A 52,894-nucleotide genomic window follows, 5' to 3' on the forward strand; every position below is an offset into this window, starting at 1 on the left:
CTTCCAGCACCTGGGCATATGGTCGGTTGTGATCGACCAGGTAATTCGTAATGTTACCGCCTACTACTTTGGCTACCCGGATACCGTCTGAGTCATACCCGTATGCGGTTGCCCCGGCTGCGGTGCTAACACCGACCAATCTGTTTTCAAAATCATAAGAGTAAAGCGTAGTATCTACGCCTTCGGTTTTGCTAAGGGTGTTGCCGTTATCATCATAAGTGTAGGTGGCAATAGATGTTGGTCCGGCTTCCGAGAGCATACGATCGTTGGCATCATAAGTGTAGGAGATAGTACCACTTGCATCGGTTTTGGTCAACCGGTTACCGAAATCATCATAGGTATAGCCGATTGTCTCATTGCCCAGGGCAGGATCTGTAATGGCTTCCTGAGTCAGGCGGTAGAGGGCGTCATAGATGTAATTGACTGTTCTTCCGCTTTGTTCGACAACGGATAAACGGTTGCCCGCAGGTCCCAGGGCATAATAGTAACTCGATATCAGCTCACCGCCGGACTTGTGGTCATTATTTTTATAATATTGATTATTGCCTCAAGATATACTATAAATATTAATATGAAAAAGGAAAAAGAAAAAGTATTAGCTAAATTCAAACCGTTTTTATGGTCTTACGATTTAGGGAAGATCGATTTGGAAAAAGATAAAAAACGGATAATAACCAATGTTTTAAATCTTGGCACAAAAGAAGCCACTGATTTATTATTTAAGATATATGACAAAGCTGAAATCAAAAAGCAGGTAGAAGAACCTCTACCTGGCGAATGGAGCGACAAATCATTAAATTACTGGTCGATTTATTTTGATATTAAACCGCAGCAGGCTAAAAATGTTTTACGGCATCTTGGATAAAAAAAGGCAAAACTTTTTGCCACAGCTCGTATCTCTTAAAAATGAATTTTATTTAGCAGGAGGCACAGCCCTTGCTCTGCAAATTGGTCATCGGGACAGCATTGATTTTGATTTTTTCAAAACCGGTGATTTTGACACTAAACTGCAGTTCCAAAAAATAAAAAAAGATCTAAACACTTACAAACTGACCAAAATCCAGGAAGAAAAAAATACGCTTACCATTCTGGTTGATAATGAGATAGTGCTCAGTTTTTTCGGTTATAACTATCCGCTGATAAAAGAAGTAATAAATGAAAAATATCTTTGCCTGGCTGCGATAGAAGATATTGCAGCAATGAAAATGTCAGCTATCTTAAGCAGGGCCAGCAACAAAGACTATATTGATTTGTATTTCATTCTGCAGATTCATAAACTAAAAGATTTATTGGAGCTGGCAGAAAAAAAATTCCCGGATATCGATATAAATCTGATTTTAAAAAGCCTTGTATATTTTGCGGACATTGCCATGGAACCTATAAAATTTAAATATGACAAAACTGTTTACTTTGAAGATGTTAAAGCTTTTTTAATCAAAACCGTTAAGAATTTGAGTGCTTAATCAAAAATAGCTCTCGGTTGTCCTATCAGATCCATATATAGTTGAATTAAACAATCGACGCCATATGAATTTTTCCATTCAATCTTAAAATGAGGCCAGCCCATAGAATAATAAATGTCTTCTAAGTTTCGTTCCTTCGCAAATAGGTCTACTTTAGCTTTTACTGCTTTGCAAACAATCGTTACCGATAGATTGAAGCTCACCGCTTATAGCATCGGGGAATGCATTTAAATCAAATGATAAAATTAATCCGGATGCTTTCATTTTTAATCTATGAAAACAAATGGATATAATTCATATAGATATTTTACTATCTTTTTTACGGATAATTGCGTATTCTTGCTATGTTCAATTGAGCAAATGGATAATATTTAATAGTTTTTTAGAAAAGAGAAAAAATGACAGAAAAAAAGACATTTAAGGATTTTGGGCTTTCGGCAAAAGTGCTGGAGGCAATAAATAAAAAAGGGTTTGAAGAGCCAACCCCGATTCAGGTTATGGCTATTCCAATGATGCTAAGAGATGATACGAATATCATCGTTCAGGCCCAGACAGGTACAGGCAAAACTGCTGCATTCGGACTGCCTCTTGTAGAAATGGTCAACACTGACTCCGCAGCAGTTCAGGCGCTTATTCTGGCTCCTACGCGTGAGCTGGCCATTCAGGTAGCGGAAGAAATCAATTCGCTTAAAGGAAACAGGGATATCATAATAACGCCGATATATGGTGGCCAATCTATTGATATGCAGTTACAAAGACTGAAAAAAGGTGTGCATATTGTAGTCGGAACTCCGGGCAGGGTGATTGATCATCTTAACAGAAAGACTCTAAAGCTTGAAAAAATTGAGCATCTTATACTTGATGAAGCGGATGAAATGCTTAATATGGGATTTGTCGAAGATATTGAAGAAATAATGAAGCATACAAATCCGGACAAAAGAACGCTGTTATTTTCTGCTACAATGCCGGAAAGAATAAAGGCTCTTGCGCACAAATATATGAAGGGTTATGAATTTATTAAAGTTAAAAAAGAGCAACTTACAACTAATCTAACCGAGCAGATATATTTTGAGGTAAAAGCCACCGACAAATTTGAGGCGCTATGCAGGATAATTGATATTAAAGATGCTTTTTATGGTTTGGTTTTTTGCCGGACCAAGATTGATGTTGATTCTGTTGCAACTCATTTAATGGATAGAGGTTATGATGCGGAAGCAATTCATGGAGATATATCACAGACTCAAAGAGAAAGAACTCTGGAAAAATTTAAGAAAAAAAGAGTCACTATTCTTGTAGCAACAGATGTGGCGGCTCGTGGAATTGATGTTAACAACCTCACCCATGTTATAAACTATTCACTGCCTGAAGATACAGAGTCATATGTTCATAGAATAGGGCGTACCGGAAGAGCCGGAAATCTTGGTACCGCTATCACATTTATTACTCCCAGTGAATATAAAAGATTGATGTTTATACAACGTGTAGCAAAGACTGATATTAAGAAATCGAAAGTACCTAAGGTTAAAGATATTATCAAAGCCAAAAAGAAAAAGATTTACGAAGATTTGACTACTATTCTTAAAGAGAAAATAGATGCTGATTATCTAAGCTGGGCTGATAGAATGCTTAAGGACAATAATCCCGAAGAGATATTAGCCGCCGTACTTAATTATTGTTTTGAAGAAGAACTCAATCCTGATGTCTATGGTGAAATAGAAGAGATCGGTTCAAAACCAAAACCGCTTGATAAACATGGTAAGGCAAGGCTTTTTGTTGCACTTGGGAAAAAAGATAAGATTAATGCCGAAAAACTTGTTGAGCTTATCGGAAGCAAAGCCTCGGTTAAGTCTAAAGATATCAGTGAAATTCAGATAATGGACAAATTCTCTTTCATTACCGTTCCTTTTGAAAAAGCCGAAAAAATTGTTGTTAGCTTTAGAGAAAAAGGGCGAAAACCACTGATTTCACATGCTAATAAAAATGGACAAAGCGCATTTAAAGTCAGGGGTTCTAATAAAACTAAGTCGCATTCAAAAAGATAGCAAGGCGGCAAGGAGGTTTTTCCGCAGGCGTATATGTAATACGCCGGGGACAGAACCTTTGATGCCAACGCAGATAGAATTTGAATAGCGACTTGGTATCAGTTAATTTTGGTGTGCTGAAGGCGAAGGCTGTTTGCGACAACCGATATACTGCTTAAGGCCATTGCACCAGCTGCAAGCATAGGATGAAGCTGTCTTAAGAAATCTGGGAAAAATGAAAAAGGATGCAAGATACCTGCTGCAACAGGGATAAGTATTATATTGTAAAAAAATGCCCAGAATAGATTCTGTTTTATGGTAGTCATTGTTGCCTTGCCAAGCATGATTGCCTTTGGCACCCCAAGCAGATTGCCGCCTGAAAGAATAATATCGGCTGTTTCAATAGCAACATCTGTTCCGCTTCCTATTGCAATTCCGACATCCGCCTGTGCAAGAGCAGGAGCGTCGTTTATTCCGTCACCTACCATCCCTACTTTTGCATTACTTTTTTGAAGTTCTTTGACTTTAAGTGATTTTTCTTCCGGTTTAACTTCCGCAAAGATCTTCTTTATACCTGCATCGGATGCAATAGCTTTTGCTGTCATTTTGTTATCTCCTGTAAGCATAACAACTTCGATACCAAGGTCGAAAAGCTTTTTAACTGCTTTGGCCGATTCGGGTTTTACCTTGTCTGCCACAGAGATTAGTCCTAAAATCTCATTTTCAGTGGCAACCACTATCACAGTTTTTCCTTCAGATTGAAGAAGGCTGATTTGATTTTCAGCCATTTTTGTATTTAGTACTGATGATTTGAACCAATCCGGTTTTCCTATCATTATAAACTTGCCATTCACAGATGCTTCAACCCCGATACCTCCGGTTGATTTAAATCTTTGAGGCTCTGAAAGTATTATTTCCCTTTGTTTTGCTTCATTTACAATTGCTTTTCCAATGGGGTGTTCGGAACCTTTTTCTACAGAAGCTGCAATTTGTAAAAGCTCGTCTATACTTTTACATGCCGGATCAAAATGAAGTATATCTATTACGGAAGGCTTGCCGGTTGTTATGGTTCCTGTCTTGTCTAAAATGATTATATCAAGTTTTGATGCCGTTTCTAGTGCTTCACTGTTTTTATAAAGGACTCCATTTTCAGCTCCCTTTCCGGTTCCGGCCATGATAGCTGTAGGAGTTGCAAGACCCAAAGCGCAGGGGCAGGCAATAACAAGTACTGCAACAAATCTGATCATGGCATTCACAAAACTGCCATCAATTGACCACCATAATAAAAAAGCTGCCAGTGCGGCAACAAGAACAAAAGGTACAAATACGGATGCAACACGGTCTGCAAGCGCCTGAACAGGTGCTTTACTCCCCTGCGCCTGTTGAACAAGTCTGATAATCTGGGCAAGTACGGTCTCTTTTCCTACACGAATTGCCCTGATTTTCAACAAACCTTCTGTGTTGATTGTGCCTCCTGTGACATTATCATTTATTTGTTTGTCTACAGGTATTGATTCACCACTTATCATAGATTCATCAACAGCCGATTCGCCATCTGTAACAATACCGTCAACGGGAATTTTTTCTCCCGGCCTGACAATAAGAATATCTTCTACTTTTACATGAGCCAGAGCAATTGTCTTTTCTATGCCGTTTTCCAATATTGTTGCTGTTTTTGGCGATAGCTCCATAAGCCTTCGGATAGCTGCACCTGTTTTTCCCTTTGTGCGGGATTCAAGCATTTTGCCAAGTTTTATAAGAGTGATAATTACAGCTGATGTCGCAAAATAAACATGAGTGCCCGGAATAATAGAAAGCAGTACTGCAATAGAATAAAAATATGCAACAGACGAGCCCATAGCAACAAGAACATCCATGTTTGCGCTCTTATTTCTAAGGCTTTTGTATCCTCCTATATAATAGTCCCATCCTGTATAAAACTGAACCGGAGTGGAAAGTACAAAAAAAAGCCAGCTTACCCATGATGCATAACTCCATGCACCTGTCAGCTGAAAATCTCTTCCCATACTTAAGAGAAAAAGTGGTATGGTAAAAACAAGCCCTGTTATAAATTTTTTAGTTTGATTTTTTATTTCTGCATCGCGCGCTTTTTGCTCATAATCATTTTCATCCGGTTTGTCGGACAGCAAATCCGGTGCTATTGCATCGTAACCGGCTTTTCTTATGGCAGATATAATATCTTTAATGGAAGTGATTCCCGGCAGGTATTCTACATGAATACGTTCGGCAGCAAAATTAACATAAATATTAACTATGCCTGGTACTTTTTTATTAAGGGTTTTTTCTATATTGATGGCACAATTGACACATGACATGCCGGTTACCGGAAGTTCAGCTTTACTTGTAACAGCTTTGTAGCCTAAACCGCTTATCTTTTCGGTGATGTCTTTTAGTGAAATTCTGCCCGTATCATATGTAACATAAGCCTGTTCGGAGGCAAAATTAACAGAGACATCTATTACACCATCTGATTTTTTTAAACCTCTTTCGATATTTGCAGCGCAGTTTGCGCAGGTCATTCCGGAAACAGGTATAGCAAGCTTACGTTCTACCATGAAAGATCGTCCTTTTAGCGGCAAGATAAAAACTAATCAATGAAGGAATTGCAAATTATACTCTAAAGATAACAAACAACATTTAATATGCAGGCTGACTTTTTATTTACCCGGCATTCACAATTAAGTGTCTTTTGATGAGCATTCAGGACAAATACCTATAAACTCAAGCCTGTGGGATATAATATTATAATCGGTAAACGAACGCATCTTTTTTTCAAGCCCGTTTTCAAGCTCAAAAGGAGCATCATCAATTCGTCCGCATATCATACATCTTAAATGATAATGATTTTCAGGATTACCATCAAAGCGTTTGAGATTTCCGGCAATTTCGATTTGTTGAATTTCTTTTAATTCAGACAAAACTTCGAGGTTTCTGTATACAGTACCAAGGCTTATACGGGGAAGAAGTTTTTTTACCATCCTGTAGACATCTTCCGCCGCCGGATGGTTTTTAACTTTTTTCAGCTCTTCTAAAATTACTTTCCGCTGTTGTGTAGTTCTATGATTTTGTTTTTGATGCAAGCTTGCTCACACTCCTTCTTAACTTCTTTGCCGATCTTGACATAATTTGAATTTATCTGGTAAAAAGACAGGCTTTTTTATATACTATATGTTACATAATAAAAGGATTCAAGAAAGAATAATCACGAGATTCAAAAATTATATTTTATCTTTAAATTAATCAAAGTGTTAGATTAAAATAATTATTGATCTTAATAATTTCAGACAAACCACAATTGTAAGCTTTGGGCATGGATAATGAATAATATCAGAAATTTCAGCATAATTGCACATATAGATCACGGCAAATCAACACTTTCTGACCGCCTGATCCAGAAAACCGGTATGATTACCGACAGGGATTTCCATGACCAGATTTTAGATAATATGGATATTGAACGCGAAAGGGGCATTACTATAAAAAGTCAGACAGTGTGCCTTCCATATACTGCAAAAGACGGCAAAAAATATTCCTTGAATCTTATTGATACTCCAGGCCATGTTGATTTTTCATATGAAGTTTCAAGAGCACTTGCATCCTGCGAAGGAGCACTGCTTATAATAGATGCCAGCCAGGGAGTTGAAGCACAAACCATAGCAAATCTCTATCTTGCTATGGAAAACAATCTTGTTATTATCCCGGTTATAAACAAGATAGATCTTCCTTCCGCAGATATCGAGAGGGTAAAAGTACAAATAGAAGAAGACTTAGGCCTTGATCCGGAAATGGCAATACTTGTATCTGCCAAGGAAGGCACAGGTATAGATAATGTGCTTGAAAGCATTGTTAATAATCTGCCCCCTCCTTTGGGTGACCCTGAAGCCCCTCTTAAGGCTTTGATATTCGATTCGTTTTATGACGCTTTCAGGGGAACTATTGTATATTTCAGGATTTTTGAAGGCAAGTTAAGAGTTGGAGATGTTATATCTTTCATGTCCAACAAGGCTTCATACAGGGCAGAAGAAATTGGAATATTTCAGTTAAAGCGGATACCTAAAAAAGAACTTTCGGCGGGCGAAGTCGGGTATATTATAGCAGGTATAAAGTCGGTAGTAGATACAAAATGTGGTGATACAATCACATTAAAAACCAGGCCTGCCGATAAGCCCATGCCTGGTTACAAGGATGCAAAACCTGTGGTTTTTTCGTCTATATATCCGGTTGCATCGGATGAATACGACGAACTTGCAATTGCTATAGACAAACTCAAACTTAACGATGCTTCCCTTGTGTATGAAAAAGATACATCAGTTGCTTTGGGATTTGGTTTCAGGTGCGGTTTTTTAGGTCTTCTTCATCTTGAGGTTGTTCAGGAGCGACTTGAACGTGAATTTAATCTTTCTCTTATACTTACCGCTCCTTCGGTTCAATACTCCCTTATAATGAGTAACGGAACTGAAATGATAATTGATAACCCAGCACTTTATCCTGATCCGACACAAATCGATAGCACACTGGAGCCTTATATCCGCGCATCTGTTATCGTACCCAACCGTTACATGGGAGCCGTTATGAAGCTTTGTCTCGACAGGCGAGGAATTAACAAAAATTACCAGTATCTTACAAGCGATCGGCTTGAGATGATATTTGAACTTCCGCTTGCTGAAGTAATTTTTGATTTTCATGATAAGCTTAAATCCATAACCCAGGGATATGGTTCTTTTGATTATGAAATAATCGAATTCAGGGAAACAGATCTTGTTAAGATGGATATACTTATAAATGGTGAACGTGTTGATGCTCTCTCTCAACTTGTTCATAGAGATAGGGCCGTGGAACGGGGAAGGCTTACATGTGAAAAGCTGAAAGAAGAAATACCGAAGCAAATGTTTAAAATTGCCATACAGGGTGCAATCGGCGCCAAAATAATAGCAAGATCCACAGTTTCGGCTTTCAGAAAAGACGTAACTGCAAAATGTTACGGAGGTGACATTACACGGAAAAGAAAGCTTCTGGAAAAACAGAAAAAAGGTAAAAAACGGATGAAGATGGTTGGAAAAGTTATGATTCCCCAATCCGCATTTCTATCCGTATTGAAAACCGATACTGATTGATATTGGAGGGATGCGCAAACCAGTCATTAATTGATTTTATTACGGAATTGTGATTTTATGTTATTTTATATACCCAAAAGGGTTCCAGGGGTCAAGGATTCGAGGGTTCAAATAAGGTGTATACTGTTTCCCACTCGAACCCTTGACCCCTCGAATCCTTGAATCCTTTTTTTTATTATTTGGAGAACATATGGGAAAAACTATAGCTCAAAAAATATTTGATTCGCATATTATAGATAATCCTTGTGAAGGTATTTATGCAATACGGCTTGACGCTGTTTTCTGTCACGAGATTACAACGCCTATTGCTATTAATGACCTTGTGAGCCGTGGCAAAGACCGTGTCTTTGATACATCCAAAATAAAGGCGGTTATCGATCATGTTACTCCCGCCAAGGATTCAAAGACTGCTTTACAGGGAAAAATCTTAAGAGAATGGACAAGGCGCCACGAAATTAAGGATTTTTTTGATATTGGCCGAAACGGTGTATGTCATGCAATCTTTCCCGAAAAGGGCTTTGTAAGACCCGGCTATACCATAATTATGGGAGATTCCCATACTTGTACATACGGTGCTTTCGGGGCTTTCGGGGCAGGTGTAGGAACAACCGATCTTGAAGTAGGAATATTAAAAGGAGTTTGCGCATTTGGTTACCCTGAAACAATAAAGATAAATATCTGCGGGGAAATACCGGATGGTGTTTTTGCAAAAGATATCATTCTTTCCTTAATCGGTCTTATAGGTGTTAATGGAGCAACAAATAAAGTAATAGAATTTACAGGTCCTGTTGTCGAGAAAATGGGTATGGATGCCAGAATGACCCTATGCAATATGGCTATCGAAGCCGGTGCAACATGCGGAATTTGTGCGCCTGATATGACTACGGTAGAATATTTATGGAATTTTATAAAAGATGAATATAAATCGAAAAAAGCAGCATACAATGATTTTGAAAAGTATTGTTCCGATCCTGATGCTTCATATGAAAAGGTCATTGACCATTATGTGTCAGTCCTTGAACCCATGGTCACATTCGACTACAAACCGGACAATGTTAAGCCCGTAAGGGAGATGGAAGGCACAAAAATAGACCAGGTTTACATAGGCTCATGCACAAACGGAAGAATTGAAGACTTAAGAGTTGCGGCAAAGATTTTAAAAGGAAATAAAATCAGCGATTCACTGCGGGGCATAGTTTCTCCGGCAACCACAGACATATACAAACAGGCTTTGGATGAAGGAATCATTGCTACTTTTCTTGAATCCGGATTTTGCGTTACAAATCCTACCTGCGGAGCCTGTCTTGGCATGAGCAACGGAATAATAGCAGAAGGAGAAACCTGCGCTTCCACTACAAACAGAAATTTTAGCGGGCGTATGGGAAAAGGCGGCATGGTTCATCTTATGAGCCCGGCTACTGCTGCTGCAACAGCTATTGCAGGACATATTACAAATTCAAAATTATATAAGGTAAAGTAAAACCATCGGCTAAAGCAGATGGTTTTAGGATTCAAGGATTCAAGGATTCCAGGGGTCAAGGGTTCAAGTGAAAAACAACTTACATCCCACTTGAACCCTCGAATCCTCGACCCCTTGAACCCTTTTAAATCATAAATAAGACTTTCCCCAAGGCTGAATATTTATCTTATAAACCTATAAAAATAAAGAGCATATAATAGCTATGAAAAATTTTTCAGGAAAAGTACTTTTTCTTAACAGAGCAGATATCAACACAGATGAAATTATTCCGGCAAGATATCTTACCGAAAACACCAAAGAAGCTTTAAAGCCATATCTTCTTGAAGATATGAATCTGGAAGGTTTTGACAATAAGAAAGATATTGAAGGCAAAGCAGTAATAATCACAAGAGATAATTTCGGCTGCGGATCATCCAGAGAGCATGCCCCCTGGGCATTTGAAGTAAATGATATCAATCTTGTTATAGCCCCAAGTTTTGCAAGAATCTTTAAAAGAAATATGTTTAATTGCGGTATGATGGCTGTTGAGCTTCCGGCTGAAACCATAGAAAAAATATTTTCAGTTTTCTCAAATCAAAATACTGATCTTGAAACAGTATTTAACGACGGTTCCTTTATCTTAAAAGCCGGTGATACCAAAGAATCATTTGAATTCAAGATTTCCGAATTCGACAAAGCGCTTGTTGAAGCTGGCGGATGGGTGGATTACGCCGATTGCAAATATTGATGTATTCGGAAAAAGTAAATTTATGCCATAGGCAAAAGTTAATCCTTGAAGTTATTTGCGATTATTATGCTTTTTTTAAAAAGATCTTTGTAAGCTCTTAAAATAAGTTGTGTGTTTTTAAGCTATAAATTTATGCTTCCACTGGAGATGAATGCGTGAATGAAAGACTGGCGACATTAGTCTATGATAATCGGGAACAGCAGGTGTGTTGGCAGGGATATGAGCTGCTGGATAATGATGCATTTGACTCCTTCATGACGAAAAATGTAGCCGCTCGCCTAAATGATGATGAAGGTTCCATCGAATTTCAATCACACTTGCGAAGCCTTTCCTTAACCGGATTTGGAAAATCAAGCCTTGAAGCCGTATTAGATGCCGATACCCCGGAAGAACGTGATTGGGCTGTGGGTGAAGCTTTTGCAGAAGCCTGGTTGAGTGACAAACATAAGATCATTTGGCCATGGAATATGGAGAGAGACAAACGAAATGCAAACGCCAGTCTGCCTGGGGCAGATCTTGTTGGTTTCGTTGTAAATGGCTCTGATACAAGGCTTGTACTGGGTGAAGTGAAGTCATCCGGTCAAGATCAATATCCGCCGAATGTTTTGTATGGGCGTAGTGGTATGATTAACCAGATTGACAGATTGGCAGATGATCTCAAAACTATCCGAACATTGCTGAGATGGCTTTTCTACCGCTGTAAGAACACAGTTTTTGAAACTTATTACAAAGCATCCGCTATTCTCTATTTTAATTCTGGTAACAAATCAGTGTCGCTTTTTGGCGTGCTGATTCGCGATACCGAAGCCAATGAGCTTGATTTAAAAAACCGTGGAAAAAATTTAGGCTATTCCCTGAATGCCCCAACCTCCTGTCATCTACTTGCGTTCTATCTGCCTTGCAAAATTGCGGAACTTCCTGAAAGAGTGAAAGGAGGTGTCGCATCATGAATCACTGGCTGTTAGACAATATCGGCGCCTCCCGTCTTGAGGCACTGAAACAGGCGGAACGAGTTCTAATTTATCGTGAGTTGCTGCATCATAAAATTGATGTTGACTTTGGACTGATTCAACGTACGGCAGAAGCTCTAGAACTGGCCACCCTTGATCTGATCCTTGAACGATTTGAAGAAGATGAAGAAAAAAGCAACGCTCTCAAACAGTGTGCTGCGGATGCATTCCGACTTTATCGTATTCTCCCAGGAAGTGACAGTCCGATAGCCGATGGCATTCTGTTGTTACGGATGTGTGCGCTTGCCGTTCTTGGTGATATGGGCGCAGATGCCGCTCGCCTATTGCGTGAAATTGACTGGCCGCAATTATCTGTTGAATCTTCCGATTGGCATGACCGCACTTGGGCGGTAATTCTTGAAACATGGTTGAGGCTAATCCGGAAACAAGGCTGGACTGACCGTGATGCGGTATTGGAAAGCATTGCAGCTTTACGGAACGCCCAGCAGGAATTTGAAGAACAGTATCTGGAAGAGAGAGGAGGCATAGCTGCCAAGTCCATTGCACTCGAGCTAATTGGGCTGTATCATTTGGCTAAAGCAGCTGAGATTTTTGCACATTTTATCACCGATGGTGTGGTTGACGGCAATTACCAAATCCATCAACTGCTGGAAACACATTTCGACCGAGTGTTTGCTGTATGCAAAACAACACAGTTGTTGGAACTGGAGCCGTTAACCCGTTTGCTGTCAGCCTGCGCTTCACAGATGGTGGAAAATTCCATTTGGACAGTTACTCGTGCCGTAAACTCACGTGTAACGCAGTTTGTACGAAGTCTTGTGGATCAAGGTCGAGGCGACCGTGCCATATTTGATGTATTGCCTCCTCAGCGACGTACGCTGGCAGAAAAAGGTTTATTAGGCTCCAGCCGTCGTGCTGTGGTTGTCAGCCTGCCGACTTCAAGCGGTAAAACTCTGATTGCGCAGTTCAGAATTTTGCAGGCATTAAATCAGTTTGACTACGAACAGGGTTGGGTGGCTTATCTTGCCCCGACACGTACTCTGGTCAATCAGATTGCCCGCCAACTGCGTCGTGATTTTGCTCCATTGGATATTCAAGTGGAACAGGTCAGTCCTGCACTTGAGGTTGACAGCATCGAAATGGGCCTATTGCAAGAGCATGCTAGGGATCAGGCCTTCCGCGTTTTGGTGACCACTCCCGAGAAGTTGGATTTAATGTTGCGTCAGGACTGGGAAGAAAAAATTGGCAGACCGTTAACACTAGTAGTTGTTGACGAGGCACATAACATTCAAAATATTCGAAGAGGGCTAAAGCTTGAACTCCTGCTTTCAACCATAAACAAAGAGTGTCAACGTGCGCAGTTTTTATTGCTTACTCCTTTTATTGATAATGCCCGTGAAGTTGCCCGTTGGTTGGGTGGTCCAAATTCGGATGATGTAAGCCTTGCTCTTGACTGGCAGCCAAATGACCGTGTCGTTGGTGTTATCCAGGCTGAAAAAGGTAAGGTTCTGAAAGGACAAAGCTTTGATTACGATTTGAATCTTGAAACTGTTCATACGACCCGAAAAACATTGTCAGTGGATGGTTTGCTTTCATTTCCTAAATCAGAGGAAATCGCAAAAACATATAGAGAAGTAACCAATCAGAGCACAATGGCCGCAGTCACGGCCCAACATCTTCAAGAACGCGGTCCGGTAATTGTAATGCATACCCGCCCGGACTGGGTATGGTCGTTAGCAGAAAAATTAAAAATAGAGAAAAATATATGTAAAGATATCTCAGAAAATATCAGCCTCGTTCAGGATTTTCTGACATTGGAATTTGGCAAAGATTTCCCATTAGTTGAGCTTCTCAATTACGGAATCGGAGTTCACCATGCGGGACTTTCTGATGACGTTCGTTTCCTTATGGAATGGCTGTTTGAAGAAAATGAACTAAAGTTTCTTGTGGCTACCACCACTATTGCGCAAGGTGTTAATTTTCCGGTTACCGGTGTGGTCATGGCTTCGCATCAGTATCCGTATGGTGAGGATATGCCTCCTGAGGATTTCTGGAATATTGCCGGTCGAGCAGGTCGTGTCGGTCAAGGAAGTCTCGGGGTTATTGCGCTTGTGGCTGACACCAATGTAAAAGCTGAAACACTTAAAAAATTCATTAATAAGCAATCTGGTGATCTAAATTCTGCGTTATTGAAATTAGCAACAGAAGCGGGTGATTTTCTGACTGATCTCGGTGGTATTGTTTATAAAATCCCAGAATGGTCGAGTTTTTTACAGTATCTGGCACACACCTATCGCCAGATGGGCCAACCAGAGACCTTTATTGAGCAGGTTGAACAGGTTTTACGAGGTACACTAGGCTTTGAAAAGCTTCGGGCTCACGATTCAACATTAGCGAATAAACTATTAAGTGGCATTCAGACCTACACAGATTATCTGAAGCTCCCGAACCAGCCTCTTAAACTAGTGGATAGCACTGGGTTTTCGTTGCAGAGCATTAAAACGGTGTTGAAACATAAGGGGAGTATCGATAGCTCTTCCTGGGATTCAGAGAATCTGTTTGAAACCGGAGGCAACACCCTTGAAGATATGATGGGAGTTCTACTTCGTGTTCCTGAACTTAGGGAGAATCTTGAAGCAGCAACAGGTGGCAAATCTCCTGATGGTAACAAACTTGCGCTCATCATAAAAGATTGGGTGAACGGAAAGTCAATAGCGGATATCGCCAGCCTCCATTTTGACGGGAATATGACCAAATGCGGGCAGAATTTATTTGGGAAGTTAACACAAACTGCCTCTTGGGGCCTGGGCGCATTATTGTCCATTACCACAGGCGATTTACCGGAGGAACAATATAAACAGCTGAGCAATCTACCTTCCCGAGCGTTTTACGGGGTCAACGATGACTCAGCCATCGTGTTAAGGCTTTTAGGTATTCCAAGAACAGCTGCGATGCTGTTAGCAAACTCAATGAGTGGTATTCTTAACCAACCTTTGCCGCAAGTTAGAAATGTTCTCAGAAACCTTCCAGATCAACGATGGACTGAGGCGCTTGGAGAAAACGCGATAGTTTACAAAAAGATCTGGCATATACTGGAGGGTATTGAAGTATGACCTTTAAGATCCAAAACAAAATCCAGCAAGCAAAAAAGAGCCCCAAAAAGGGGGTCCGCTTTTAGCTCTTGTGAGATTAAAAAGACAACAGTATCTTACCTATTAAAAAATTCGATACGAAACGGCGGTTGGAGATTTTTTCTTTAACCGCTTTTATTTTTTGGCGGGAATAGGGCTATTTAAGGGATGCATTAAACTATTAAATATATTAAACCGATATACTGATTGATAATAACCGCATGCAGTTGTGCTATTACAAAACAATTCATTTACAAAACTGAAGGAATTAACTAAAAATTCAGCAAATAATATATTCTTAACAAGGGTTCTATGAAAAAATCTCTGATTTTTGTTTTTATATCTGCTGTGTTTTTTTCGTGTGCCGGTCTCACTTTGACCGGATGTATTTCTTCATTGGCGACAGCGGCATACAACGGTAAAACCGAGGCGGTGCGGGAAATGCTGAATGGCAAAAATGTAGATATAAACGAAATATACGCATGCAGCATGACAAGCCCTACAATGGGTTATACACCTCTGATGTGTGCGGTTGAAAAAGGAAACATAGAAATTGTAAAACTTTTTATAGAAAACGGTGCTGATGTTAATATAAAAAGCGGCAGAGGCACAGCCCTGCACATCGCGGTAGAGTACGGGTATCCTGACATTGTCCGGCTTTTACTGGATAAAGGCGCAGAGGTCAGCATAGTTGGAAGTCCGGGGTCGGCAGCGGATTCTCCACAAGGCACCCCATTACAGATAGCAAAAGCTAAAGGGCAGACAGTACTTGTCCGTATGCTTACCAAAGCCGAAGAAATGCAGTCAACCAAATATGACAAAGATGCATATCCGGTTAAAAGTGAAACGCCGGTATCGGAAACTGTCAAATCCGATGTTGATGAAATTCCATCCTTAAAAACCGCTACAAATAAAAAGGCTTTTGCAATTGTCATCGGCATTGAAAATTATCGCCAGAATCTTCCCAAAGCAGACTATGCGTCTCAGGATGCCCGTCTTGTTGCCGACTATCTTATAAAAGCTATGGGCTACCCTGAAGAAAATGTAATTATGCTTTTAAATGACCGGGCAACCAATGTTGATCTGGCAAAATACTTTGAGAAATGGTTGCCGAACAATGTTGAAAAAGGCAGTACAGTTTTTGTGTATTATTCCGGACATGGAGCGCCAAATCCCAGGACCGGTGATGCCTTTCTTGTGCCCTATGACGGCGATCCGTCTTTTATAAACCAAACAGGATATTCTTTGAAAAGGATGTATGAAGCTTTGGGCAAACTCCCGGCTAAAGACATTGTCGTTGCCCTGGATTCCTGCTTTTCCGGTGCGGGCGGAAGATCAGTTCTGGCTGAGGGTACGCGGCCACTGGTAATGAACCTGCAAAGTTCTTTTGCGGTATCCGGAAATATTAAAATAATGGCCGCTTCTTCCGGCAATCAGATCAGTTCGACCTATAAGGAAAAAGGACACGGCCTATTCACCTACTTTCTGCTTAAAGGGATTAAAAATGAAGATGTAATCAAGCCGGATGGTTCAATTGTTGTAGGTGACTTGTATGATTACATCAAACCCCAAGTGGAACGCATTGCCCGAAAGCAGTATAATAACGAACAGACGCCCCAACTTATCCCATCAGGGGAATAGGAACTTTTTGAATGTATGATTCAGGAAAAGAATATAGAGAGTTACAGGTTTTACATAAAATGATGTGTATTATGAAAAAATGGGGCGGACTTGGTATGTTTTTATTGCTGTTTTTAACTGTGGGATGTGGCCATTACGACGTCCCTCTGGTAGATGTTACAGCTGCCCCGCCTGAAATTATCCAAAAATTGCCATTGAATGCGGCGATTCTTATAAGCAACGAGATGGAACGTTATACATTCACGGGACAAACTCCACCTGCGCAAACATTTACCTTCCCCCTGGGGCAGCTTGTTAAAAATAATATTCTTAATATGCTGTCTCCTGCGTTTAATAAGGCGATGATAGTAAAAGGCGGGCCTTATCCACAGGATATCGATGTAATCGTCATCCCAAAGGTTGATAAATTCCAGTACTGGTTTGACAATCCCAGTGTTACAACAGGAAAGATTCTTGCTAAAATATCTATCCAAATTTCTGTTTATGATATGAAAGGAATGCTCGTATGGAAAGGAAGCATAAGTTCGCCTGTAGTCCCGGAGAAAACATATCCCGCCTATAGTGGTGAGGAATTTTTTAAAGCAACCGGGAGTGTGGCGGCAGAATCAGTCATAGGTGTTTTGGGGGAAGCCGCTAAAGCAATGACATCTTCACGTGAGATTCATGCCTTTGTTTCTTCAAAAGAAGTACCAGAAACAATTGCTTCAATAACTGCTCCAAAGGAATTTTCCATCATCAAATCCGATGTTGATGAGCCGCCGGCCATTTTAATAAAACCGGATAAAAATGCCTATGCTATCGTGATTGGTATTGAACAGTATCGTCAGCAACTTCCCAAAGCCGACTTTGCGGCTCATGATGCAAAGATAATATCAGCGTATTTAACAAAGATGATGGGCTATCCGGAAGAAAATGTAATTACACTGATAAACGACAGAGCACTGAAAAGCGATATGGAGAAGTATTTCGGTCGCTGGCTGAGTAATAATGTGGAAAAAAACGGCAGAGTGTTTATATACTATTCCGGCCACGGCACACCTGATCCCAAAACCGGGGGTGCTTACCTTGTTCCATATGATGGTGATCCCTCTTTTATTGCCGAAACCGGCTATTCTTTAAAACGAATGTATGACGCTCTGGGTAAGCTTCCGGCGAAAGAGATCATCGTTGCTCTGGATTCATGCTTTTCCGGCGCAGGCGGCAGGTCAGTGCTTGCCAAGGGAGCTCGTCCACTGGTGATGAATCTTCAGAGCGATACGGTTTTGTCAAGAAACATGACGGTTCTATCCGCTTCGGCGGGTGACCAGATCAGCTCCACCTATGATGACAAAGGCCACGGTCTTTTTACCTACTTCCTATTGAAAGGCGTTAAAGGCGAGGCAGATCTCAATGAAGACGGCAAAATAGAGGTGGAGGAATTATATAGCTACCTGAAGCCCCAAGTACAGAAAATCGCCCGGAAACTATACAACAACGAGCAATCGCCACAGCTAATTGCGCCGAATAAAAATAAAGAAATCATTATCCGATAGGAAACCGCCATGAAAAAAATGATATTTACAGGTATCTTCCTTATACTGATGTCGATGATGCAGGGATGCGGGGCAGGGATCATACATCGGACTACGGAAAAAGACCTGCAGGCAGTTACGTTTGATGAAACAAAAAATAAAGTGACAAAGATGTTTTTTGAGGGATTTCCTTCAATAGGAGTCTATTATACGAAGGCCTCTATAAAAATAAACGAGGAAGGATTCCAAGTCACCTCTGAAGACAATACCAGTCGAGCCCTTTGCAGTTTTGAAACAGGCGGGGACCCTGTTGTGACCGATTATGGGCCTTTGGCTGCCCTACAGTTCGCAGTGTCGATCAATGGATGCAATGCAGCGGTATGGTTTGACCAAAAAGAATCCGCCGTCATGTTCGCGCAATTGTTATACACGCTAAAGCATAAAGCGGCTGAAGTAAAAATTGCACAGAAGCTCCCCGTTACCACTGCCACTTCAGTTGGAGATAATAAAAAGATGATCAAATCGGATGTCGATATACTTCCTGAAAAAAAATCAACGCCCAACAAGCATGCTTATGCCATCGTCATCGGGATTGAGCGATATCGCCAGCAACTTCCCAAAGCTGCGTTTGCTGAAAATGATGCCCGGATTGTATCGGCGTATCTTACCCAAGTAATGGGCTATCCGGAAGAGAATGTCGTGACGCTTTTAAATGACAGGGCGTTAAAAAGTGACATGGAAAAATATTTTGAAAAGTGGCTGAGTAATAACGTTGAAAAAGACGGCACGGTTTTTGTCTATTTCTCCGGCCACGGCGCGCCAAATCCGCGTACGGGTGATGCTTATCTGGTTCCCTATGACGGCGATCCTTCGTTTATTGATCAGACAGGTTATTCTTTGAAAAATATGTATGAAGCTTTAGGCAAGCTCCCTGCAAGAAAAATTATCGTTGCTCTGGATTCCTGCTTTTCCGGAGCCGGTGGCCGGTCTGTTCTGGCGGAAGGCGCTCGCCCACTGGTAATGAATTTACAGAAATCTTTTAATGTGCACAAAAATATGATGATACTGGCTGCCGCTTCCGGTGATCAGATCAGTTCAACCTATAAGGCCAAAGGCCACGGCCTTTTTACCTATTTCATGCTCAAGGGAATTAAATATGAAGATGTCATCAATCCGGATGGATCAATTGAGATCACTGACTTGTACAATTACATCAAACCTCAGGTTGAGCGCATCGCGCGGAAACAATTTAACAATGAACAGACACCACAGTTGATCAGGGGAAAATAAGGATGAAAAAGTGACTTTATGAAGATCCGAACAATAAATATAATGTTTATCATAATTGTAGCAGCATTGATTAATGCCTGCGCTTCCGTCCCGCTGGCTCCGCCGGAAGCGGATACCCAAATAAAGAATATGCCACCGCCGCCGGATGAGGCGCTGCTATATGTTTACAGGGACTATCAGTTTGCCGGCTGTGCCGTTATGTTTAATATTTATATTGATGAAAATCGTGTTGACGGGTCGTTGGGCGTAAATAATTATTTAGTTGTAGCATTAGATCCGGGAGAGCATCGTTTTTCCTATGTCGCTACTCATCTCGCGCCTTCTGAGCTTCCTTCTTATCTGTCCGAGGGCTTCCTGCCTGTCCATGTCAATCCCGGTAATAAATACTACATCGGGATATCCTCCCAACATGGCCCGACCCGCACAAAGATGGTAACCGCGCCCCCTAAAGGTTTTGCTAATTGCAAACTGATTTATAAAAGCCGGCAACCGTCAACAGTGGTGGCTACAAAAAAGAGGGAGGTCCTTTCTTCGACTGCTGAGCATCAGCAAACGATACGATCGGATGTGGACACCCTTCCAGCAGCAACGCTACGAATAAATAAAAATGCTTATGCAATCGTAATCGGCATTGAACAATACCGTCAAAAACTCCCCAGTGCAGACTATGCCGTAAGCGACGCAATGCTCGTAAGTGAATATCTCACCAAAGTCATGGGCTATCTGGAAGAAAATGTTATTCTGCTCCAGAACGAATATGCAACCAACGTTGATTTTGTCAAATATTTCGAAAAGTGGTTGCCCAACAACGTAGAACCGGGCGGCACGGTCTTTGTTTACTTTTCGGGGCACGGTGCCCCAAATCCCAAGACGGGTGACGCCTATCTGGTCCCGTATGACGGCGACCCTTCTTTTATCGCCCAAACGGGATACTCATTAAAAAGGATGTACGCCGCCCTGGGCAAACTTCAGGCCAAAGAAATCGTTGTCGCCCTGGATTCATGCTTTTCCGGGGCTGGCGGCAGGTCGGTGCTTGCCAAGGGGGCTCGCCCGCTGGTGATGAATCTTCAGAGCAATACGGTTCTGTCAAAAAACATGACGGTTCTTTCCGCTTCGGCAGGTGACCAGATCAGTTCAACTTATGATGACAAAGGCCACGGGCTTTTTACCTACTTTCTGCTCAAAGGGATTAAAAATGAGGATGTCGTCAATCCGGATGGTTCCATTAAAATGGACGACCTATTCGGCTACCTCGCACCCCAGGTGGAGCGCATCGCCCGCAAGCAGTACAATAATGAACAGATGCCGCAGTTGATTGACGCGAAAAAGAATTAGGGGCCAATTACTTTTTAGAAAAATCCATCAGGAGGAAGGCTTGAAAAATATATCTTTATACGTTTTCATTTTTTTAATGCTTGTAGCGCATGCGGCATTTGCTGCTGAAAGCCCCTTATGGATTGAAGCGGAAGGCGAGGCGTATCTCGGTATTTACGACACACCCAAAGAGATTATAGAAAGAGCGAAACGGGACGCGCAGAGCAAGGCCATAGAACAGGGTGTCGGTGTTTTTATAAAGTCGCACACACTTGTTTCAAACAGTCAGCTTGTGGATGACCTGATCTTTGCGGCGGTCCGGGGTAGTATTGAAAAAGTAGATATTATTAAAGAAGGCTGGGATGAAAACGACAGGAATCTATACAAAGTAAAATTGAAAGCGTTGATAAAGCCGGTTTATCCTGAAAAAGGCGAAGGGCTTTGGGCCAAGCTCCATCTTTCCAAAACAGATTTAAAAGAAGGAGATGAAGTTCAGATTTTCTATCAGGTAAGCAAAGATAGCTATGTCTATATTTTTTCGATTGCTGCCGATGGTTCTGTAACACTTCTTTTCCCCAATTCCAGCACACCGGAAAATTTTATCATGGCAGGAAAACCATACCAGTTTCCACCGGCAGATAGTGGCATACATTTAAAGGCTATGTTTTTGCCAGACTTTAAAGATGTTTTGGCGGAAGAAAGAATAAAAATTATTGCAACCCGACACAAAGAAGGCTTACTTTCACTCGGCTTCCGGGAAGGTATCTTTCAGGTTTATGATGCAAAATCAACAGGCATGATAAGCGATCTTGTGCGACGCCTCAACCAGATAGAACCGACAGACTGGACGGAAACTACGGCAATTTATTATTTAAGAAAATAATTTGTACCCGATATGTCTTTCGGCTGAATTTTTTATAATATTTTCAGGTGGCAATTGTCATTAGATAATGATACAGGAAATTAACCAGTTTTTAAAAGTTGTCTTTGAGCTTAAGCGATAGCTCAAAACGCCCAGAGGTTCACGCCTGTGCCGGGCATTTGGACTTTTTAATATTTAAAATTTCATGAAAGATTTTCTGCTAAATGCTATTCCCACACTCAAATAACCTGTCTTTCAGTGTTGAAAAACAAAGCCCCATTACCATCACAAAAGCAAGCTTTCCGCTTCGCTATGGAAGATATTCTGAAATTAAAACATCCGAATGCGAATTTATTTTTAATTTAAATGGTGAAATAAAGTTTGTCAGAGGTCTGAATACAAACTGGCCTCATCCGGCCGAGCAGCTCAAACGGACGGATGGCAATGACTGGTTGTATTATACGGTAGGTGATGTTGGCGGCGAAAAAGGAATTATCTCATGGGTGGGTGAATACTACCTGCCTTGTCTTCCTTATCCCAGCAACGCGGTTTGGGAAGTAAACTACTACAAAGATGCCAATATTATGAATGCATTTGCAGCCTGGTCTCAATTATATGCAAATCTTTATGGTATGAAAAAAGATGGCCTGCATTCAAGGATAAAAGACCTGATAAATCTTATTTTACAGAATCATGACGGCGTGCTGTATGAACGATCCCAGAAATTAAATTCAATCATAGGCGAGAGGGTGTCAGTTCTTCCACCAGATACACGTCATGTCGATTACGAAGTCATTCCAATAATTATAGCAGACGGTTGTCTTTATCACTGCGATTTTTGTTGCGTTAAATCCGCCCGAAAATTTCAACCACGATCTAAAGATAATATAATAGATCAGATTCAACAGCTAAAAGCTCACTATGGGCGCAATATAGAAAATTATAATGCTCTGTTTTTAGGCAATCATGATGCACTTGCAGCCGGAGAAGAATTGATATGTTATACAGCATCCGAAGCGTTCAAAGCTTTTTACTTAAAAGTCGCGCACAGTTCAACTCCATTTCTATATTTGTTTGGAAGTGTTGATTCCATGCTTAATTCTAAAAAAAAATTATTTGATAAACTCAACCAACTTCCCTATTATACCTATATTAACATTGGATTCGAATCTATAGACACACCAACTTTGAAACTCATTCAAAAACCGGTTGATACAGCAAAGGTTCAAGACGCTTTTTATAAAATGCTTGAAGTTAATACGAATTATTCAAACATCGAGATTACGGGCAATTTTTTAATAGGCGAACAGCTTTTGCCCGATCACTATCAGTCCCTGGCTGAATTACTCCGGACAACTTCATCTAACACACTCAAAAAAGGGGCTATTTATCTTTCTCCGCTAAAGGACAGCCCTAAAAAGCGTGAATTGCTGCCGCAGTATTTCGAAATAAAAAATCAGAGCCAATTGCCGGTATATATGTATTTAATTCAGAGGCTATGATACAAGAGATAAGCTCAAACAATATTTAACCGCTATGCAGGTTTTGTTTGGGTCTGAATAATAATTAATTTTTGATAGAGACAGGGGAAATATTTTATATATAGTCAATTATTTTAAGAATTTAGTCAAGAGATAAAAGGCTCAAATGTATTTCTGGAATATATATAAGTTAAAAAAAACTGGCTCTATCAGGATTAAACAGGCATAAAGCTTGGCTCTATTTGCTGGCAATTTTAATTGTCCAAATTGTGCCGTGCTTTTTTATTGATGAAAAGCCCGGTTTCTGGGATACTTTTGAAACCACAACTTTCTTTGTGCTTCTGATATCAGGTACGATATATTGTTATAAAGCAAATGGAGGGCCTAACAGGAAAATATATTTTGAACGATATATTTCATTAGCCTGGGTTTTTGGAATTCGCTATACTTTTATTGCGATGATACCAATTATCATATTCTATATGATTTTGTATTTGGCCATTCCCGGTTCTGTAGAAGTAACTAATTGGTATGATGTAGCTATTGGATCTGTTTGGAGAGTAATTTTTTACTATTTGCTTGCATACAGCTTATATTCGTATTCTAATTAAACTGGTATTGGGAATAATCTCATTTTTTACTATTCCTTTTACAAAGAATAAAAGGGGGGTTCATGATTTAGCGGCTGGATCAGTTGTTATATATGCAAACATAAGTGAAACTTCTTAACCCTTTTCTTCAGCGAATTTGCGTCCATCGCCGGTGAGAAGTTATGTGCCAAATACAAGTAAAACATGCAGTAATTAATCATAAATATACAACTAAAGGAGCTAAAAATGGCAGAAGCAAAAGGATTGATGAAACCGGTAAAGTTAAAAAGTGAGCTGGCAGCGTTTCTTGGAGCAACAGAGCTTCCCAGGACAGAGATTACCAAAAAACTATGGGACTACATAAAAGCGAATAAGCTTCAGACAAAGACCGAAAACGGAAAGCCGGAAAACGCCGGCAAGTTCATAGTTGCTGATGCTAAGCTGCTTTCGATCTTTAAAAACACAAACTCCAAAAGCAAATCAGGCAAGTTAACTGACCTTACAAATATGAAAGAAGGCCAGACGATCAACATGATGCAGATGGCCTCTGTTGTCAGCGCAAACATAGAATAAGCTTAAAATGTAGCATAACAAATGAACGCATCTTAAATCTTAACTGTATCATACAATTAAGATTTAAGATGCAAACCTAAAGCTACATAGAAAAATAATATTGCTCAATAGAAGACGTGTTCCAATCTTTCCCTGTTGACTTTCAAGGTAACCTCTAAAATGATTAAATTAACGCATAATTGGTTTCGTTGGTCAGTTGTCTTCGCGTTTCTTTTGGTTACGGCCGGCTCAGTGCTTGCAATTGGCTTATCAAATATGGAGACATCCGGATCACTTGAATATACCCGCTCAGATGTTGTACTACTGATAGTATATATGCTGATGGCTTTGTTTTTCTCTTTTCTGTGCTCTGTGGCAGAAGCGGTTCTTTTGAGCATCACACCTTCTTTTATTGCCGGATTGCGAGAGAGTAAGCCGAAACTTGCAACTCTGCTTAATCGGTTGAAGCAGGAGAAGGTGGACCAATCGCTTGCGGCCATACTAACCTTAAACACCATCGCCCATACGGTTGGGGCAATTGGCTCCGGAGCCAAGGCTACGATCATATTCGGAAGTACCTGGTTCGGCCTGTTTTCTGCCATTATGACATTGATGATCCTGTTCCTTTCCGAAATTATTCCAAAAACTATAGGCGCAGTCTTCTGGCGAAAACTCGTACTTCCAACTGCGATCTTTGTGCGCAGTCTGATTTCGGCTCTTTTCCCATTGATTTGGCTTTCTGAAAAGCTGACCAAACTGATAGCGCCCGAAAAGAACCCGCATATGTTCAGCCGGGATGAATTTGTCGCCATGGCGGGCATCGGAGAAAAATCCGGACACATCAAAGAGAGCGAATCGCGGATCATCCGCAATCTATTCCGATTTGAATCAATCAAAGCAAAAGATATTATGACGCCACGTACCGTGATTGTTGCGTTTCGGCAGGATATGACGGTTGCGGAAGCGTTGGAAGTTAAATCGCATACCCCTTTCTCGCGCTTGTTGCTGTACCGAAGTAATATTGATGATGTTACCGGTTTTATCCTGAAATCCGACATGCTGCTATCCATGGCGCAAGATCAAAGTGAAACAAAACTCGATGCCTTAAAGCGGGATATTATGACCGTTTCTGGTGAGATGTCATTATCCGGTCTGCTGGAATTCCTGCTCGATCATCGTCAGCACATAGCGCTGGTCGTTAATGAATTCGGGGGAACTAAGGGGTTAGTCACGTTCGAGGATGTGGTAGAAACACTGTTAGGGATGGAAATCATAGATGAGATGGACAAGGTAGAAGACATGCAGGCCATGGCCAGGTTGCAATGGACAAAACGCGCCAAGGCGCTCGGCCTCGAAGTTGATACTTTGAACAAGAAAGAGACCGGGCCAAATACTCCATGAAAGTATAAATGCGTACCCTTCATATTTTAAATTTTATCTTAATCCAAGTTCGACAAAAACAGATAAAAATATATAAAAGGTAAAAAATATATCCTGTTGCCGTATCCAGGAAGAAAACTTACAGCAATGATTTTTGGGATGGCAGTATTAAAAAGGATTTGAAACTTTCGGATGGAGAAACCAAGCTGAAAGTAAAATTGGTTGAAAAAGACAAAGAAGCCTTTCTTTGATAGCAAACAATAATGTAGTGAGGAAAATTTTAGCTAAAACATCCTATAATGTTGCTTTTATTCGTTATTCATAAAATTTTGTCTAACTTTTGTTAATAATTCTTCTTGGCTCCTCGCTGTTTCATGTGGGTAACTCAAAATTCAGTTTGCCAGCGATGAGATAAATAATCGAAATGAGATTTCGTGTTGTTCTATAGCCTCGGGCTCTGGCTTTGGCGGCTTGAACCAAGCTGTTTATACCTTCCAGGATACCATTGGATATTCCGCTCAAATCGGCCATTATTAGATTTTAGACGTAAACCAGCGCAAAATGCCAAAAGAGGAAGTTCCAACAATAGTCCAGTATTTTAAACAGGTAAAAGATCCAAGAAGAGTAAACAGAAGACACAAGCTATTACATTTGCAGCATAGCAAATGATGCAAAATAATTTGGCAATGCCGTCCGTAGTCATTGGGGTATTGAAAATAGCCTTCATTGGGTATTAGATGTTTCTTTCCGGGAAGATGAGAGCAGAATTAGAATTGGCAATGCACCGGAAAATTTTGCTGTGCTCAGACATATTGCCTTGAATATGATTAAAAAAGAAGCAACACCGAAAAAGAGCATAAAATCAAAACGACTTAGGGCTGGTTGGGATAATGATTATCTTATGAAAGTCCTGGCAGGTTGATTTCTAAATGCGGTTACCCTGAAATCATAATAGAATTATCTTGACAAAGATTTATGCCTTAAGTAACGAATCTTATTTGTATAATATCTAAAAATTAATCTTCATATTCAAAGCAATCTGGCTTTTTAAGCATACAAAACATTCTGTTGAAGAATAATTATTAAATTGAGGGTTTTAATTTATGAGAAAGATTATGAAAAAGGTTAGGGTTGAAGATGCGGTTGGGATGGTTTTGCCGCATGATATGACACGCATTATTCCCGGGAAATTTAAAGGAGTTGCTTTTAAAAAAGGCCATGTGTTGCGGGAAGAAGATATTCCGGAATTACTCAAACTGGGAAAGCAAACGCTTTATGTCCTTAATCTTTCGGATAATTATGTTCATGAAGATGATGGTGCCTTGCGTATTGCTTCTTCAATCTGCGGTGATGGAATCCGGTATACCAATCCCAGCGAGGGGAAATCAGCTATAATCTGTGAAACAGACGGACTTCTTAAAATTAATGTTACCGGGCTTCTTAAGATTAATAAATTGGATAACATTATAATTTCAACCATTAGAACCAATTTCCCGTGTAAAAAAGATCAGATAGTGGGCGGAACACGGATAATACCTCTGATAGTATCCCGGAAGCAGATTGAACGGGTGGAGGCTATTGCAAAAAAACATGAACCCGTTATAAGTTTAATGCCATACAGAAAGCTTAAAGTTGGAGCAGTAGTTACAGGAAGCGAACTTTACGAAGGATTGATAAAAGATGAGTTTGATAAATTTGTTGGCAGTAAAGTCAGAGCTTTTGGTTCGGAAGTAGTAAAAAAGATACTGGTTCCGGACGATCTGAAAATGATTGCAGACGCTATTAACGAACTTGTTGCTTTCGGATGTGAACTTATTCTTACAACAGGAGGCCTGTCCGTTGATCCTGATGATGTAACCAAGCAGGGTATAAAAAAAGCCGGAGGCAAAATTATTGTTTACGGTTCACCTATTCTTCCCGGTGCCATGTTCCTGCATGCGACTGTTAAAGATGTTCCTATCCTTGGTCTTCCAGCTTGCGTTTATTATAATGCGACAACAATTTTCGATCTGGTTTTTCCCAGGGTGTTGGCGGCAGACAAAATAACAAAGGCAGAAATTGCGCAGATGGGCCACGGAGGTTTTTGCATGAATTGTAAAAAATGTCAGTATCCGGTTTGCCCGTTTGGTAAATAATACAAGGGAAATTTATATGTCTCAGGCTATATTAAATCAACTGACAATAGGCATCAAAGGTGCAGGAGATATGGCCAGTGCTGTTGCATGGCGGCTTTACATGGCCAATTTTAAAAAGATTTTCATGATGGAAATTCCCTACCCTCTTGCAGTAAGAAGAGGCGTGTGTTTTTGCGAAGCTGTTCATGAAGGACAAAAAACTATAGAAGGTGTCCAGGCTTTAAAAGCAAGTAGTTTTGAAGAGATTCGAAAAATTTGGGATAAGGGAAAAATTGCCGTTGTAGTTGATCCTGAATGGAAGACTTTACAGAAACTACAACCGGATGTTTTAGTGGATGCTATTCTTGCTAAGAAGAACATAGGAACAAAAAAATCCGAAGCTACTCTCGTATTAGGACTTGGTCCGGGTTTTTGTGCCGGAGATGATGTTCACATGGCTATAGAAACAAAAAGGGGCCATTACTTGGGACGCATTATTACTTCCGGCAAACCCATACCTGATACCGGAATACCAGGAAATATCGGCGGATATACCGCAGAAAGATTATTAAGAGCACCTGCAGAGGGTGTATTTGAAGCAAGACACGACATCGGAGATATAGTAAAAAGCGGAGAAGTAATTGCAAATGTTGGCGGTGCTGGGCTTGTGGCCGGTATCGACGGTGTAATTCGCGGGCTTATCCGTCCGGGCACGAAAGTAACCAAAAACATGAAAGTAGGAGATATAGACCCAAGATCAGACATTGGTTACTGCGATACGATCTCAGATAAAGCTATGGCTATCGCCGGTTCCGTGATAGAAGCTGTTATGAGGACTTATAATAAATAAGATGACATATAGTGTTTAGCATAGATTAGGAAGTAAAAAGCCGCCTGCTTTTATTGGACAGGCGGCCAATGTTGGCTTAAGAGGGAGCCTTCGCTATTTGCCGAAGTTGTTTTGGATACCCTCGGCCTGTCCCTTTTAATAAACTTTCCACTAGTACATAATTACCTGTTACGGGGTCTTTTTTCACGATAACCATTGTTATGGTCATATCTATTTTGCCTCTCTTCTTGCTTGTTATATCCGTGCCCTTTACCACGGTATTTATGATCTCTGTAGTTTTGAAAGCGCGTTCTATTAGTATATGCTTTTCGATAATATGAGCGATTATTATAAAATGCCCACGGTGGAGGTGGTGGAGAGGGTAGTGCGTGGTAGACTTTTAAGAAAGGAACAGGTATGCCCAAAGAAATTCCCACCGATACATCGCGAGCCGAACTGGTTTTCGGGAATATCCCAATTGCTATTCCAAACATTACTGTTATTATAATTGCTTTGGCTATTCTCATAAATTCACCTCCTTGTTTCCATATGGTTTAAAGTTTATTCGTGTCTTTAGTATAAGGTATGAGCAACTGTCATGCCATTAGGGTAGTTTTTATAAAAACTTATGGAAAATCAAGAGGATATAAATTTCAAGCTTCGGAAACAACATGGAGGATATGTGTACAAAGTAGCCAATCGGAAATAGCTACGTATGAATAAAATATACAATTCCAAGGGGGGAAACAATCTGTTTATTTAATATGGAAGTTTAGAAGGATTAAAGATACAAGATTCATTCAGATCCAAACAAATTATCATTGTTTAAAATGATTTTTTGTTGAGAACTTTTTTCTGTATCAAACCAAGTGAACCAATAATAACCTTTAGCGGATTTTCCTGCCTTTTTAGAAGTATTTGCCAAAAGGGCATATTTACTACTCTCAATTAATTCCCGGTTGTTTTCTTTATATCTTTAGCGGCCTTTTTCCAGAGCGTTTTGGCTTTCTTGTCAATGGCCTTAACACCTTTTGTGGCCTTCTTGTCCACTGAATTCGTAATCTTCTTCAAACCCCGGTGAATATCTTTAAAGCCTTCCTTTGCGGTTTGCGCCTCATTGGCACAAAGCATTGAAGGCAAAACAAGTAACCATAATAAGGTTAGCAAAATACAAAACAAACGCATTTTATCCTCCTAGTATCTTTTTATACTATATCTTCCAGGACTCTTTTGTGAATCTCATCGCGAACATAATCTGCCAGTTCCACTGAACTCATGCCTCTATGTTGAGTTTCCTCTTTTATCCATTTCAACATCAAATGCATTTGTGAAATCGGCATACCTCCGGTGGTAAGTGCCAGCGTGGTGCCACAAGCACAGTTTGCAAGTGCCACAGCACCGATCGGCTGAGTTGTTTCCCAATTTTCTAATTCTGCATCATAAAAGATTGTTGCTCCGATGCGTTTGGTATTCAGTATGTATTCCTTAAGCGTTGCAAAACGACGGCCGCATAGAGTGCAGACTTTTGGAAAAAGACCCTCAAAGTGTTCCTGCATTATTTGTATAATTACATTGTCGTTCATGGTGCAAATATTGTATCCTATTTGGTTGAGGATTCGTCCTGAACAACTTTCTTTTAAAAGAGCATAGTTGCTGTATTTTAAGGAGAGTCGCGATATATTTGGTATTCGTTCCATTTGTAGCTTTCAATACCGATTGCTTGTTTATCTTCAACATCACATTTATACTTTGAATCGCAACCTCTCATGTGAGGTTTTCCCCTTATTGTATCATCCACTATGAGCCGACGAACAGAAATAGGCTCATTGTTGTATAATTAAGTTTTTTCTGCTGGGAGAGTATTTCTAATCTAATCTAATCTAATCTAATCTAATCTAATCTGATCAATGGAATTGCTTGCGTAAGTTTAGTTTAAAAATAATCTATAAACAGAGCTAAGTCAATGTTAAAAAACGTAATTCATTAGGCTCTAACCTACTGTTGCTGTTTAATGCAGTAAAGTTCTCATTTCCTAATCGGTTGCGGGTATTTTAGCCGGATACGGATAAGCTATCGAAAAATTGCCGCCTTTAATCAGCATAGCAATCTTATAAGAATCTATCTTGTCCTTTTTTGTTTTGCCACCGTGGATACTTTTCATGTATAATGCTTATATGAGAATCAAAAAGATTTTGTATTTGTTACAGAACACAGAGATCTATTACCAGCAGAAAACTCGATTAATAGAGAGAATGATATTTTTCAGATACGGTGAGACTATTTCTAAAAGCATTTCGGTGTCTGGATTAATATGATGTGTTGTCAAAACACTTCACATAATCGGAGGGGCTGCAATGATCAGCAAGCTAAACAAAGAAGAATTGGAGCACAGGATTCAGGAGTTGGAGAGACAACTTGCCTGCCTAAAGCAAATGGAGATAGATATAATAATTGAGAGAAACTTCTCTAATAGTGTACTTGATTGTCTTCCCGGGATTTTTTATCTCTATGATGAGGATGGAAACATCATTCGCTGGAACAAGAACCATGAAGATTTAACCGGGTTTTCCGCTGAAGAGATTAAACAAAGAAAAAATTTAGACTGGTTTGATGGCTCGGATAAGGATCTAATTGCAGATAGAGCAAAAGAGTGCTTTGTTAAAGGCAAATCTTATGCACAAGCTGATCTTATAATCAAAAATGGCTCAAAAGTACCATTTTATTTTACCGCTTTTCGCATGACAATCAATGATAAAAATTTTCTGATAGGGATGGGGATAGATATAACTACCCTCAAGCAGACTGAGGAAGAACTGAAAAAAGCACATGCTGAATTGGAGAATAGAGTTGAGGAACGTACACTTGAGTTAATGCAAGCAAATGCACGGTTATCTAAGGAGATAGAAGATCGTAATAAAGCCGAAGAAAAACTGAAAATCCTGCGAGGCCTCCTGCCGATTTGTGCTAACTGTAAAAAAATACGTGACGATAAGGGCTCCTGGAACCAAATTGAAACATACATTAAGAATCACTCTGAGGCCGAATTCACTCACGGCATTTGCCAAGATTGTGCCAAATTGCTATATCCTGATTTTGCAGAATACTAAAATAAAGTGCACTAAATTCCCTTCAGTGTAATAATATATTATTTCAATTATTTATTTTATTATCTCTCCTTTTTGATTCTTTTGCCTGTACTAAAAACAATACAAAACACTCCTGCCCGAATTTGATTTTATTCAGCTATTTATCCTATATATCAATAATTTAATACAAACACCCGAATCTGGCATACCATTTGCCTGTTACCAAAGAATATCCGGCAACAGACACGACAGGAAAATATGCTCCGGTCTTTTTGTAAAAAAGTTATGGGGTAATCAATCAAAGGAGGAAAGAGATGAGTAAAAAATTTGTAAATTTATTTATGGTCTTTTTTATAATGATGCTGTTTTCAATATTTATGCATGCATGCACAAAAAATATTGTAACGGAAGATAAATTAATTGAACCAAATATTGAAGAACTTAGCAGCACAGATGATACATCCGTTTCGGCAGAAGATGAAGATATTCGCCTTAATGCTGAGCAGGAACAAGTAAAAAGAGAAGCACGATTAAAAGAAGATGCCTTAAAGGCACAAAAAGAAAAAGAAGAAGCTGATAAAATAGAAGCAATGCACAGAAAGGAATTCGAGAAAGAAGATGTTTATTTCAATTATGATAGTGCGGTTCTTGATGAATCCGCACAAAATATTCTTAAAAATAAAGCTGTTTATCTTGAAAAAAATTCCGGGATTAGTGTAAATATAGAGGGGTATTGTGATGAACGTGGAACTAATGAGTATAATCTTGTATTAGGCGAAAAGCGTGCCCAAAGCGTAAAAAATTTCCTTATTAAATCAGGAATTCTTTTCTCACGTTTAAAAATAATCAGCTACGGCGAAGAAGCTCCGCTTGATTCCGGCCATAACGAAGCGTCCTGGGCAAAGAACAGAAGGGCCCATTTTAAAATAAACTATCAAACAAAAAATATTTATTCTCAAGTAAGATAAACACTTAATATGTCTAATTTGCAATACGGTCATAATCTGTTCTCGACTGGTCTGTGGTCTGTCTATAACTGTTATCCGGTGCCAAAAACCTATCGTATATATAATGCAGGCCGCATACCTCTAAACTTTTCCAACGATCGTATTGCATTTCGCATCGTGTTATAATCTGAACTGTTGTAAAATGGCGGATGGTTTTTTACAAAGTTTTACTGGTGCCTGCATAACGCAGACAGCAGTACATATAGAACTTCTTTTGCACAAGGAAGTAATTATAGTAAACTTCGCAAGCTATGTGTGCCAAAAAAGGCCAATCTCATTAGGAATACATTAAGTATTTCGAGGATAGCGCTAAAGGTAAGCGCTATGCTTCACTACGTGTCACTTCGTGCGAAATTTGAGTCTAACACAGAGATCGGCCAAAATGGGGCGTTTTGAAACTGGCTCATAAAAAATAATCAGGGTGAAGTTAAAAACCTTCACCCTGTAAACTTTACAAACACTTTATTTTAATTGCCGAGATAATTCTGGTGCAGTTAACTGCTTTCCTTTTTTTGCACCTCACCATCTTTTACTTCAACTATGTCGCCGACCTTTATATCCTTTATTGTTTCAATATTTTTAACATCGACTTTTACTTCTTTGCCGGTCTCATCCATAATAGTCAATGTATTTGCCTTAATATCAATTATGGACCCATTTATCTGTTGTGCCGAAAAGCCTATCCCGGCAGTCCCAAGGGTTAAAATCGAAACCACTAATAATACCATCAATTTTTTCGCCAGCATAAAATTTACCTCCTTTTTAAAATCATTGCTTAACATTAATGTATTCTACTCTCACCTTGCGAACTCATCGTGTTGTGCGCTTTTTATCCACCCCCCTTCATTGAGAAATACTGCTGTATCAGATTCGAATACAGCAGTTTCGGAGAAGAAATTATAGTAATGATAAACAATCTGTTCCGTTTGATGATAACAAGAATCGAAACATTGTTTTGGCAATCACTATAACTATGTTTGTGATAGTAGCAAACGACGTGCCAGGTTGAGCTACGAATACTAAAGGCTTGATATTTAAGGAGAAGTGTATGTGATAAACAGTCTAACCATTTTAAATGGAATTTCTTATGTATGAATTAACATGCATAAAAATGATACTGAATGTATGGAATTTTTTAAAAAAAGCAAATATATCTTAAGCTACTTTTTTTTAGTGGGGGTTTTAAATTGCTCAGGTTTGAGATAATGCTTCTTGATAAGATTGTAAAAATCGGCTCTGTATCTTCCCGACAGTTCTGCCGCCTTGCTCACATTGCCCTTAGTAAACTCAAGGAGGCGAACAAGATATCCCCTCTCAAATTCGTTTTTCGCCTCTTTGAGAGGTTTTAACGGTTCTACGGGCAAAGTCTTTGCGGGAAGAATAATCTGTTCACTTATGACACTATGCTGGCTTACTGCCACTGCGTACTCGATTGTGTTCTCCAGTTCCCGCACATTTCCGGGCCAGTCATGAAGCATAAGTTTTTGCATAGCCAAAGCGGATATGTCTTTTATATCCTTTTTCATCCTCCCGCTAACTTCCTTAAGGAAATGTTCAGTTAGAAGGGGTATGTCCTCTTTTCTTTTACGCAAGGGAGGAAGTTCGATAGGAACTACATGTATTCTATAGAAGAGATCTTCACGAAAGGAGCCGTTTTTAATCTCAGTCTCCAAGTCCTTGTTAGTAGCTACAATGACCCTGGCATCCACCTTTACCGGCCTTTCGCTGCCCAATGGATAAAACTTCTTTTCCTGAAGAACCCTGAGAAGTTTTGCTTGAATAGATAGAGCCATGTCTCCGATTTCATCGAGGAAAATGGTTCCTTGATGAGATTGGACAAATAATCCGGCATAGCTTTTTTTTGCATCAGTAAATGCCCCTTTTTCATAACCGAAAAGTTCGCTCTCCAAAAGGGTTTCAGGAATGGCTGCACAATTGATAGTAACAAATAGTTTATCTCTTCTATCGCTGGCAAGATGGATTGCTTTTGCAACCAACTCCTTGCCCGTACCGCTTTCTCCTGAGATGTGAATTGTGGAATCGGTTTTGGCAATACGTGATACCAGATCAAGAATTTTCAACATTTTGTCAGACCTTGTAATAATATTCTTGAAATCATATCTTTCTTTTAAAAGTCCCTCAAGCCATCTTACCTCTGAAACAAGCCTTTGGTTTTCTATCGCTTTTTCTATCTGCAATAAAAGCTCTCCCGGATGAAAGGGTTTATTAAGAAAGTTGAAAGCACCCTTTTTCGTGGCCTCCACAGCACTTTCGATACTTCCGTGAGCAGTAAGAATTATAATTGGCATATAGGGATTGATCGAATGCATTTCTTCCATCAAAGATATTCCATCACTGTGAACGAGCTTGAGGTCAACAATGGAAATGGCAAATGACATTTCTTTAACTTTGGCTAACGCGTCATCTTCGTTTTGAGCCGTAACTACTTCATAGCCTGCCAGCTCAAGCCTTATTCTGATAAGTTTTAAAAAGTTTGCATCATCATCCACTGCCAATATCTTTACAGAAGATTTGCCGGTCATTTCAAGAGTTCCTTCTTCTTTTCGTCAATCTCTATATCAATTTGTTTTGATTTGTTTATAACCTGATTCAATTCTTTAATTACCACGTTTAATCTCATATTTTCGCGGAGTATCTCAATCCATATTTTCGCCTCTCCGGCCAAGGGGCTTTGAGGATAAACCTTCACCAGTTTTTTGAAATAATCAAGGGCTTTATGATAATCCTTTTTGGGATATCCATAATGGGCATAGATAAGCCCTGTATTAAAAAGGCCCTCATCTCCGGGAGGATTACTTTTACACAATGATATGGCTTTCATATTTTCTTTCAAAGCTCCTTCATAATCTCCCTGATCAAGAAGCTTTTGTCCGGTAATTATGTACTCACCGGCATCTTTTCCTGCTTCTACTCTTTTGTTGACAGCACAGCCGACAAAAAAGATTAAGATCATGCAGGCAATAAAAAGATAAAAGTACTTCCTTGTCCTGTTTCGCTCTCTGCCCAAACCTTACCTCCATGAGCGTTTATAGTATGTTTAACAATAGCAAGCCCAAGCCCTGTTCCCTTAATTTCATTAAAACCCGTCATGGTGACCTGCTGAAACTTATCAAAAATCACATTTAAATCTTCTTTGGGTATGCCGGGTCCGGTATCCGCCACTGAAACACTTACCCCGCTTTCCGTTAGTTGAGTGGATATCGCTACATGGCCGCCTCCCGGTGTAAATTTAACAGCATTTCCGATCAAATTCCTAAGTACCTGAAGAATTCTTTCTTCATCTACTTTTAGATAAGGCAGGCCCTGCCGTATGTCCACTTTTATATTTACACTTTTGGTCATCGCCAAAGGAGCAATCCCTGAAACGACTTTATTAATAAGAGCATGTATATCGGATTTTTCAAGATTAAGTGTTATCATCCCCTCTTCCATTTTTTTCAAATCCAGCAAAGAATTGACCAGGTCGGTCAACCGGTTGCTCTCTTCTGCTATGATCGTAAGGACCTCTTTCCCTGTTTCTTTATTATCATCTCCTATACCTTCCATCAAAAGATTGGTCCCTTCCTTTATAGAGGCAAGAGGCGTACGCAGTTCGTGAGCCATCAACGAAAAGAAATCAGATTTCATTTTATCCATTTGCTTCAGCTTATTGCACATAAGATTAAAATCCTGCGCAAGCTCCCCTATCTCGGGCGGAGAAGATAAATCCAAACTCACATCAAAATCTCCTTTTGCAACTTGCCTCGTTTTTTTCCTCATAAAGTTAAGAGGTCTGGTGATGCTCCTGGTAATAAATATAGCAATTATGACTCCTGAAAAGATAAAACAGGCCCCGGCTACCATTGAAATTCTATTTGCCTTTTCCCCTGATTCTCTAAGATGTTTAATTTTTTCATAGGTATCCTGCTCTGAAAAAAGTTTTAGATTTTTCAGCTCCCCCAGGATCTTATCTACTACCTTTTCTTTTTTCTCTCTGAAGTCATCCTGAAGATAAGCTTGGGGAGTTTTAATAAATTCTACTTCCTCATTAAATATAGAGTGGTAGTGTTTATAGTAATCTTTTACCCTGGTTAATGTTTTTCTCTTACGTGGGGTATCTGCTATTGATATTGCCTCGTTAATGCGAATATTTATGTCTTTCTCTGCTATCATATACTGTTTATGGAGTTCTTTATCTCCTGTGATGATATATTTTTTTTCATAGCGTGTTTGTGCGAGAATGGATTCTGCAAGACCTTGTTCAATCTCCCTCATGCGATTGTCGATCAGCAAAATATCGCTTATTACTTTACGAAACAAAGAAAGTTGTGAAAAAGCATATGCACTCACTGCTACCACGGGAATGAATATGGCAAGATAACCAATAACTATACGGACAAGGATAGTTGATCTCATGTAAACAGGGAGGACCTTTTTTGATTTATTCTTCTTGATTGCTCTCTGTTAGCGAGAGAGATTTTGTCATAATATTTGCCAATCTTTTGATTGTCAACAAATTATATAAATACAAATTGTATAAATATGGCATTTTACTATAATTTATGCTTTGGTAATAAATCCAGCTTTTTCATCCTGTTTGTAAGGGTCATCCTGATAAAGATGATTCGGTTTTAAAACGCAAGTCACACTATGCCCTATCACAGCTTCGGTTTGCCCGAAAACTAACCTGATCCAAACAACCACGGCCGGAAGTTTATATTGACATATACAGCTTTTGAAGGTACCCGTTTTCCAGTATTCATTAAGATTATGTCAAATTTCATATTATAGATTTCAGGAGGAGATTCATGCTTAAACTCGGCGAAAAAGGTGCAATTATACAAAGAGATAATGAAACTTATGCTATTGCGGCACATACACCCTGCGGCATAGTAACACCGGAAATATTGCGAAAACTTGCTGATGTGGCTGAAAAATACAAAGTGCAGGCCATGAAAATTACCGGTGCAACGCGAATTGCTCTGGTAGGAATCCGGGAAGAAGATATTGACAATGTATGGACAGATCTGGGCTTAAAACCAGGTGCGGCTGTTGGGCTTTGCGTGCGAAGTGTTCGTACTTGCCCCGGAACAACTTTTTGCAAAGTTGGCCAGCAGGACTCATTAGGAATGGGTATGAAGCTTGATGAAATTTATCACGGGATGCAACTTCCCGGAAAATTCAAAATGGCCGTATCCGGATGTAATATCAATTGTGCCGAATCATGGGTTCGTGATGTTGGCCTTTTCGGAAAAGCTAAAGGCTGGACTCTTGTTATAGGTGGAAATGTTGGCGCAAAACCTAGAATTGCCCAGGAATTGTTGACTGAATTAAGTGATGATGAAGCCCTTTTGGCCATTGAGAAAGTAATCAAGTATTATTCGGAAAATGCCAAAAAAGGCGAACGTCTTGGAAAAATGATTGAACGGATAGGTTTTGAAGCGGTAAAAGACGCGCTGGTGTAAGCAAAAATAATACGGGAGATTTGAGCAGCCCATGTCCAGGCAGGCTAAAGCTGTTAAACAGCTGAGAGAGCTTTTAAACTCTGACAAATTTATCATTATGCCTTGCTGTTATGATGGCTTGAGTGCAAAATTGACAGGTCAAAGCGGTTTTGAAGTTACCTTTATGAGCGGTTTCGGTGTTTCGGCGGCTCGGCTGGGACTTCCTGATACCGGATTGATTTCATATGCAGAAATGGCTGATCAGGCACAAAATGTCTGCAATGCCACAGATATTCCTGTTATCTGTGATGGAGATACAGGATATGGCAATCCTGTTAATATCAAACGAACGGTGCACGGATATATCCGCGCAGGTGCTGCCGGAATCATGATTGAAGATCAGGTCAGTCCCAAACGATGCGGGCATACCAGGGGAAAAGCTGTGGTTGACCGCGATACGGCATTTAACAGGATCAAAGCCGCCACAGAGGCCAGAAACGAAGCAAGACAAAATAACGAAGATATTGTTCTTATGGCCCGAACGGATGCCCTGGCCACTTTAGGACTCGACGAAGCTCTTTTCCGTGCCGAAACTTTTATAAATCTGGGTGCAGATATCATCTTTGTTGAAGCTCCCCGTAATAAAAAAGAAATGAAAATAATCGCTAAACTGGGTGGCTGTCAGATGGCTAATATAGTTGAACACGGCGTAACACCGGTTTTGCCGCCGAAAGAACTTGCATCAATGGGCTACCGCATTGCAGCTTATCCCTTAACACTGCTTTCTGCTGCAACTTATGCCATGAAAAAGGCCCTTGATTGCCTTAAAAAAGGTGAGATTCCTGAGGAGATACTGGAGTTTACAGAACTCCAGTCCATAGTTGGATTTCCCGAATATGACAAAACACTGAAACGGCTTTCTTAGAATAAACATTCATTAAAGGAGATAGTTATGGCAACCGAGAAAATGGCACGGTATCAAAGCCCTTGTGCCAAATATATTTACGATCCTGAAGCCGGAGACTACGAGCGCAATATCCCACCGGGAACATCTTTTGAAGACTTGCCCGATGATTGGTGCTGTCCCAAATGCGGCGCAGAAAAAGAATTTTTTGAAGAAGTGGATGGCTAATGCATAATACTGTTTTTTATATTTTTATCGCAATTATCCTTTTTGATTTTGTTCTGGAAAGAACGATTGATTATCTGAATTCAAAAACCTGGTCAGATAAACTGCCTGAAGAAGTTCGTGATGTTTATGATTCGGAAAAATACAAAAAATCTCAGGAATATAAAAAAGTAAATGACAAATTTTCTATTCTTACAAGTAGCTTCAACCTTGTTTTGATTTTGCTGATGCTGTTTTTGGGCGGTTTTGCTTTTGTTGATTCGATGTCGCAAAGCCTTGTTCAAAGTTCTGTTGCAATTACTTTGGTGTTTTTTGCAATACTCATGTTTTGCTCTGATATTATCAACACACCGTTTGCAGTATATGATACTTTTGTTATAGAAGAAAAATTCGGGTTTAACAAAACCACTCCTAAAATATTTATTTTAGATAAGCTTAAAGGCTGGCTACTTTCGGCAATCATAGGGGGAGGACTTCTTGCCCTGTTTGTAGTATTTTATCAGGCGGCCGGGAAAAATTTCTGGATTTACGCATGGATACTATCAAGCGCTTTCATGATTTTTATGGCCATGTTTTATTCAACACTTATCGTGCCATTGTTTAATAAACAGACACCTCTTCAAGATGGTGAATTGAAAAATGCAATTGAAGAATTTGCGAAAAAAGCAGGTTTTAAGCTTGATAATGTCTTTGTTATAGACGGCTCCAAACGGTCATCAAAGGCAAATGCATATTTTAGCGGACTTGGGGCAAAAAAGAGAATAGTATTGTTTGATACTTTAATCAATGATTTGACTACCGAAGAAATAGTTGCAGTACTTGCTCATGAAATAGGCCATTACAAAAAGAAACATACCTTGACCGCCATGGGTATTTCTGTAATCCAGACAGGTCTTACGCTTTTTATTCTATCGCTTTTTATCGGCAGTCCAGCACTGTCACAGGCATTAGGCTCTCAAAAAGCAAGTTTTCATATGGGGCTTATAGGCTTTGGCTTGTTGTACAGCCCGATTTCAGCTATCATCGGTTTGCTTATGAATGCATTTTCAAGAAGAAACGAATATGAAGCAGATAATTATGCGAAAAGCTTTAATATGGGTGAAGAGCTTATAGAATCGCTAAAAAAACTCAGCCGAAATAACCTGTCAAACCTGACTCCGCATCCGGCATATGTATTTTTCCACTACTCACATCCGACATTATTACAACGTATCCGGGCTATCAGAAAACACTAATCATTGGAGCCACTTTCAAAACGTTTCAGTTTGGTCAAGCTCAAGGCGGGAGAAAATTTCAACCACAGGAATACATTAAGTATTTCGAGGATTGAAATTTGAGCCTAACGCAGAGATCGGCCAAAATGGGGCGTTTTGAAACTGGCTCAATTGTTATATTCCATTTTTTCCCTTGCTGCTGTTTTATAGTTTTCCATATTTAACGGGTCAATACTCATAGTATTGTAGGAATTATTTTCCTATTACCTGTTTTTTTATCGAATTAGCATACAAGCCTCTCAAAGCAAATTGATTTATAACAAATTGATATTAATGCTTTAATCTGACCATATATTTTCTTAAAAGCATTCAATCCACTTTCGGCACGTCTTTTGCTTAACTTGGCGTTATATTATAAATTGCTGTTGCGGTTCATCTTCTACCCCAAAGAGAAGGAGTCATATAGCTATGAATACAGTAAGTGGTATATGCCAGTCTCAATTTTACGCGGTGAAAAGTTACGGGTCGGCTGCGCGTGCAAAGACATCAGTTGTACCGGTTGGAGAGGTGCCGACTACAGGTGATGCTGTTGAGATTTCAACTAAAGCTCAAAAAGCCCAGACATTGGACGCAGCCTTGCAGCGGTCGGAAGAGCTTATGAGCGTTCGCGGTCTTGATGACAAAGAGATAGCTTCCTTTCGTGAGATCCTGTCATCTTATGAATCGTCCGGGATGAATGCAGCCGAGTTTCTTAAGTCGCTGTCAGGCGAGGAACGTAATTTGGTCAAGCGGGCTAACAGCTATGGCAGTAATCTAACGGATAATGTAATAGGTAGCTTTTCGGAGGAAGGTGCCATTAACATGTTGCGAGAGCAGGATTATCGTTTTGCCGTTGATTTGAACGGGGACGATATCGTAGAGCATGGTGCCGGCAGAACCTTTGTTTTTCCGCCGCCCAATACGCCTGAAACGGTTATGGACGCCTGGGATACATATAGCCGTTCTCTGACCGGAGCGGAAGAAAGTCTTTTCAGTGCCCTTTTTCTCCCGATTGATGTTCCGGGATACCCGGATGCTACGACCATCAGGGGTTACAACATAAGCCAGCAAGGGTTTCCCCCAAATGAGGAAGGCTGGCTGGATCTTTTGGATAAGATCTATGATACTCTGGAATATAACAACAAAATAAGCAACGAGCAGCAAACCATCGAGCATAATAAAAAGGCTATGCAGCAGCTTCGGGATTTTGCGGCCACTATTGAGCAGATGAAAATCCAATCAATATAGAGCCAGTTTCAAAACGCCCCATTTTGGCCGATCTCTGCGTTAGGCTCAAATTTCAATCCTCGAAATACTCAATGTATTCCTGCGGTTGAAATTTTCGCCCGCCTTGAGCTTGACCAAACTGAAACGTTTTGAAAGTGGCTCTATAATCTCAAATTATTCCTTGGAGTATTTGCTTCCCTGTTGTACTTTCATGATATTGTGCAACAAAAACGCAATGGTTATATAACGCCCATATCTTTAAGGTCATTTCTAAGCACATTTTCTACATATACTTTGCCGGGACGCCAGCATCCGTTAAATTCAAGTGTAGGCACAACCCAGTCATCGCCGCCATTTGCATCGATAATGAGTTGAATGGTTTCTTGCGGTTGTTCCTCTAATTCAATATAGTCAAACTTTATATTGTTGTCTTCAAGAAACTTAACTGTTTTTTTACAATGAGGGCACCAATTTGCTGCATATACTTTTAACATAATTTACTCCTTTAATTCGGATTATGCGATCAAACTCAAAAACTCATCAGTTGATATTATAGTAATACCCATATTGTTCATGTCAAACAGATTTGCTTCGTGTACTTGCTGGGTTTGTGCGGCAGTAGCGTCTTTTAACAAAATAACATCATAATCATAACCAATAGCATCAGTCACTGTTGAACGAATACAGTTTGGTGTCTGTACTCCGCAAATAACAAGTTTTTTTACTCCAAGTCTTGTCAAAACCAACTGCATATCTGTTTGAAAAAATCCGCTGAACCTTGCACCTTTTACCTGAAATTCACCTTCGGCAGGCTTTAATTCGGGCACTATTTGTGCACCTGGTGTTCCATCAACAAGATAGGGTTTCTGCTTAAACATTTCTACTCTGAACTTTTCAACATCAATTCCATCGGGACGCTGAATTCTTATTTTATGAATTACCGGAATGCTTTTGCTTCTACAGGTATCAAGAACACGTTTTATAACCGGTATGACCTGCATGCCGGGAGGAACAATATCCATAACATCATTTTGCATATCTATTATCAATAAAGCTGTTGTCTTTGGTGAAATATCCGATAGCACGATATTAACAGAATCCATATGTTCTCCTTTTATTAAAAAATATTGAAATTACTCAGGTTGTTAGGTTCACGGTTCACGGTTGATTGCCTTGAACCGTGAACCTGAGTAGCTAAATATTATTATATCTTTTTAAAACTGTATAATATATTTGCTGAACCTTATTAAACACACCTGTCCATGAATAAGAAGCTATTTTATCACTAATAACGGAGATGTCTATTCCTGGATTTTTTAATGAGGCTAAAATTTGAGTATTTAGAGCATGTGCCAGATTTTTTTCAAATAAATCTTCGTCTTCTTTATACGGAATATCTATATTAAGACGAGGAGTTTTTACCATGCTTATAAAATCGGCATTAATGTTTCCTAATAGTTCACTTACACCCGGAAGATCGGTTGCAACTATCCTGCAGCCACAGGCAAGGCCTTCCAGTAAAACCAGAGGCAGTCCTTCATAGAAAGAGGGTAGTACAAAAACATGAGACTGTTTCATAATATCTGCTAAATCTTTTTGTGAAACAGCTCCGTGGACAATAACCCGTTCGCCCAGATTTTTTGCAAGTTCTATGCAGTAATCGCGTTCTTCACCGCTTCCGCTTCCAACAAGATGCAAACGCCATGAAGGAAAGTCTACGGTAGATAGCGCCCTCAAAAGCCAGGGTACTCCTTTGGCATTGCTAAGCTTTCCGGCGTATACCAGTTGCACGGGATTCGGATCAGGCTTAGGCGCTGGGGTAAAAAGCTGTTCATTGTATCCGGCTCCGACAACAAAAATTTTATCTTCAGAAATATTATACAAATTGATGATATCTGTTTTTTGTGCCCCGTATAAAGCCATAACAGCATCTGTTTTGCGGCAGTCCTCCAAAACCATTTCCTGCAAGTGAGGACAATTATTAAATTGGCGCAGATCTGTTCCATGGCAGGTAGTTACAATCGGAATATTAGGGAAAAGTTGTCTGGCTAAAGAAGTTACAATCCATAAATGATGGCTGTGTATGATATCCGGTTTAAAAGAAGCTACGGTTTTTTTAAGTTTTTCTGTAAACGATTTTAAATACTGGTTGATCTCTTTTGGTGAAAGACAGGAAAACCTTGAGCTTTCATAAGGCATAACATCGCTCATGCCTGGTATTTGGCAAGACACATCCGTATTGGAAAACTTAACAAATTCACACCGGTTTTCTTTAATACAGTCAAGGTTGACAGGCTGGTCGGACTGTATGCCTGCTAATAAAAAATTTTGATGATTGCATAACAATGATTCACGAAGCATGGCCTGCAAATAGAAACCGCTTCCCGTTGAATCGGGACGCTGGCTTAGCAGATGAAGAATTTTAAGTTTTTTCTGTGGCATCAATTTTATTGATTTCTTCCGAAACGACTTTAAACTTTTTAAGATATTTAAATGGAGCAGATTCGTCTATCTCCACCAGGTTTGTGCGAAGAAGATGAAGATTGATAAATGTTTTGTTTTTAAGATACAAATAGGAAAGAAGATAATTGTTTTCATCATATTCGGTTTGATCGGATTTTAAATAAAAGCTTTGTCCTTTCAATTTATCCTCAAGCCACTTAATGGCTTTTGCCTCCGACCCTGCTTTTGGTTTTATACCGATAAGCTTTACTGTGCTATCATTACTAAGCTCAATCACATTTGGGGAAATAACACGCCTTAATCTTAAATACTTAATTTTTTCTTTTTGCTTTGCGTCAATTTTTGAACCATATGTCTTTTTTCTCGGATCGCTTTTCTTTTCAAATTTAATCTTGTCACAAAATATATATGGCAATTGATTTATTTTTTGCCCGTAGTCTGCAATATCACGTTTGGGTTTTTTGACTTTAATAGAAAAATCAGTAAAAATATCAGTTTGTTCAGCTCCCAATTTCTTTTTTATCACAGGCAAAAAGGATTCATTTATTTCGTATCCTATTGAATGCCTGTTAAGATTTTTGGCAGCAAGAGCTGTTGTTCCGCTTCCTAAAAAGGGATCAAGAACCGTTTCTTGTGCAAAACAAAACATCTTTATTAAGCGTTTGGGAAGTTCTTCAGGAAACATTGCAAGGTGTTTATTCTGTTTTTCTCCCGGAAAAATCCAGTGCCCGGCAAAGTATTCGTTCCACTCCTTTGTGGATAATTTTGCTTTTTCTTTATTTTCTTTTTCCACAAAAGGAGGATCGCCGGGTTTTTTGAAAAGCAGAATAAATTCATAATCAATCTTTAAAATGCCATTTCGCGGGTAAGGGAATGACCCCATGATTGAAGCTCCTCCCGTTGTGTTACAGGTTGTAACTTTTTGCCAGATAATAGCTCCCATATAATCAAAACCGGCAGATTCGCAAAATTTTATTATTTCCGTTCTGATGGGAATGACTTTATAGCGGCCATAATACGCAGCTCTTGCAAACTGGTCTCCGATATTAATGCACAACCGGCAACCTTCTTTTAAGACACGATGGCATTCTTTCCATACCAGATTAAGGTTGTTGATATACTCTTCATATGTATCATAAAAACCAATCTGTCTGATATCGTCATAATCTTTTAGCTGCCAGTAGGGCGGGGAAGTAATAACAAGATGAACGGATTCATCCGAAACTTCAGGCATTATACGGGAATCTGATATATAAATAGTATGGTTAGTCATCAGCAGATACTATTTTACATCTGAAAAGAACGATGCCTTAAAAAATTCCCTGTTCATTCGGGCAATGTTTACAATAGAAATTTCTTTCGGACATTCTGCTTCACATTCTCTTTCATTGGTGCAGTTTCCGAAACCAAGCTTATCCATTGTTCGAACCATTTCTATAGCCCGCTTTGCTGCTTCAGGTTTTCCCTGGGGAAGAAGCGCTAACTGTGAAATTTTAGCACTTGTAAAAAGCATTGCAGAAGCATTTGGGCAGGCTGCCACACATGCTCCGCATCCTATGCATGCAGCGGCATCCATTGCTTTTTCTGCTATTTCCTGTGAAATCGGTATGGCATTAGCATCGGGAGCTCCGCCTGTATTAACGGAAACATAACCTCCGGCTTGGATTATTTTATCCAGCGCACTCCGGTCAACAGCAAGGTCTTTTATTATTTTAAAAGCTTTCGAACGCCAGGGTTCAATAAAAATAGTATCGCCGTCCGAAAAATGGCGCATATGAAGCTGGCACAATGTAGTTTCTTTTTCAGGGCCATGCGGACGGCCGTTTACAACAGCACCGCACATACCACAAATTCCTTCACGGCAGTCATGGTCAAAAGCTATTGGTTCCTTGCCTTCAAGGGTAAGCTGTTCATTTATAACATCTATCATTTCCAGAAAAGACATGTCAGTGGAAATATTTTTGGCATTATATGTTTCAAGTTTACCGACAGCGTCCGGGCCTTTCTGGCGCCAGACCTTGAGTGTCAAATTAAGAGTCTTTGTCACTTGTAACTCCTTTGTGTCAGTTTGACATTTTCAAAAGTAAGAGGTTCTTTATTAAGAACGGGATCATTTCCATCTCCCTTATACTCCCATGCCGAAACATGGCAGAAATTATCATCATCACGCATTGCCTCATTTTCTTCAGTTTGATGAGCCTCATTAAAATGGCCACCACAGGATTCCTTGCGGGAAAGAGCATCTATTACCAACAATTCACCGAATTCAAGAAAATCTGCAACACGGCCGGCCTTTTCAAGACTTTGGTTAAACTCCATGCCGGAACCCGGTACAACAACATTTTTCCAGAATTCTCCCCTTAACTCCTGTATAAGCTTTCGTGCTTTTTCAAGCCCTGCGTCATTTCTGGACATGCCGCAATATTCCCACAAAATATTTCCAAGATGCCTGTGAAAATCATCTGCTGTACGCTTTCCTTTTATAGAAAGAAGCTTATTGGTAAAATCATTAATTTTTTTCTCGGATTCCTTAAATGCCGGATGATCGGTTTTTATCTCTTTTTTAGGTGTGGTAGCAAGATATCCGCCTATAGTATAAGGAATTACGAAATATCCATCCGCAAGGCCCTGCATGAGAGCACTTGCACCAAGACGATTTGCGCCATGGTCGGAAAAATTGGCTTCTCCCAGTACAAAAAGACCGTCTATGGTACTCATAAGATTATAGTCAACCCATAGTCCGCCCATAGCGTAATGGACGGCGGGGTAAATCATCATAGGCGTTTCATAGGGATTATCGGCTGTAATCTTTTCGTACATCTGGAAAAGGTTACCGTATTTTTTTGCTATAGTGTCTTTTCCGTCTCTTTTGATTGCATCTGCAAAATCAAGATAAACTGCAAGTCCTGTTTCGCCGACACCTTTTTTCTTATCGCACTGCTCTTTGGCATTTCGTGATGCAACATCGCGTGGAACAAGGTTTCCGAAACTTGGATATTTATTTTCAAGATAATAATCACGTTCACTTTCAGGTATCTCGGAAGGCTTTCTTTTATCTCCCGGTTTTTTGGGAACCCAGACCCGGCCATCATTTCTCAGGCTTTCACTCATCAATGTGAGTTTTGACTGATATGTTCCGTGAACGGGTATGCATGTTGGGTGTATCTGTGTAAAACAGGGGTTGGCGAAAAAAGCTCCTTTTTTATATGCTCTGTAAGTTGCAGTAACATTTGAGCCCATGGCATTTGTTGAAAGATAAAACACATTGCCGTAGCCGCCTGTGGCAAGAACAACCGCATCTGCGGCATATTTTTCAATTTCACCTGAAACAAGATTGCGTACAACAATCCCTTTTGCATGACCGTCAATTACTACAATGTCCAGCATTTCCCTTCGGGCATACATTTGTACTTTTTTCGCCGCAATCTGTCTTGAAAGCGCGCTGTATGCTCCTAAAAGAAGCTGCTGACCTGTCTGGCCCCGTGCATAAAAAGTTCTTGAAACCTGAGCACCGCCGAAACTTCTGTTTGCAAGCTGGCCTCCGTATTCGCGCGCAAACGGAACTCCCTGAGCAACACATTGATCGATAATGTTTCCGCTAAGCTGGGCAAGTCTGTAAACATTTGCTTCTCTTGCCCTGAAATCGCCGCCTTTTATAGTATCGTAAAAAAGGCGCCAATCGCTGTCACTGTCATTCTGATAGTTTTTTGAAGCATTGATTCCGCCCTGAGCGGCAATACTGTGGGCGCGTCTCGGACTATCCTGTATGCAGAATGTCTTTACATTATATCCAAGTTCGGCAAGAGATGCTGACGCCGAACCTCCGGCAAGGCCGGTTCCAACAACGATTATGTTGTATTTTCTTTTATTTGCAGGGTTGACAAGCTTTAGCTCAAAACGGTGTTTGTCCCATTTTTGTGCAAGTGGGCCTGCCGGTGTTTTTGCATCAAGCTGCATATTATATCCTTCCTTATGTTGTAAGCGAAATAAAAACCGGTATGAAGCCGAAACCAAGTCCAACTAATATACTGAAGGCAATACCCGCCTTTCTGATAAAAGGCATATACTTGGGATGGTTTGCTCCAAGTGTTTGAAAAGCACTCCAGAACCCGTGACTTACATGTACTGCAACCACAATCATGGCAAATATATATACTACTATATATACCGGATTTAAAAACGCATTCTTAACTATTTCAAATATTGTTGTGCCGGTTTTATCAATAAAATGAAAATTGATCAGATGCAGTATTATAAAAGCAATTAGTATCAAGCCGGTGTAAGGCATTGTAGCAGATCCTATTGTGCGGCCCCCGGCATTTTTTTTGACGGAGTATCTTACGGGTCTTGATTTCATATTTTGAATAAAAAGAACAAGGCCGGTTAAAATGTGAATTATCCCAAAAAACAAAAGCCCTTTTTCACTTACAGATAAAAGCACTCCAAGAGAATGAAGATGCTCGGCATATGAATTAAAAGCATCTTTTCCTGCATAAAGAGTCAGGTTGCCTAATAGATGTGATGTAAGAAATCCGCAAAAACTAAGCCCTGTTATAGCCATAAGCCATTTTTTACCTATGGAACTTGTAAAGGTTTTTATAAACCAGCCCATCGTTTCCTCCGTTTAAGATATTTAAAAAATACCCTCTTTTGCATGCAAGTCTTGATTTTTATGTTTCAGGCAAAACAGAATATTTTCTGACTGCTTCGTTTTATTTTTGTACAATGTAAATATTGAGTTATAGCGCCAGAGTCAATAATAAATATTATTAAACAATAAAAATGGCCTTTAAACTATAAAAGGTGAAAATACCCTGGTTTGGGGTGAGCGTATAGCCTGTTAAATCGCAACAGCAAGCAAATTTCAACCAAAGGAATACATTAAGTATTTCGAGGATTAATCTTTGAGCCCAATGCAGAGATCTGCGAAAATGGGGCGTTTTGAAACTGGCTCTAAAGTATATATAATAGCGGATCAATATTAATAGAATAAATACTGTTATAGTAAAAATATTGGAAACTTAATGAATTTTATGAAAATAAATTATAAATTGACAGCATGAACTATTATATTTATCCTATAAATTAAGTATGAAAATTATATAAAAGTATTCAGGGTTAGGATAAAATCAATCTATAGCGTTTCTAAAAACAACGTTCCAATTATTACAGATTTTTTATAGGAATAGATGCGGTATGCTTAAATTAAAAAAAATGTATGTGCCTGCATATTCTATTGTTGCCGTTGTGCTTCTACTTCTCGTGCTTATCAGCATTTCCACTTACCGAAATTTGAACCGTGATAAAACGCGTGCTTTGGAATTTATTAATCGCCAGGGATTATCACTGATTCGAACAATAGAAGTTGGCGCAAGGGTTGGAATAAATCATTCCAAAACACAGGATAGTCATGACCTAATAGGCAGGCTTATTCATGAAGCAGGAAAAGATGAGGATATTGCATATATTTACTTGCTGGATGAAGGAGGCAATGTAATCAGTCATTCACAGACTTCTAATGAAGATTTGCCTTCTGATTTAACATTTCAACTAACTGACAATAATCAGGTGAAAAGCCGGATCAGGGAACTTTCAGACGGTTCCAAGGTATATGAACTTAACAAATGTTTTTTCCCTTTTCGAACTCCTGTTGATGGATTAAAATGCGACAGGTTTATTGTCCTTGCTTTGAAATTGTCGACCTTTGAAGAGGCGCGTCATACAGACTTTCATCATGCCTTGATCATGGCTGCCATTGTTGTTGCCTTAGGTTCCGGAGCGCTTTTTTTTATATTTGTTATACAAAACTACTACCTTGTGGATAGGACACTCAAAGAAACTCAGGATTACGCCAGTCAAGTTGTGGCCAGCATGGCCAATGGCTTGCTGAGCGTTAACCGGGATGGGAAAGTGGCTTCTTACAACTTATTAGCACTGGAGTTACTCGATTTTAAGGAATCCGAGATCAGAGGCCTGGATTTGAAAGAATATATTGATTTTGAGAAAAGCGGCATTAATGAAACCCTTTCCTACTGCCGCTCAGTATTAGAAAGAGAAATTCTCTACCATAAGCAATCGGGAGAAGAAGTCGCTTTGGCATTAAGCGTATCCCCGATTATGGCTGAAAAGGGGGAATGTAAAGCTGCTGTAATCGTACTTCGGGATCTGAGGGAAATCAAACGGTTGGAAGCAAAGATCAAGCGGTCGGAAAAACTTGCGGCAATCGGGAAACTGGCAGCCGGGGTAGCCCACGAGATCAGAAATCCCCTTGGCTCTATCAGGGGCTTTGCTCAGTTTCTAAAGCATGCCCTGAAAGATCGACCTCAGGAGCAGGAATATTCTGACACCATGATAAAGGAAATTGATAGAATTGATCGAGTTGTGACGGACTTACTTACTTTTGCCCGACCTTTGGAAGCCAGGTTATTTCCAGTTAATGTAAATGAATTAGTGGAACATACGTTACGATTGGTGCATGCGGATGCTCTGGTTCGAAATATTGAAATCACAAAAAATATTCTGCCTGATTTGGGAGAGTTTCCTTTGGATGAGAACCAGATGACACAGGCTCTTCTCAATCTTTTATTGAACGCAATACAATCTGTTGAGGCGGGCGGAACCATTGATGTTGGAGTGAATTTGAATGAACAAAGCAACCAGCTCAATATCTGGGTCGAAAGCGATGGTCCAGCCATTGTGCCCGAACAAAGAGAAAAAATTTTCGACCCTTTTTTTACTACCAGAAAAAAAGGCACCGGATTAGGATTGTCTATCGTCCACAAGATTGTGGAAAATCATGGTGGCGAAATAATTATAGAGAGTCCTCTTTCTGGCAAAAGCTATGGTTGCCGCTTTACCTTGAGCATTCCTATATATGCAGACAAAGCATGATTATTTGACTCCTTATATGGGGCTCTTGGGGCACATAAGAAACGGAAAAACGAATGAAAAAAAAGATACTAGTTGTTGATGATGAACAAACCCACCGACAGATGCTTAATGTCGTTCTTTCGGAAGAAGGTTACGAAGTTGTTGAAGCTGATGATGGTGAGACCGCCATTGTTGCAGTAGAAGAACAGTTTTATGATCTAATTATTATGGATATTCGCATGAGCAGAATAGAAGGTATCGAAGCCTTGAAAAGAATCAAGGAAATAAGTCCGGGCATTCCTATTATTATTATGACTGCATATGCTTCTGTGGATACGGCAATTGATGCTCTCAAAAAAGGAGCTTACGATTATCTGACAAAACCTCTTGACATAGATGAATTAAAAATACTGATTGAAAAGGCCTTGCGCCACCAGCAATTGGAGAAAGAGGATATTTTTCCTAATGAACAATTGGACGCTCGGTTTGACTTTTCAAATATCATCGGCCGAAGCCAGGCAATGCAAAAACTTCTGGAAACCATTGCCATGGTGGCACCCACGGAAGCCACTGTTCTTATTACCGGTGGAAGCGGCACTGGAAAAGAACTTATTGCTAATGCCATTCACCAAAACAGTCCTCGCCACAAGAAGCCCTTAATTAAAATAAATTGTGCCGCTCTGCCTGAAACTCTTCTGGAAAGTGAACTCTTCGGTCATGAGAAAGGCTCCTTCACAGGTGCGGTGTCTCAAAAGAAAGGACGGTTTCATCTGGCTCACACCGGTTCGATTTTTATGGATGAAATTGCTGAGATGTCAACTGTCACCCAGGCAAAGATCCTTAGGGTACTTCAGGAACGTCAGTTTGAACCCATAGGAAGTTCGACTACCGTTAATGTTGATACCCGGATCATTGCAGCTACCAACAGAGATTTAGAAGTAGAAATCCGGGAAGGCCGGTTTCGAGAAGATCTTTACTACCGCCTGAATGTTGTTAATTTGAGGGTTCCATCTTTACATGAACGACGCGATGATATTCCTTTGCTGGCTGCTTTTTTTCTTAAACGGTATTCTGATAAAAATCAGCGGCTCATCAAAGGCTTTAATCCACGGGCTATTGATCTGCTCATGCGTTACGAATGGCCTGGCAATGTCAGGGAGCTGGAAAATGTGGTGGAACGCGCTGTTATCATGACACGGGGAGAGATGATCACTCCGGAGGAATTTCCTGATGCATTTAAAAATCTAAGTGTTGATGATACAAACATAGAACTCGATTTATCCTCCGGAAGATCTCTAAAAGACGTAGAAAAAGATATGATTATTCGAACACTTGATGAGGCTGGCGGAAACCGCACCCATGCCGCCGATATCCTTGGCATAAGCCGCCGCACTTTACAGTTAAAACTCAAAGAGTATGGTATCAATTTATAGCATCATTAAGTTTTCAGAATTCATATTTTATTTTAAGAGCAAGGGCACCATCATCATAGTGATTCAGGACCTCTCCCAGGCTGAATACTCCTCCGGAAATGGTGAAATGATCATTGACAACATAGGCTGCGACCACCGACCACCAGTCGTCTTCCGGTTCAACAAGCCCTGGAATTGAAGTATATGCATTCGGCTTTTGCCGGTACTCTGCCCCGATAGCAAGGCGATCCGTTGCAAATAATACAACGTTCCCCTCAAACACGAGTTTGCGATGCCCTGTAAAACCAAGAAGCCCAATATGTGCAGCCTCGGTGTTGCGTGCCCCAACATTAAACAAAATCGGACGGGGAAAGCGGTGGTCGGGATTGTATGAACAGCAAAAATTGTTTTTTAAGTGGGTAAGCTGCTTATTCAAGCTGCTGTCTCTCTCTTGGGAAATGTCGCCCAATAAACCATATCCGGTGTTTTCTTGTCAAGACTTTGATGCCGC

At 40.0% G+C, this 52,894-nt stretch carries 46 protein-coding genes and 2 pseudogenes; 28 read left to right on the forward strand and 20 right to left on the reverse strand.

From position 1 onward, the window contains the following. The coding region (locus KKC46_21445; protein ID MBU1056367.1) for a hypothetical protein at window positions 1-259 on the reverse strand (259 nt) is incomplete at its 3' end. Next, a pseudogene (locus KKC46_21450) lies at window positions 248-499 on the reverse strand (RHS repeat protein). The pseudogene KKC46_21450 and the gene KKC46_21445, both read right to left, overlap by 12 nt. 72 nt (window positions 500-571) lie before the next feature. On the opposite strand from KKC46_21450, the gene KKC46_21455 reads away from it, so the two are divergent. From KKC46_21455 to KKC46_21465, 3 genes are all read left to right on the forward strand, one after another. Next, window positions 572-865: a hypothetical protein gene (locus KKC46_21455; protein MBU1056368.1), complete on the forward strand. Its 294-nt coding sequence runs from the start codon at window positions 572-574 to the stop codon at window positions 863-865. Next, window positions 843-1,463, forward strand: coding sequence for a nucleotidyl transferase AbiEii/AbiGii toxin family protein (locus KKC46_21460; GenBank protein MBU1056369.1), 621 nt, complete (start codon window positions 843-845; stop codon window positions 1,461-1,463). Before KKC46_21455 ends, KKC46_21460 begins: the two co-directional genes overlap by 23 nt. Before the next feature lie 398 nt (window positions 1,464-1,861). Continuing rightward, complete coding sequence (locus KKC46_21465) at window positions 1,862-3,505, forward strand: DEAD/DEAH box helicase (protein MBU1056370.1); 1,644 nt, start codon at window positions 1,862-1,864, stop codon at window positions 3,503-3,505. Window positions 3,506-3,603: 98 nt separating this feature from the next. Here KKC46_21465 and KKC46_21470 read toward each other — a convergent pair whose 3' ends face one another. Continuing rightward, entirely contained in the window at window positions 3,604-6,060 is a 2,457-nt protein-coding gene (locus KKC46_21470; protein ID MBU1056371.1) for a heavy metal translocating P-type ATPase, read from the reverse strand. Window positions 6,061-6,183: 123 nt separating this feature from the next. Continuing rightward, window positions 6,184-6,585, reverse strand: coding sequence for a transcriptional repressor (locus KKC46_21475; protein ID MBU1056372.1), 402 nt, complete (start codon window positions 6,583-6,585; stop codon window positions 6,184-6,186). Window positions 6,586-6,822: 237 nt separating this feature from the next. Here KKC46_21475 and lepA point away from each other — a divergent pair, with 237 nt between their 5' ends. From lepA to KKC46_21540, 13 genes are all read left to right on the forward strand, one after another. Then, complete coding sequence (lepA, locus tag KKC46_21480; protein MBU1056373.1) at window positions 6,823-8,619, forward strand: translation elongation factor 4; 1,797 nt, start codon at window positions 6,823-6,825, stop codon at window positions 8,617-8,619. 190 nt (window positions 8,620-8,809) lie between these two features. Further along, on the forward strand, window positions 8,810-10,099 hold the full coding sequence (locus tag KKC46_21485; protein MBU1056374.1) for a 3-isopropylmalate dehydratase large subunit: 1,290 nt from the start codon (window positions 8,810-8,812) through the stop codon (window positions 10,097-10,099). A gap of 202 nt (window positions 10,100-10,301) precedes the next feature. After that, window positions 10,302-10,826, forward strand: a complete 525-nt coding sequence (locus KKC46_21490) for a 3-isopropylmalate dehydratase small subunit (protein ID MBU1056375.1) — start codon at window positions 10,302-10,304, stop codon at window positions 10,824-10,826. A gap of 167 nt (window positions 10,827-10,993) precedes the next feature. Further along, window positions 10,994-11,776 carry a hypothetical protein gene (locus tag KKC46_21495; GenBank protein ID MBU1056376.1) on the forward strand — a complete coding sequence of 261 codons (783 nt, stop codon included), beginning with the start codon at window positions 10,994-10,996 and terminating at the stop codon, window positions 11,774-11,776. Then, entirely contained in the window at window positions 11,773-14,910 is a 3,138-nt protein-coding gene (locus tag KKC46_21500) for a DEAD/DEAH box helicase (protein ID MBU1056377.1), read from the forward strand. The genes KKC46_21495 and KKC46_21500 overlap by 4 nt, the downstream gene beginning before the upstream one ends. 330 nt (window positions 14,911-15,240) lie before the next feature. Further along, window positions 15,241-16,569: an ankyrin repeat domain-containing protein gene (locus KKC46_21505; GenBank protein MBU1056378.1), complete on the forward strand. Its 1,329-nt coding sequence runs from the start codon at window positions 15,241-15,243 to the stop codon at window positions 16,567-16,569. Window positions 16,570-16,793: 224 nt separating this feature from the next. Continuing rightward, a complete protein-coding gene (locus KKC46_21510) occupies window positions 16,794-18,101 on the forward strand; it encodes a caspase family protein (protein MBU1056379.1) in 1,308 nt (435 codons plus the stop codon). A gap of 9 nt (window positions 18,102-18,110) precedes the next feature. Beyond that, complete coding sequence (locus KKC46_21515; GenBank protein MBU1056380.1) at window positions 18,111-19,370, forward strand: caspase family protein; 1,260 nt, start codon at window positions 18,111-18,113, stop codon at window positions 19,368-19,370. A 42-nt stretch (window positions 19,371-19,412) separates the two neighbouring features. Next, window positions 19,413-20,705, forward strand: coding sequence for a caspase family protein (locus tag KKC46_21520; protein MBU1056381.1), 1,293 nt, complete (start codon window positions 19,413-19,415; stop codon window positions 20,703-20,705). 76 nt (window positions 20,706-20,781) lie between these two features. After that, the gene (locus KKC46_21525; protein ID MBU1056382.1) at window positions 20,782-21,567 is read left to right on the forward strand and encodes a DUF4384 domain-containing protein; all 786 of its coding nucleotides are present in this window, start codon (window positions 20,782-20,784) and stop codon (window positions 21,565-21,567) included. Between the two features lie 203 nt (window positions 21,568-21,770). Beyond that, on the forward strand, window positions 21,771-23,048 hold the full coding sequence (locus tag KKC46_21530) for a radical SAM protein (protein MBU1056383.1): 1,278 nt from the start codon (window positions 21,771-21,773) through the stop codon (window positions 23,046-23,048). Between the two features lie 836 nt (window positions 23,049-23,884). Further along, window positions 23,885-24,190, forward strand: a complete 306-nt coding sequence (locus tag KKC46_21535) for an SWIB/MDM2 domain-containing protein (GenBank protein ID MBU1056384.1) — start codon at window positions 23,885-23,887, stop codon at window positions 24,188-24,190. Window positions 24,191-24,445: 255 nt separating this feature from the next. Next, the gene (locus KKC46_21540) at window positions 24,446-25,570 is read left to right on the forward strand and encodes a hemolysin family protein (protein ID MBU1056385.1); all 1,125 of its coding nucleotides are present in this window, start codon (window positions 24,446-24,448) and stop codon (window positions 25,568-25,570) included. 351 nt (window positions 25,571-25,921) lie between these two features. Here the strand turns inward: KKC46_21540 and KKC46_21545 are convergent. Then, a pseudogene (locus KKC46_21545) lies at window positions 25,922-26,068 on the reverse strand (transposase). Window positions 26,069-26,258: 190 nt separating this feature from the next. Between KKC46_21545 and KKC46_21550 the strand changes: the two are divergent. The 3 genes from KKC46_21550 (at window position 26,259) to KKC46_21560 (ending at window position 28,513) form a co-directional block, all read left to right on the forward strand. Next, window positions 26,259-26,471, forward strand: coding sequence for a hypothetical protein (locus KKC46_21550; protein ID MBU1056386.1), 213 nt, complete (start codon window positions 26,259-26,261; stop codon window positions 26,469-26,471). A gap of 193 nt (window positions 26,472-26,664) precedes the next feature. Beyond that, window positions 26,665-27,684: a molybdopterin-binding protein gene (locus tag KKC46_21555; GenBank protein MBU1056387.1), complete on the forward strand. Its 1,020-nt coding sequence runs from the start codon at window positions 26,665-26,667 to the stop codon at window positions 27,682-27,684. 16 nt (window positions 27,685-27,700) lie between these two features. After that, complete coding sequence (locus KKC46_21560) at window positions 27,701-28,513, forward strand: EF2563 family selenium-dependent molybdenum hydroxylase system protein (protein MBU1056388.1); 813 nt, start codon at window positions 27,701-27,703, stop codon at window positions 28,511-28,513. A gap of 161 nt (window positions 28,514-28,674) precedes the next feature. Here the strand turns inward: KKC46_21560 and KKC46_21565 are convergent, their stop codons facing one another. The 3 genes from KKC46_21565 to KKC46_21575 form a co-directional block, all read right to left on the reverse strand. Then, a complete protein-coding gene (locus KKC46_21565) occupies window positions 28,675-29,019 on the reverse strand; it encodes a hypothetical protein (protein MBU1056389.1) in 345 nt (114 codons plus the stop codon). A gap of 421 nt (window positions 29,020-29,440) precedes the next feature. Further along, window positions 29,441-29,677, reverse strand: coding sequence for a hypothetical protein (locus KKC46_21570; protein MBU1056390.1), 237 nt, complete (start codon window positions 29,675-29,677; stop codon window positions 29,441-29,443). A 20-nt stretch (window positions 29,678-29,697) separates the two neighbouring features. Next, window positions 29,698-30,189 (reverse strand): hypothetical protein, encoded by a 492-nt coding sequence (locus tag KKC46_21575; protein ID MBU1056391.1) that lies wholly within the window; start codon window positions 30,187-30,189, stop codon window positions 29,698-29,700. Between the two features lie 657 nt (window positions 30,190-30,846). Here KKC46_21575 and KKC46_21580 point away from each other — a divergent pair. After that, entirely contained in the window at window positions 30,847-31,599 is a 753-nt protein-coding gene (locus KKC46_21580; protein MBU1056392.1) for a PAS domain S-box protein, read from the forward strand. A 293-nt stretch (window positions 31,600-31,892) separates the two neighbouring features. Beyond that, the gene (gene pal, locus KKC46_21585; protein MBU1056393.1) at window positions 31,893-32,546 is read left to right on the forward strand and encodes a peptidoglycan-associated lipoprotein Pal; all 654 of its coding nucleotides are present in this window, start codon (window positions 31,893-31,895) and stop codon (window positions 32,544-32,546) included. 533 nt (window positions 32,547-33,079) lie between these two features. On the opposite strand, the gene KKC46_21590 is transcribed toward pal, so the two are convergent. The 4 genes from KKC46_21590 to KKC46_21605 all read right to left on the reverse strand — a co-directional run bounded on the left by KKC46_21590 (window position 33,080) and on the right by KKC46_21605 (window position 37,001). After that, entirely contained in the window at window positions 33,080-33,331 is a 252-nt protein-coding gene (locus KKC46_21590) for a hypothetical protein (GenBank protein MBU1056394.1), read from the reverse strand. A 414-nt stretch (window positions 33,332-33,745) separates the two neighbouring features. Beyond that, the gene (locus KKC46_21595) at window positions 33,746-35,128 is read right to left on the reverse strand and encodes a sigma-54 dependent transcriptional regulator (GenBank protein ID MBU1056395.1); all 1,383 of its coding nucleotides are present in this window, start codon (window positions 35,126-35,128) and stop codon (window positions 33,746-33,748) included. Continuing rightward, the gene (locus tag KKC46_21600) at window positions 35,125-35,613 is read right to left on the reverse strand and encodes a hypothetical protein (protein ID MBU1056396.1); all 489 of its coding nucleotides are present in this window, start codon (window positions 35,611-35,613) and stop codon (window positions 35,125-35,127) included. Before KKC46_21600 ends, KKC46_21595 begins: the two co-directional genes overlap by 4 nt. Beyond that, the gene (locus KKC46_21605) at window positions 35,556-37,001 is read right to left on the reverse strand and encodes a HAMP domain-containing histidine kinase (GenBank protein MBU1056397.1); all 1,446 of its coding nucleotides are present in this window, start codon (window positions 36,999-37,001) and stop codon (window positions 35,556-35,558) included. The genes KKC46_21600 and KKC46_21605 overlap by 58 nt, the downstream gene beginning before the upstream one ends. 392 nt (window positions 37,002-37,393) lie before the next feature. On the opposite strand from KKC46_21605, the gene KKC46_21610 reads away from it, so the two are divergent. From KKC46_21610 to KKC46_21630, 5 genes are all read left to right on the forward strand, one after another. Beyond that, window positions 37,394-38,050, forward strand: coding sequence for an NAD(P)/FAD-dependent oxidoreductase (locus KKC46_21610; GenBank protein ID MBU1056398.1), 657 nt, complete (start codon window positions 37,394-37,396; stop codon window positions 38,048-38,050). A gap of 31 nt (window positions 38,051-38,081) precedes the next feature. Further along, complete coding sequence (locus KKC46_21615; protein ID MBU1056399.1) at window positions 38,082-38,954, forward strand: isocitrate lyase/PEP mutase family protein; 873 nt, start codon at window positions 38,082-38,084, stop codon at window positions 38,952-38,954. 42 nt (window positions 38,955-38,996) lie between these two features. After that, window positions 38,997-39,161, forward strand: coding sequence for a rubredoxin (locus tag KKC46_21620; GenBank protein ID MBU1056400.1), 165 nt, complete (start codon window positions 38,997-38,999; stop codon window positions 39,159-39,161). Then, a complete protein-coding gene (locus KKC46_21625; GenBank protein MBU1056401.1) occupies window positions 39,161-40,393 on the forward strand; it encodes a M48 family metallopeptidase in 1,233 nt (410 codons plus the stop codon). Before KKC46_21620 ends, KKC46_21625 begins: the two co-directional genes overlap by 1 nt. Window positions 40,394-40,840: 447 nt before the next feature. After that, the gene (locus KKC46_21630) at window positions 40,841-41,659 is read left to right on the forward strand and encodes a hypothetical protein (protein MBU1056402.1); all 819 of its coding nucleotides are present in this window, start codon (window positions 40,841-40,843) and stop codon (window positions 41,657-41,659) included. A gap of 218 nt (window positions 41,660-41,877) precedes the next feature. Here KKC46_21630 and KKC46_21635 read toward each other — a convergent pair whose 3' ends face one another. The 7 genes from KKC46_21635 to KKC46_21665 form a co-directional block, all read right to left on the reverse strand. Further along, window positions 41,878-42,132 carry a glutaredoxin family protein gene (locus KKC46_21635; GenBank protein ID MBU1056403.1) on the reverse strand — a complete coding sequence of 85 codons (255 nt, stop codon included), beginning with the start codon at window positions 42,130-42,132 and terminating at the stop codon, window positions 41,878-41,880. A 21-nt stretch (window positions 42,133-42,153) separates the two neighbouring features. After that, window positions 42,154-42,741 carry a cysteine hydrolase gene (locus tag KKC46_21640; GenBank protein ID MBU1056404.1) on the reverse strand — a complete coding sequence of 196 codons (588 nt, stop codon included), beginning with the start codon at window positions 42,739-42,741 and terminating at the stop codon, window positions 42,154-42,156. A gap of 91 nt (window positions 42,742-42,832) precedes the next feature. Further along, window positions 42,833-44,080, reverse strand: coding sequence for a glycosyltransferase family 4 protein (locus KKC46_21645; GenBank protein MBU1056405.1), 1,248 nt, complete (start codon window positions 44,078-44,080; stop codon window positions 42,833-42,835). Beyond that, window positions 44,061-45,335, reverse strand: coding sequence for a site-specific DNA-methyltransferase (locus KKC46_21650; protein MBU1056406.1), 1,275 nt, complete (start codon window positions 45,333-45,335; stop codon window positions 44,061-44,063). The genes KKC46_21645 and KKC46_21650 overlap by 20 nt, the downstream gene beginning before the upstream one ends. Window positions 45,336-45,383: 48 nt before the next feature. Further along, entirely contained in the window at window positions 45,384-46,148 is a 765-nt protein-coding gene (locus KKC46_21655; protein ID MBU1056407.1) for a succinate dehydrogenase/fumarate reductase iron-sulfur subunit, read from the reverse strand. After that, a complete protein-coding gene (locus KKC46_21660) occupies window positions 46,145-48,058 on the reverse strand; it encodes a fumarate reductase/succinate dehydrogenase flavoprotein subunit (protein ID MBU1056408.1) in 1,914 nt (637 codons plus the stop codon). Before KKC46_21660 ends, KKC46_21655 begins: the two co-directional genes overlap by 4 nt. Before the next feature lie 13 nt (window positions 48,059-48,071). Then, a complete protein-coding gene (locus KKC46_21665; protein MBU1056409.1) occupies window positions 48,072-48,713 on the reverse strand; it encodes a succinate dehydrogenase cytochrome b subunit in 642 nt (213 codons plus the stop codon). A 584-nt stretch (window positions 48,714-49,297) separates the two neighbouring features. Here KKC46_21665 and KKC46_21670 point away from each other — a divergent pair. Both KKC46_21670 and KKC46_21675 read left to right on the forward strand, forming a co-directional pair. Next, window positions 49,298-50,992, forward strand: a complete 1,695-nt coding sequence (locus tag KKC46_21670; protein MBU1056410.1) for a PAS domain-containing protein — start codon at window positions 49,298-49,300, stop codon at window positions 50,990-50,992. A 53-nt stretch (window positions 50,993-51,045) separates the two neighbouring features. Then, entirely contained in the window at window positions 51,046-52,404 is a 1,359-nt protein-coding gene (locus tag KKC46_21675) for a sigma-54 dependent transcriptional regulator (GenBank protein ID MBU1056411.1), read from the forward strand. Window positions 52,405-52,417: 13 nt separating this feature from the next. On the opposite strand, the gene KKC46_21680 is transcribed toward KKC46_21675, so the two are convergent. Beyond that, entirely contained in the window at window positions 52,418-52,852 is a 435-nt protein-coding gene (locus KKC46_21680) for a DUF3034 family protein (protein ID MBU1056412.1), read from the reverse strand. Window positions 52,853-52,894: the final 42 nt, after the last annotated feature.

The sequence above is a fragment of the Pseudomonadota bacterium genome, from assembly GCA_018817425.1.
Classification (GTDB): Bacteria; Desulfobacterota; Desulfobacteria; order Desulfobacterales; family RPRI01; genus RPRI01.

What these genes read in the sequence shown, in the direction of transcription:
- KKC46_21555 (MBU1056387.1), top strand. Translation starts at nt 26,665, where the DNA reads ATGAAAAAGGTTAGGGTTGAAGATGCGGTTGGGATGGTTTTGCCGCAT.
- KKC46_21530 (MBU1056383.1), top strand. Translation starts at nt 21,771, where the DNA reads ATGCTATTCCCACACTCAAATAACCTGTCTTTCAGTGTTGAAAAACAA.
- KKC46_21640 (MBU1056404.1), bottom strand. Translation starts at nt 42,741, where the DNA reads ATGGATTCTGTTAATATCGTGCTATCGGATATTTCACCAAAGACAACA.
- KKC46_21535 (MBU1056384.1), top strand. Translation starts at nt 23,885, where the DNA reads ATGAAACCGGTAAAGTTAAAAAGTGAGCTGGCAGCGTTTCTTGGAGCA.
- KKC46_21560 (MBU1056388.1), top strand. Translation starts at nt 27,701, where the DNA reads ATGTCTCAGGCTATATTAAATCAACTGACAATAGGCATCAAAGGTGCA.
- KKC46_21540 (MBU1056385.1), top strand. Translation starts at nt 24,446, where the DNA reads ATGGAGACATCCGGATCACTTGAATATACCCGCTCAGATGTTGTACTA.
- KKC46_21510 (MBU1056379.1), top strand. Translation starts at nt 16,794, where the DNA reads ATGGAACGTTATACATTCACGGGACAAACTCCACCTGCGCAAACATTT.
- KKC46_21455 (MBU1056368.1), top strand. Translation starts at nt 572, where the DNA reads ATGAAAAAGGAAAAAGAAAAAGTATTAGCTAAATTCAAACCGTTTTTA.
- KKC46_21615 (MBU1056399.1), top strand. Translation starts at nt 38,082, where the DNA reads ATGTCCAGGCAGGCTAAAGCTGTTAAACAGCTGAGAGAGCTTTTAAAC.
- KKC46_21650 (MBU1056406.1), bottom strand. Translation starts at nt 45,335, where the DNA reads ATGCCTGAAGTTTCGGATGAATCCGTTCATCTTGTTATTACTTCCCCG.
- KKC46_21470 (MBU1056371.1), bottom strand. Translation starts at nt 6,060, where the DNA reads ATGGTAGAACGTAAGCTTGCTATACCTGTTTCCGGAATGACCTGCGCA.
- KKC46_21505 (MBU1056378.1), top strand. Translation starts at nt 15,241, where the DNA reads ATGAAAAAATCTCTGATTTTTGTTTTTATATCTGCTGTGTTTTTTTCG.
- lepA (MBU1056373.1), top strand. Translation starts at nt 6,823, where the DNA reads ATGAATAATATCAGAAATTTCAGCATAATTGCACATATAGATCACGGC.
- KKC46_21485 (MBU1056374.1), top strand. Translation starts at nt 8,810, where the DNA reads ATGGGAAAAACTATAGCTCAAAAAATATTTGATTCGCATATTATAGAT.
- KKC46_21670 (MBU1056410.1), top strand. Translation starts at nt 49,298, where the DNA reads ATGCTTAAATTAAAAAAAATGTATGTGCCTGCATATTCTATTGTTGCC.
- pal (MBU1056393.1), top strand. Translation starts at nt 31,893, where the DNA reads ATGAGTAAAAAATTTGTAAATTTATTTATGGTCTTTTTTATAATGATG.
- KKC46_21595 (MBU1056395.1), bottom strand. Translation starts at nt 35,128, where the DNA reads ATGACCGGCAAATCTTCTGTAAAGATATTGGCAGTGGATGATGATGCA.
- KKC46_21630 (MBU1056402.1), top strand. Translation starts at nt 40,841, where the DNA reads ATGAATACAGTAAGTGGTATATGCCAGTCTCAATTTTACGCGGTGAAA.
- KKC46_21625 (MBU1056401.1), top strand. Translation starts at nt 39,161, where the DNA reads ATGCATAATACTGTTTTTTATATTTTTATCGCAATTATCCTTTTTGAT.
- KKC46_21660 (MBU1056408.1), bottom strand. Translation starts at nt 48,058, where the DNA reads ATGCAGCTTGATGCAAAAACACCGGCAGGCCCACTTGCACAAAAATGG.
- KKC46_21500 (MBU1056377.1), top strand. Translation starts at nt 11,773, where the DNA reads ATGAATCACTGGCTGTTAGACAATATCGGCGCCTCCCGTCTTGAGGCA.
- KKC46_21675 (MBU1056411.1), top strand. Translation starts at nt 51,046, where the DNA reads ATGAAAAAAAAGATACTAGTTGTTGATGATGAACAAACCCACCGACAG.
- KKC46_21465 (MBU1056370.1), top strand. Translation starts at nt 1,862, where the DNA reads ATGACAGAAAAAAAGACATTTAAGGATTTTGGGCTTTCGGCAAAAGTG.
- KKC46_21665 (MBU1056409.1), bottom strand. Translation starts at nt 48,713, where the DNA reads ATGGGCTGGTTTATAAAAACCTTTACAAGTTCCATAGGTAAAAAATGG.
- KKC46_21575 (MBU1056391.1), bottom strand. Translation starts at nt 30,189, where the DNA reads ATGGAACGAATACCAAATATATCGCGACTCTCCTTAAAATACAGCAAC.
- KKC46_21565 (MBU1056389.1), bottom strand. Translation starts at nt 29,019, where the DNA reads ATGAGAATAGCCAAAGCAATTATAATAACAGTAATGTTTGGAATAGCA.
- KKC46_21570 (MBU1056390.1), bottom strand. Translation starts at nt 29,677, where the DNA reads ATGCGTTTGTTTTGTATTTTGCTAACCTTATTATGGTTACTTGTTTTG.
- KKC46_21645 (MBU1056405.1), bottom strand. Translation starts at nt 44,080, where the DNA reads ATGCCACAGAAAAAACTTAAAATTCTTCATCTGCTAAGCCAGCGTCCC.
- KKC46_21460 (MBU1056369.1), top strand. Translation starts at nt 843, where the DNA reads ATGTTTTACGGCATCTTGGATAAAAAAAGGCAAAACTTTTTGCCACAG.
- KKC46_21515 (MBU1056380.1), top strand. Translation starts at nt 18,111, where the DNA reads ATGAAAAAAATGATATTTACAGGTATCTTCCTTATACTGATGTCGATG.
- KKC46_21525 (MBU1056382.1), top strand. Translation starts at nt 20,782, where the DNA reads ATGCTTGTAGCGCATGCGGCATTTGCTGCTGAAAGCCCCTTATGGATT.
- KKC46_21610 (MBU1056398.1), top strand. Translation starts at nt 37,394, where the DNA reads ATGCTTAAACTCGGCGAAAAAGGTGCAATTATACAAAGAGATAATGAA.
- KKC46_21580 (MBU1056392.1), top strand. Translation starts at nt 30,847, where the DNA reads ATGATCAGCAAGCTAAACAAAGAAGAATTGGAGCACAGGATTCAGGAG.
- KKC46_21620 (MBU1056400.1), top strand. Translation starts at nt 38,997, where the DNA reads ATGGCACGGTATCAAAGCCCTTGTGCCAAATATATTTACGATCCTGAA.
- KKC46_21520 (MBU1056381.1), top strand. Translation starts at nt 19,413, where the DNA reads ATGTTTATCATAATTGTAGCAGCATTGATTAATGCCTGCGCTTCCGTC.
- KKC46_21605 (MBU1056397.1), bottom strand. Translation starts at nt 37,001, where the DNA reads ATGAGATCAACTATCCTTGTCCGTATAGTTATTGGTTATCTTGCCATA.
- KKC46_21635 (MBU1056403.1), bottom strand. Translation starts at nt 42,132, where the DNA reads ATGTTAAAAGTATATGCAGCAAATTGGTGCCCTCATTGTAAAAAAACA.
- KKC46_21590 (MBU1056394.1), bottom strand. Translation starts at nt 33,331, where the DNA reads ATGCTGGCGAAAAAATTGATGGTATTATTAGTGGTTTCGATTTTAACC.
- KKC46_21490 (MBU1056375.1), top strand. Translation starts at nt 10,302, where the DNA reads ATGAAAAATTTTTCAGGAAAAGTACTTTTTCTTAACAGAGCAGATATC.